General features: G+C 74.2%; 55 protein-coding genes (1 of these 55 running past the window's edge). 38 read left to right on the plus strand and 17 right to left on the minus strand.

All coding sequences use genetic code 11. The annotated features are described in order from the left end of the window. Window positions 1-225: 225 nt before the first annotated feature. From AC0IVP_RS12505 to AC0IVP_RS12525, 5 genes are all read left to right on the plus strand, one after another. Window positions 226-621: a TOBE domain-containing protein gene (locus AC0IVP_RS12505; protein WP_304438029.1), complete on the plus strand. Its 396-nt coding sequence runs from the start codon at window positions 226-228 to the stop codon at window positions 619-621. 43 nt (window positions 622-664) lie between these two features. After that, the gene (gene modA / locus AC0IVP_RS12510) at window positions 665-1,465 is read left to right on the plus strand and encodes a molybdate ABC transporter substrate-binding protein (RefSeq protein ID WP_471756878.1); all 801 of its coding nucleotides are present in this window, start codon (window positions 665-667) and stop codon (window positions 1,463-1,465) included. Between the two features lie 53 nt (window positions 1,466-1,518). Further along, window positions 1,519-2,304: a molybdate ABC transporter permease subunit gene (modB, locus tag AC0IVP_RS12515; RefSeq protein WP_471756881.1), complete on the plus strand. Its 786-nt coding sequence runs from the start codon at window positions 1,519-1,521 to the stop codon at window positions 2,302-2,304. Continuing rightward, window positions 2,301-3,359, plus strand: a complete 1,059-nt coding sequence (locus AC0IVP_RS12520; protein WP_056295703.1) for an ABC transporter ATP-binding protein — start codon at window positions 2,301-2,303, stop codon at window positions 3,357-3,359. The genes modB and AC0IVP_RS12520 overlap by 4 nt, the downstream gene beginning before the upstream one ends. Window positions 3,360-3,572: 213 nt before the next feature. Next, window positions 3,573-6,827 carry a DUF5695 domain-containing protein gene (locus tag AC0IVP_RS12525; RefSeq protein WP_471756883.1) on the plus strand — a complete coding sequence of 1,085 codons (3,255 nt, stop codon included), beginning with the start codon at window positions 3,573-3,575 and terminating at the stop codon, window positions 6,825-6,827. Window positions 6,828-6,897: 70 nt separating this feature from the next. Here AC0IVP_RS12525 and AC0IVP_RS12530 read toward each other — a convergent pair whose 3' ends face one another. After that, on the minus strand, window positions 6,898-7,932 hold the full coding sequence (locus AC0IVP_RS12530) for a LacI family DNA-binding transcriptional regulator (protein ID WP_471756885.1): 1,035 nt from the start codon (window positions 7,930-7,932) through the stop codon (window positions 6,898-6,900). A 248-nt stretch (window positions 7,933-8,180) separates the two neighbouring features. Between AC0IVP_RS12530 and AC0IVP_RS12535 the strand changes: the two genes are divergently transcribed. The 10 genes from AC0IVP_RS12535 to chrA all read left to right on the plus strand — a co-directional run bounded on the left by AC0IVP_RS12535 (window position 8,181) and on the right by chrA (window position 19,248). Next, the gene (locus AC0IVP_RS12535) at window positions 8,181-9,488 is read left to right on the plus strand and encodes an ABC transporter substrate-binding protein (RefSeq protein ID WP_471756887.1); all 1,308 of its coding nucleotides are present in this window, start codon (window positions 8,181-8,183) and stop codon (window positions 9,486-9,488) included. An 80-nt stretch (window positions 9,489-9,568) separates the two neighbouring features. Continuing rightward, window positions 9,569-10,528 (plus strand): carbohydrate ABC transporter permease, encoded by a 960-nt coding sequence (locus AC0IVP_RS12540; RefSeq protein ID WP_471756889.1) that lies wholly within the window; start codon window positions 9,569-9,571, stop codon window positions 10,526-10,528. Continuing rightward, on the plus strand, window positions 10,525-11,442 hold the full coding sequence (locus AC0IVP_RS12545; protein WP_471756891.1) for a carbohydrate ABC transporter permease: 918 nt from the start codon (window positions 10,525-10,527) through the stop codon (window positions 11,440-11,442). Before AC0IVP_RS12540 ends, AC0IVP_RS12545 begins: the two co-directional genes overlap by 4 nt. A gap of 2 nt (window positions 11,443-11,444) precedes the next feature. Beyond that, window positions 11,445-13,424, plus strand: coding sequence for a glycoside hydrolase family 127 protein (locus AC0IVP_RS12550; RefSeq protein ID WP_471756893.1), 1,980 nt, complete (start codon window positions 11,445-11,447; stop codon window positions 13,422-13,424). A gap of 1 nt (window position 13,425) precedes the next feature. Beyond that, a complete protein-coding gene (locus AC0IVP_RS12555) occupies window positions 13,426-14,499 on the plus strand; it encodes an ABC transporter ATP-binding protein (protein ID WP_471756895.1) in 1,074 nt (357 codons plus the stop codon). A 4-nt stretch (window positions 14,500-14,503) separates the two neighbouring features. After that, on the plus strand, window positions 14,504-15,760 hold the full coding sequence (locus AC0IVP_RS12560) for an NAD-dependent epimerase/dehydratase family protein (protein WP_471756897.1): 1,257 nt from the start codon (window positions 14,504-14,506) through the stop codon (window positions 15,758-15,760). 66 nt (window positions 15,761-15,826) lie between these two features. Then, complete coding sequence (locus AC0IVP_RS12565) at window positions 15,827-16,816, plus strand: LacI family DNA-binding transcriptional regulator (RefSeq protein ID WP_471756899.1); 990 nt, start codon at window positions 15,827-15,829, stop codon at window positions 16,814-16,816. 53 nt (window positions 16,817-16,869) lie between these two features. Beyond that, window positions 16,870-17,403: a Chromate resistance protein ChrB gene (locus AC0IVP_RS12570; RefSeq protein WP_471756901.1), complete on the plus strand. Its 534-nt coding sequence runs from the start codon at window positions 16,870-16,872 to the stop codon at window positions 17,401-17,403. Next, complete coding sequence (locus tag AC0IVP_RS12575; protein WP_471756903.1) at window positions 17,400-17,840, plus strand: chromate resistance protein ChrB domain-containing protein; 441 nt, start codon at window positions 17,400-17,402, stop codon at window positions 17,838-17,840. The genes AC0IVP_RS12570 and AC0IVP_RS12575 overlap by 4 nt, the downstream gene beginning before the upstream one ends. A gap of 4 nt (window positions 17,841-17,844) precedes the next feature. Continuing rightward, window positions 17,845-19,248 carry a chromate efflux transporter gene (gene chrA, locus AC0IVP_RS12580; protein WP_471756905.1) on the plus strand — a complete coding sequence of 468 codons (1,404 nt, stop codon included), beginning with the start codon at window positions 17,845-17,847 and terminating at the stop codon, window positions 19,246-19,248. 120 nt (window positions 19,249-19,368) lie between these two features. On the opposite strand, the gene AC0IVP_RS12585 is transcribed toward chrA, so the two are convergent. Then, a complete protein-coding gene (locus AC0IVP_RS12585) occupies window positions 19,369-25,767 on the minus strand; it encodes an OmpL47-type beta-barrel domain-containing protein (protein WP_471756907.1) in 6,399 nt (2,132 codons plus the stop codon). 254 nt (window positions 25,768-26,021) lie between these two features. Continuing rightward, the gene (locus AC0IVP_RS12590; protein WP_471756909.1) at window positions 26,022-27,179 is read right to left on the minus strand and encodes a trans-sulfuration enzyme family protein; all 1,158 of its coding nucleotides are present in this window, start codon (window positions 27,177-27,179) and stop codon (window positions 26,022-26,024) included. 74 nt (window positions 27,180-27,253) lie between these two features. On the opposite strand from AC0IVP_RS12590, the gene AC0IVP_RS12595 reads away from it, so the two are divergent. After that, window positions 27,254-27,844: a helix-turn-helix domain-containing protein gene (locus tag AC0IVP_RS12595; RefSeq protein WP_471756911.1), complete on the plus strand. Its 591-nt coding sequence runs from the start codon at window positions 27,254-27,256 to the stop codon at window positions 27,842-27,844. Then, window positions 27,841-28,557, plus strand: a complete 717-nt coding sequence (locus AC0IVP_RS12600) for a B3/B4 domain-containing protein (RefSeq protein ID WP_056295657.1) — start codon at window positions 27,841-27,843, stop codon at window positions 28,555-28,557. The genes AC0IVP_RS12595 and AC0IVP_RS12600 overlap by 4 nt, the downstream gene beginning before the upstream one ends. Window positions 28,558-28,582: 25 nt before the next feature. Here AC0IVP_RS12600 and AC0IVP_RS12605 read toward each other — a convergent pair whose 3' ends face one another. Beyond that, window positions 28,583-29,557, minus strand: a complete 975-nt coding sequence (locus AC0IVP_RS12605; RefSeq protein WP_471756913.1) for a GlxA family transcriptional regulator — start codon at window positions 29,555-29,557, stop codon at window positions 28,583-28,585. Between the two features lie 95 nt (window positions 29,558-29,652). On the opposite strand from AC0IVP_RS12605, the gene AC0IVP_RS12610 reads away from it, so the two are divergent. From AC0IVP_RS12610 to AC0IVP_RS12620, 3 genes are read left to right on the plus strand one after another with little or no spacing between them, the layout of a single operon-like run. After that, window positions 29,653-30,267: an isochorismatase family protein gene (locus AC0IVP_RS12610; RefSeq protein ID WP_056295655.1), complete on the plus strand. Its 615-nt coding sequence runs from the start codon at window positions 29,653-29,655 to the stop codon at window positions 30,265-30,267. Window positions 30,268-30,292: 25 nt separating this feature from the next. Continuing rightward, window positions 30,293-30,640 carry a DMT family transporter gene (locus AC0IVP_RS12615; protein ID WP_056295652.1) on the plus strand — a complete coding sequence of 116 codons (348 nt, stop codon included), beginning with the start codon at window positions 30,293-30,295 and terminating at the stop codon, window positions 30,638-30,640. Further along, window positions 30,640-30,960, plus strand: coding sequence for a DMT family transporter (locus AC0IVP_RS12620; RefSeq protein WP_056295650.1), 321 nt, complete (start codon window positions 30,640-30,642; stop codon window positions 30,958-30,960). The genes AC0IVP_RS12615 and AC0IVP_RS12620 overlap by 1 nt, the downstream gene beginning before the upstream one ends. A gap of 38 nt (window positions 30,961-30,998) precedes the next feature. Here AC0IVP_RS12620 and AC0IVP_RS12625 read toward each other — a convergent pair whose 3' ends face one another. Then, a complete protein-coding gene (locus tag AC0IVP_RS12625) occupies window positions 30,999-31,841 on the minus strand; it encodes an SDR family oxidoreductase (RefSeq protein ID WP_471756915.1) in 843 nt (280 codons plus the stop codon). Window positions 31,842-32,014: 173 nt separating this feature from the next. Between AC0IVP_RS12625 and AC0IVP_RS12630 the strand changes: the two genes are divergently transcribed. From AC0IVP_RS12630 to AC0IVP_RS12640, 3 genes are all read left to right on the plus strand, one after another. Further along, entirely contained in the window at window positions 32,015-32,593 is a 579-nt protein-coding gene (locus AC0IVP_RS12630; protein ID WP_471756917.1) for a MauE/DoxX family redox-associated membrane protein, read from the plus strand. After that, on the plus strand, window positions 32,577-33,368 hold the full coding sequence (locus AC0IVP_RS12635) for a DsbA family protein (protein WP_471756919.1): 792 nt from the start codon (window positions 32,577-32,579) through the stop codon (window positions 33,366-33,368). The genes AC0IVP_RS12630 and AC0IVP_RS12635 overlap by 17 nt, the downstream gene beginning before the upstream one ends. A gap of 186 nt (window positions 33,369-33,554) precedes the next feature. Beyond that, on the plus strand, window positions 33,555-34,676 hold the full coding sequence (locus AC0IVP_RS12640; protein ID WP_471756921.1) for a cytochrome P450: 1,122 nt from the start codon (window positions 33,555-33,557) through the stop codon (window positions 34,674-34,676). Between the two features lie 30 nt (window positions 34,677-34,706). Here the strand turns inward: AC0IVP_RS12640 and AC0IVP_RS12645 are convergent, their stop codons facing one another. Both AC0IVP_RS12645 and AC0IVP_RS12650 read right to left on the minus strand, forming a co-directional pair. Beyond that, on the minus strand, window positions 34,707-35,303 hold the full coding sequence (locus tag AC0IVP_RS12645; RefSeq protein WP_471756923.1) for a TetR/AcrR family transcriptional regulator: 597 nt from the start codon (window positions 35,301-35,303) through the stop codon (window positions 34,707-34,709). Further along, a complete protein-coding gene (locus tag AC0IVP_RS12650) occupies window positions 35,296-36,129 on the minus strand; it encodes an alpha/beta fold hydrolase (RefSeq protein WP_471756925.1) in 834 nt (277 codons plus the stop codon). Before AC0IVP_RS12650 ends, AC0IVP_RS12645 begins: the two co-directional genes overlap by 8 nt. 90 nt (window positions 36,130-36,219) lie before the next feature. Between AC0IVP_RS12650 and AC0IVP_RS12655 the strand changes: the two genes are divergently transcribed. Beyond that, window positions 36,220-36,741 (plus strand): DUF6630 family protein, encoded by a 522-nt coding sequence (locus AC0IVP_RS12655; RefSeq protein ID WP_471756927.1) that lies wholly within the window; start codon window positions 36,220-36,222, stop codon window positions 36,739-36,741. A gap of 12 nt (window positions 36,742-36,753) precedes the next feature. Here AC0IVP_RS12655 and AC0IVP_RS12660 read toward each other — a convergent pair whose 3' ends face one another. Continuing rightward, the gene (locus AC0IVP_RS12660) at window positions 36,754-37,158 is read right to left on the minus strand and encodes an arsenate reductase ArsC (RefSeq protein WP_082556918.1); all 405 of its coding nucleotides are present in this window, start codon (window positions 37,156-37,158) and stop codon (window positions 36,754-36,756) included. Beyond that, window positions 37,155-38,291 carry an ACR3 family arsenite efflux transporter gene (arsB, locus tag AC0IVP_RS12665; RefSeq protein ID WP_056295635.1) on the minus strand — a complete coding sequence of 379 codons (1,137 nt, stop codon included), beginning with the start codon at window positions 38,289-38,291 and terminating at the stop codon, window positions 37,155-37,157. The genes AC0IVP_RS12660 and arsB overlap by 4 nt, the downstream gene beginning before the upstream one ends. 113 nt (window positions 38,292-38,404) lie before the next feature. Between arsB and AC0IVP_RS12670 the strand changes: the two genes are divergently transcribed. Continuing rightward, window positions 38,405-38,794, plus strand: a complete 390-nt coding sequence (locus AC0IVP_RS12670; protein ID WP_369800041.1) for an ArsR/SmtB family transcription factor — start codon at window positions 38,405-38,407, stop codon at window positions 38,792-38,794. A gap of 391 nt (window positions 38,795-39,185) precedes the next feature. On the opposite strand, the gene AC0IVP_RS12675 is transcribed toward AC0IVP_RS12670, so the two are convergent. Continuing rightward, window positions 39,186-41,090, minus strand: a complete 1,905-nt coding sequence (locus tag AC0IVP_RS12675; RefSeq protein ID WP_471756929.1) for a heavy metal translocating P-type ATPase — start codon at window positions 41,088-41,090, stop codon at window positions 39,186-39,188. 81 nt (window positions 41,091-41,171) lie between these two features. Here AC0IVP_RS12675 and AC0IVP_RS12680 point away from each other — a divergent pair, with 81 nt between their 5' ends. From AC0IVP_RS12680 to AC0IVP_RS12700, 5 genes are all read left to right on the plus strand, one after another. Then, window positions 41,172-41,507: an ArsR/SmtB family transcription factor gene (locus AC0IVP_RS12680; protein ID WP_056295627.1), complete on the plus strand. Its 336-nt coding sequence runs from the start codon at window positions 41,172-41,174 to the stop codon at window positions 41,505-41,507. 87 nt (window positions 41,508-41,594) lie between these two features. Next, window positions 41,595-42,245 (plus strand): pyridoxamine 5'-phosphate oxidase family protein, encoded by a 651-nt coding sequence (locus tag AC0IVP_RS12685; RefSeq protein WP_471756931.1) that lies wholly within the window; start codon window positions 41,595-41,597, stop codon window positions 42,243-42,245. 13 nt (window positions 42,246-42,258) lie between these two features. After that, entirely contained in the window at window positions 42,259-42,837 is a 579-nt protein-coding gene (locus AC0IVP_RS12690) for a nucleotidyltransferase family protein (RefSeq protein WP_471756933.1), read from the plus strand. After that, a complete protein-coding gene (locus tag AC0IVP_RS12695; RefSeq protein WP_471756935.1) occupies window positions 42,834-43,268 on the plus strand; it encodes a molybdenum cofactor biosynthesis protein MoaE in 435 nt (144 codons plus the stop codon). Before AC0IVP_RS12690 ends, AC0IVP_RS12695 begins: the two co-directional genes overlap by 4 nt. A gap of 106 nt (window positions 43,269-43,374) precedes the next feature. After that, window positions 43,375-45,039: a PP2C family protein-serine/threonine phosphatase gene (locus AC0IVP_RS12700; RefSeq protein WP_471756937.1), complete on the plus strand. Its 1,665-nt coding sequence runs from the start codon at window positions 43,375-43,377 to the stop codon at window positions 45,037-45,039. 15 nt (window positions 45,040-45,054) lie between these two features. Here AC0IVP_RS12700 and AC0IVP_RS12705 read toward each other — a convergent pair whose 3' ends face one another. The 6 genes from AC0IVP_RS12705 to AC0IVP_RS12730 all read right to left on the minus strand — a co-directional run bounded on the left by AC0IVP_RS12705 (window position 45,055) and on the right by AC0IVP_RS12730 (window position 49,794). Further along, window positions 45,055-45,270, minus strand: a complete 216-nt coding sequence (locus AC0IVP_RS12705; protein ID WP_056295615.1) for a hypothetical protein — start codon at window positions 45,268-45,270, stop codon at window positions 45,055-45,057. 28 nt (window positions 45,271-45,298) lie between these two features. Then, window positions 45,299-46,324 carry a hemolysin family protein gene (locus AC0IVP_RS12710; RefSeq protein ID WP_471756939.1) on the minus strand — a complete coding sequence of 342 codons (1,026 nt, stop codon included), beginning with the start codon at window positions 46,322-46,324 and terminating at the stop codon, window positions 45,299-45,301. Continuing rightward, window positions 46,321-47,712 carry a hemolysin family protein gene (locus AC0IVP_RS12715; protein ID WP_471756941.1) on the minus strand — a complete coding sequence of 464 codons (1,392 nt, stop codon included), beginning with the start codon at window positions 47,710-47,712 and terminating at the stop codon, window positions 46,321-46,323. Before AC0IVP_RS12715 ends, AC0IVP_RS12710 begins: the two co-directional genes overlap by 4 nt. A gap of 71 nt (window positions 47,713-47,783) precedes the next feature. Then, the gene (locus AC0IVP_RS12720) at window positions 47,784-48,056 is read right to left on the minus strand and encodes a MoaD/ThiS family protein (RefSeq protein ID WP_235564786.1); all 273 of its coding nucleotides are present in this window, start codon (window positions 48,054-48,056) and stop codon (window positions 47,784-47,786) included. Window positions 48,057-48,058: 2 nt separating this feature from the next. After that, window positions 48,059-49,120, minus strand: coding sequence for a GTP 3',8-cyclase MoaA (gene moaA, locus AC0IVP_RS12725; RefSeq protein ID WP_200938883.1), 1,062 nt, complete (start codon window positions 49,118-49,120; stop codon window positions 48,059-48,061). A 149-nt stretch (window positions 49,121-49,269) separates the two neighbouring features. Then, window positions 49,270-49,794 carry a hypothetical protein gene (locus AC0IVP_RS12730; protein ID WP_056295606.1) on the minus strand — a complete coding sequence of 175 codons (525 nt, stop codon included), beginning with the start codon at window positions 49,792-49,794 and terminating at the stop codon, window positions 49,270-49,272. 102 nt (window positions 49,795-49,896) lie between these two features. Here AC0IVP_RS12730 and AC0IVP_RS12735 point away from each other — a divergent pair, with 102 nt between their 5' ends. The 5 genes from AC0IVP_RS12735 (at window position 49,897) to AC0IVP_RS12755 (ending at window position 54,751) form a co-directional block, all read left to right on the plus strand. Further along, complete coding sequence (locus tag AC0IVP_RS12735) at window positions 49,897-51,132, plus strand: MFS transporter (protein WP_471756943.1); 1,236 nt, start codon at window positions 49,897-49,899, stop codon at window positions 51,130-51,132. Then, the gene (locus AC0IVP_RS12740; protein WP_200938882.1) at window positions 51,129-51,581 is read left to right on the plus strand and encodes an Lrp/AsnC family transcriptional regulator; all 453 of its coding nucleotides are present in this window, start codon (window positions 51,129-51,131) and stop codon (window positions 51,579-51,581) included. The genes AC0IVP_RS12735 and AC0IVP_RS12740 overlap by 4 nt, the downstream gene beginning before the upstream one ends. A 94-nt stretch (window positions 51,582-51,675) precedes the next feature. Next, window positions 51,676-52,563 (plus strand): tryptophan 2,3-dioxygenase, encoded by an 888-nt coding sequence (locus AC0IVP_RS12745; protein ID WP_471756945.1) that lies wholly within the window; start codon window positions 51,676-51,678, stop codon window positions 52,561-52,563. Between the two features lie 26 nt (window positions 52,564-52,589). After that, complete coding sequence (locus AC0IVP_RS12750; RefSeq protein ID WP_471756947.1) at window positions 52,590-53,786, plus strand: GNAT family N-acetyltransferase; 1,197 nt, start codon at window positions 52,590-52,592, stop codon at window positions 53,784-53,786. Window positions 53,787-53,914: 128 nt separating this feature from the next. Next, entirely contained in the window at window positions 53,915-54,751 is an 837-nt protein-coding gene (locus tag AC0IVP_RS12755; RefSeq protein ID WP_471756949.1) for an aldo/keto reductase, read from the plus strand. A gap of 178 nt (window positions 54,752-54,929) precedes the next feature. Here AC0IVP_RS12755 and AC0IVP_RS12760 read toward each other — a convergent pair whose 3' ends face one another. Continuing rightward, complete coding sequence (locus tag AC0IVP_RS12760) at window positions 54,930-55,739, minus strand: DUF3097 domain-containing protein (protein ID WP_056295600.1); 810 nt, start codon at window positions 55,737-55,739, stop codon at window positions 54,930-54,932. Window positions 55,740-55,918: 179 nt separating this feature from the next. Between AC0IVP_RS12760 and AC0IVP_RS12765 the strand changes: the two genes are divergently transcribed. The 3 genes from AC0IVP_RS12765 to mftD all read left to right on the plus strand — a co-directional run. Continuing rightward, on the plus strand, window positions 55,919-56,848 hold the full coding sequence (locus AC0IVP_RS12765; protein WP_471756951.1) for a PRC and DUF2382 domain-containing protein: 930 nt from the start codon (window positions 55,919-55,921) through the stop codon (window positions 56,846-56,848). A gap of 188 nt (window positions 56,849-57,036) precedes the next feature. Then, complete coding sequence (locus AC0IVP_RS12770; protein ID WP_255352987.1) at window positions 57,037-57,159, plus strand: hypothetical protein; 123 nt, start codon at window positions 57,037-57,039, stop codon at window positions 57,157-57,159. A gap of 151 nt (window positions 57,160-57,310) precedes the next feature. Continuing rightward, window positions 57,311-57,377, plus strand: the 5' portion of a protein-coding gene (gene mftD / locus AC0IVP_RS12775) for a pre-mycofactocin synthase MftD (RefSeq protein ID WP_056295593.1). 1,130 nt of this gene lie beyond the right edge of the window; 67 of the gene's 1,197 nt are visible here — the first part of the coding sequence; the start codon lies at window positions 57,311-57,313; its stop codon lies beyond the right edge, outside the window.

Here is a 57,377-nt window from a genome sequence, read left to right on the forward strand (position 1 = left end):
GTGCTGGGTGGCTGAGCCACCTGGCTGGGGGACAGGCCGCGGTTGACGGCGGCCCAACCCCCAGCTGGGCGGCTCAGCCACCCAGCGAGGAGGGCTCATCCACCTGGGGGGCGGCTCAGCCACCCAGCGGGGACGGCTCAGCCACCCAGCGGGGACGGCGCCGCATCCGCTGCTGCGGTCGACGACGCGTTGCTGATCCGCAGGTGCGTGTCTATGGTGCGCGATGTGACTGCCACCTACCGGATCGCCGAGGCCGCGGAGCTCCTCGGGGTCAGCGACGACACGGTCCGCCGCTGGATCGACAGCGACCGGCTCGCCGCCTCCCGGGGCGGGAGCGGGCCGGCCCAGGTCGACGGCGCCGACCTCGCCCGGGTGGCCACCGAGCTGCGCGAGGCGCCGGCGCCGGGGACGACCAGCGGCTCCAGTGCCCGCAACCGGCTCACCGGCATCGTCACCCGCGTCGTCCGGGACACCGTGATGGCGCAGGTGGAGATCCAGTGCGGCCCCTACCGGATGGTCTCGCTGATGAGCCGCGAGGCAGCCGACGAGCTGGGTCTGGAGACCGGCGTGCGCGCCGTGGCCACGGTCAAGGCCACCCAGGTCAGCGTCGACGTCCCCTGATCCCACCGGAACGACAAGAGCCGGAACGACGAGAGAAGGCCCCGTGCGTCTGCGTGCTCCCCTGACCCTGGCTGCCGCCGGGCTGCTCGCCCTCACCGCCTGCGGGGGGTCCACCACGGACGCCGCGTCGCCCGCCGACGGGACGGCGGCCGGGGGCGGGCTGACCGGCACGCTCACCGTCTTCGCCGCCGCCTCGCTGACCGACGTGTTCACCGACCTGGGGGACCGGCTGATGGCCGACAACCCCGGGCTGACGGTCACCTTCAACTTCGCCGGCAGCTCCGCGCTGGCCACCCAGGTCACCCAGGGCGCACCGGCCGACGTGTTCGCCAGCGCCAACCAGACCCAGATGACCGTGGTCACCGACGCCGGGCTGGCCGACGGCGACCCGACGGTGTTCGCCGAGAACGTGCTGGCCATCGCCGTCCCCGAGGGCAACCCGGCCGACGTCACCGGCATCGCCGACTTCGGCGACGCCGACCTGACCCTGGCGGTCTGCGCACCGGACGTGCCCTGCGGGGCGGCCGCCGAGCAGGTCTTCGAGGCTGCCGGGGTCACCGCGCAGCCCGACACCCTGGAGGAGGACGTCCGCGCCGCGCTGACCAAGGTGGAGCTCGGCGAGGTGGACGCCGCGCTGGTCTACGCCTCCGACGTGCAGTCCGCCGCGGGCCGGGTGGAGGGCATCGCGTTCCCCGAGGCCGAGGACGCCGTCAACGACTACCCGATCGCGCAGCTGTCGGATGCGCCCAACCCCGAGGCCGCCCGGGCGTTCCTGGACCTGGTCGGGTCCGAGGCCGGGCAGCAGGCGCTCACCGACGCCGGGTTCCGGAGCCCGTCGAACTGAGCACCGCGCCCGCCCCGCCCCGGCGCCGTCGTCGACGGCCCCGGGGCGGTGGTGTGCCCACACCCCTGCTGGTCCCGGCGCTGCTGGGCGTGGCGTTCCTGGTGCTGCCGCTGGTCGGGCTGCTGGTCCGGGCGCCGTGGTCGGACCTGCTGCCCCAGCTGGCCGAGCCCCAGGTCGGCCAGGCGCTGCGGCTGTCGCTGCTCTCGGCGACCCTGGCGACCGCGGTGTCGCTGGTCCTCGGCGTCCCGATCGCGTGGGTGCTGGCCCGCTCTACGTTGCCCGGCCGGTCGGTGCTGCGCGCGATCGTGACCGTGCCGCTGGTGCTGCCCCCGGTGGTCGGCGGCGTCGCGCTGTTCCTGGTGCTGGGCCGGCAGGGGATCGTCGGCCGGTTCCTGTACGAGCAGTTCGACCTGACGATCCCGTTCACCACGACCGCCGTGGTCATCGCCGAGACGTTCGTGGCCATGCCGTTCCTGGTGATCAGCGTGGAGGGCGCGCTGCGCGCCGCCGGCGCCCGCTTCGAGGACGCCGCCGCCACCCTGGGGGCCGACCGGTGGACGACGTTCCGCCGGGTGACCCTGCCGCTGGTGGCCCCCGGGGTCGCGGCCGGCGCGGTGCTCTGCTGGGCCCGGGCGCTGGGCGAGTTCGGTGCCACCATCACCTTCGCCGGCAACTTCCCGGGGACGACGCAGACGATGCCGCTGGCGGTCTACCTGGCCCTGCAGTCGAACCCGGAGGCGGCGATCGTGCTGTCGCTGGTGCTGCTGGGGGTCTCGCTGGCCACCCTGCTGCTGCTGCGCGACCGCTGGCTGGGCCGCTCGGGTAGCCCGGTCTCGTGAGCCTGCGCGCGCACGTCGTCGTCCGGCGGGGGGCACTGCTGGTCGACGTCGACCTGACCGTCGCCGACGGCGAGGTGCTGGCCGTGCTGGGCCCCAACGGCGCCGGCAAGTCCACGGTCCTGCGGGTGCTGGCCGGGCTGCTCGCCCCGGACGGCGGCCGGGTGGCGCTCGACGTCCCGGGCGGTGAGGTGGTCTGGGACGACGACGAGGTGCACGTCCCGCCCCACCAACGGCCGCTGGGCGTGGTGTTCCAGGACCACCTGCTCTTCCCGCACCTGTCGGTGACCGACAACGTGGCCTTCGGGCTGCGCACCCGCGGGGTCCGCCGGGCCGCCGCCCGGACGACGGCCGGCGCGTGGTTGGACCGGGTCGGCCTGGCGGGCCTGGGCGACCGGCGGCCGACCCAGCTGTCCGGGGGGCAGGCGCAGCGGGCGGCGCTGGCCCGGGCGCTGGTGGGGGAGCCCCGGCTGCTGCTGCTGGACGAGCCGTTGTCGGCCCTGGACGCCCGCACCCGCCTCACCGTGCGCGCGGAGCTGCGCCGGCACCTGGCCGAGTTCGCCGGCTGCACGGTGCTGGTGAGCCACGACCCGGTGGACGCGATGGCGCTGGCCGACCGGGTCGTCGTCGTCGAGGACGGCGTCGTGGTGCAGGAGGGCACCCCGGCCGAGGTGGCCCGGATGCCGCGCACGGACTACGTGGCCCGACTGGTCGGGTTGTCGTTGCTGCCCGGGCAGGGCCGGGGGACGACGGTCGTGCTGGACGGCGGGGGAGTGGTGGCGGTCGGGGAGCCGGCCGAGGGACCGGTGTTCGTCGCCGTCCGGCCCGAGACGGTGGCGTTGTACCCGGCCCGTCCCGAGGGCAGCCCGCGCAACGTCTGGCCGGTCCGGCTGGTCGGCGCGACGCCGCACGGTTCGACGGTGCGCTGCGACCTGGGCGGTGAGGTGCCGCTGACCGCCGACGTCACGGCGACGGCGTTCGCGGAGCTGGGCCTGGTGCCCGGGTCCTCGGTCTGGGCCTCGGTCAAGGCCTCCGAGGTCGCTGTCTACCCGCGCTGAGAGGGCCGCCCGCCGGCGGACCGAGTCGTCTCTGATCAGCGCAAACACCGCAACCTGCGCGGTGGTCAGCGAAAATCCGAAAAGCCTTTCCTGACCCCAGTGGTGTGACATAGCTTGCTCTCAGGCCTGGCCCCGTCGACCCGACGGGAGCCCGCGTCGGCCGGCCCCCGCAGTGCCCGCGGGGACGAGCCCCCATCGACCTGGAGGACACCGATGTCCGACACCACCCTGCCCTCCCGGGACCTGTCCCGGCGCCGCTTCCTCGCCGGCTCGGCCGCTGCCGGGCTGACCGTCACCATGGCCGGGGCGCTGCCCACGGCGGCCTTGGCCGCGGGGCCCAGCTTCGACCTGGCCTCCGGCGTCTTCGACGTCCGGATCGACCAGGCGACCGGGGCGATCCACACGCTGGTCAACCCCGCCGACGGGCTGCGCACGAACTACGTGGCCAACCCGACGTCGCGGCCCGCCTTCGACATCAACGACTCCCGGTGGACCGGGGACGTCCTGCTCAACGTGCGTCGCGCCAGCGCGACGGCGGGGACCCCGATGACGACGAGCCTGTCCGACGACATCCGCCAGGTCACCTCCAGCGCTGCCGGCGTGCAGGTCACCTACGCCGGCACCCCGGCCAACGCCAACGGGATCCGCGGTCTGTCGCTGACGTCGGCCTACAGCCTCACGGGCACCGCGCGGGACCGGCTGTCCTGGACGATCACCCTGAAGAACACCTCGACCGAGGCCCTGGAGATCCAGGACCTCGGGTTCCCGGTGCTGATGAACGCCTTCTGGAACGCCGGTGACCAGACCGGCATCTACGAGCAGAACGTCGGCCGGCACTCCTTCGTCGGCAAGGACGGCTCCTACGTGTACTGGCAGCGCCCCAACGGCGTGGGTCCCTACCTGGTGATGACCCCGCAGCCCGGGACCGGGCTGGAGTTCAAGAACAAGGCGGGGGAGGGGGAGGGCCCCTTCGGCGAGGTCACCCCCAGCTTCGAGGGGGTCGTGGAGTTCTACATCCACTCCAAGGCCGTCGCCTTCGCCCGCCGCAACGACGCCGCCCAGTACCTGCCGGCGACCTCCACGACGCTGGCCCCCGGCGCCGAGAAGACCTGGGGCTTCACCTTCCGCTGGGCCGGGGACTACAAGGACCTGCGCGACGTCCTGTTCGACGCCGGCGTCGTCGACGTCGTCTCGCTGCCGGGCATGGTCATCCCGCAGGACACCGCCGCCACCCTCGCGGTCCGCGCCAAGGACGGCATCACCGGCGTCGTGGCCCAGGGCACCCAGACGACCATCACCCCCCGCGGCACGCGCAACGGGTACCAGCTCTACGAGCTGCGGTTCACCGGGCTGGGGCCCCGCTTCGTGACCGTGCAGTACGGCAACGGGCGGGAGTCGGTCCTGCAGTACGCCTCGATGCGCCCGATCGAGGAGCTCATCGAGTCGCGCACCACCTTCCTGACCACCAAGCAGCAGGCCCGTACGACCCGCGGGTACGACGGCGCCTACCTGCAGTGGGACATGACCCGCGAGCGGCTCATCACCTGGGACGACTACCCCCCCGGTGGCTGGAAGGAGTGGATGGCCGGCGGCTCCGACGACCTCGGGCTGGGCCCGGCCGTCTTCCTGGCCGAGAAGAACCTGCGCTCGCCCAAGCAGGCCGAGATCACCTCGATCGACTACTACCTGCAGAACTTCATCCTGGGCTACATGCAGAGCCGCACCGAGAACGGCCAGCGCACCTGGCAGGTGTACCGCTGGTACGACGGCCGCGACGACACCCCGAACGACCAGCAGGTGTGGCGCGCCTACAACTACGTGCACATCGCGAACACGTACTACCTGATGTACCAGGTCAAGAAGGCCTACCCGGCCCTGACCACGGCGTTCACGCCGGCGCAGTACCTGGACATGGCCTACCAGACGCTCAACGCCATGTTCACCAAGATCCCGCTGCCCACGCCGATCGGTGACGCGGCGCGGATCCACGGGATGATGGGGGAGTCGACCTACCCGGACATCCTGGCGGCGCTGGACGCCGAGGGGCAGACCACCCAGTCCGCCCGGTTGCGCTCGCTCATCGAGGCCAAGCGCGACTACCTCTTCGGGCAGGAGTACCCCTTCGCGTCCGAGATGAGCATCGACACGACGGGCTTCGAGTCCAACTACACCCTGGCCAAGATGTACGGGAACCGGGCGCTGGCCGACAAGTGCATGACGGCGTCGCTGGCCTGCCGCGGCATGCAGCCGCTCTGGTACTTCTACGGCTCGGACAACCGGCACATGGGCGAGTCCTGGTGGAACCTGGGCTACGAGTGCCAGCTCGGCGCCTGGCAGCAGCAGGACTACCTGAGCACCTACGCCGCACCCACCGACCGCGACTTCGACGACGCCATGCGCTCGACCTACGGTGCCTGGCTGGCCGGGTGGGCGCTGATCAACTCCGGGCAGATCAGCCCCGCGGCGGTGAACACCGGGGCGGCGGCCTGGATCTTCCAGAGCGAGAAGGGCGCGATCGCCAACTACAGCAACATCCCGATCCTGGACGGCTGGTGGGCCTGGTCCGGCGAGGCCGACCTGGGCTTCTGGGGCGGGTTGAGGTCGGCGTCGGTCAACGTCGTGGACGACGACGTCGTGGGGCTCTACGCCTACGGCGGTGACCTGACGCTGACCTCGGGCGTGCAGACGATCGTGCCCAAGGACGGCGTCCGCACCGCGTTCACGATGTACAACCTGGGCACCCTGGGTGTGCAGCTGGCCCGGACCCGCTACACCCGGGCCGAGGTCGCCACCGACCGCAGCCGGATCACCCTCACGCTGCAGAACGTCTCCGGCGGCACGTACTCCCCGCGGATCACGGTCACCAACCTGCCTGCGGGCAGCTACGCCGTCTCGGTCAACGGTGCGGTCAGCGGCACGCAGCTGGTCAGCGACGGGCGGACGGCGAGCGTCGAGGTGTCCGGCCTCACCGGGGCCTCGAGCGTGGTGGCGCTGACGGCGCAGACCAACGTCGCCGGGGCCGCGACGGCGGCCGCCTCGTTCACCGCCGCCTGGAACCGGGTGGGCGGCCTCAACGACGGCGCGCAGCCCACCACCTCCCGCGACGTGTCCCCCGACGACAACGCCACCACCTGGGGGGCCTACCCGCAGGTGAGCCAGCAGTGGGTCGAGTACACCTGGCCCGCGGCGCGGAGCCTGCGCCGGGTCGGGGTCTACTTCGTGGACAACCTGGACGCCAACGGCAACGGCATCACGGTGCCGGCGTCCTGGTCGGTGCAGTGGTGGGACGCCGGGACGAGCACCTGGCGCGCCGTCGCCGGCGCCAGCGGCTACCCGACCGCGGCGAACACCTACAACACCGCGACGTTCACCCCGGTGACGACGACCAAGCTGCGGCTGGTGCTGAACGCACGCGGCACGGTCAGCGGCAAGGGCAGCCTGGGCATCAAGGAGTGGCAGGTGTTCTGAGCCGGGATGGCCGGGCGGGTGGGGCGTCTCGACGTCCCGCCCGCCTGTCTGCCGGCTCAGCCGGCAGCGGTCAGTGCAGCGGCGCGGTGGACGAGCGCGTCACGACGCGGCCGGCCTGGATCTCCACGCCGTGCCCCTCGCGGCCCTCGATCGCCGCCGCCAGCCGCAGCGCGGCGACCCGGCCCAGGTTCTCCAGCCCCGGGTCCACGGTGGTCAGCGGCGGCCGGGAGTCCAGGCTGAGGACCTCCCAGTTGTCGTAGCCGATCACCGACACCTCCTCGGGCACCTTCCGACCGGCCTCGAGCAGGGCGTCCAGCACGCCTCGGGCGATCTGGTCGGAGCCGGCGAAGACCGCGTCCAGGTCCGGGTCCCGGTCCAGCAGCAGCCGGGTCGCCCCGCGCCCCCAGGCCTCGCTCCAGCTGCCGTACATGACCTCGCCGCCGGCCAGCGCCAGCCCGGCGTCGGACAGGGCGCCCAGTGCGCCGGCGGCCCGGTCGTGCGAGGCGCCGTAGCTGGGGTCCCCGGTGATGTGGGCGATCCGGCGCCGGCCGCAGGTGACCAGGTGCTCGACGGCCATCCGCCCGCCGGCCTGCTCGTCCACGACCACGGACATGTCCGCGGGGTCGTCTGAGGGGGCGTAGGCGTAGACGACGGGGACGCCCAGGTGCCCCAGCGAGTGCCGCGGGTCGGGCCGGGCCCCCACCACGATGAGCCCGTCCACCCGTCGGGAGATCAGAGCGCGCAGGTGGTGCTGCTCGCGGAGCCGGTCACCGCGGGCGTCGCACAGCAGCACCGACATCTTCTCCGAGCCGAAGGCGTCCTCGACGCCGCGCATCACCGGGATGCTGAACCGGCCGACGAGGTCGGAGGTCAGCAGCCCCACGGTCCCGCTGCGCTGGGACACCATGCCCTGCGCCATCGCGTTCGGGGAGAAGTCCAGCTCCTCGGCAGCGGTCTGCACCCGGAGCCTGGTCGCCGCGCCCACGTGCTGGCGGTTGTTGAGCGCCTTGGACGCCGTGGCGATCGAGACCCCGGCCCGGGCAGCCACCTCCCGCAGGGTCACCGCCCGCCCACGGCGCGCGGGGACGACCTCGTCGAGCGTCACGGATCTCCTCCCTGCCGAGTGTCTACTGCGACACATCGGGACTCTAGCGCGAGGCCCTTGACCGCATGCCGTCTCGTCGATATGGTCCGAAAACGTTTTAGCGACGTGGATCACGAGCGCGGCGTCGAGGGGTCTTGTGTCAACAGGGCAGCTCGATCCCGACCGCCTGGGGCGCCATGCTCGTCCGAAACTGTTTTCTGAAGTACAGGTGCGGCGAGACCACGCCGCTGACAGGAAGGCACGACACGATGACGTGGACACCACGCCGCCGCACCACCCGGGTCGCCGCAGCGCTCGCTGTGGCCACCATGACCGCAGCCCTGGGCGCCTGTGGGGGCGGCTCGGACGGGCCCGCCGCCACCGGTGACGCCTCCAACGTGGAGGGCGTCGACGACGGCACCACCCTCACGCTCTGGACGCGCGCCCCGCTGGAGGCCCAGGCCAACCTGCTGGTCGACGCCTACAACGCCAGCCACGACAACCAGGTCGAGCTGACCGTCGTCCCCAACGACGACTACGTCGCCAAGGTCGGCGCGGCCGCCGGTTCCGGCGACCTGCCCGACCTGTTCGCCGCCGACGTCGTCTACCTGCCGAACTGGACCTCCGCGGGCCTGTTCAGCGACATCACCGAGCGCATCGGCAACCTGGACTACGCCGACCAGATCAACCCCGCCGTCCTGGACGCCGGCACCTACGAGGACCAGCAGTACGTGCTGCCCTTCGTGCTGGACCTCTCGGTCATGTTCTACAACAAGGACCTCTACCGCGAGGCCGGTCTGGACCCCGAGCAGGGCCCCACGACCCTCACCGAGTTCCGTGACCAGGCGCTGGCCGTGCAGGCGCTGAACAAGCCCGACACCTACGGCACCTACTTCGGTGGCAACTGCGGCGGCTGCGGCGTCTTCACCTGGTTCCCGATGCTCTGGGCCAGTGGCGAGGAGGTCCTCGAGGACGACGGCACCACGGCCAACCTGGCCAGCGACACCGCGCAGGACGTGTACGGCATCTGGCGCGACCTCGAGGACGCCGGCGCCATCGCGCCCGGCGCCGCCGACGAGACCGGCGCCACCTGGACCGCTCAGTTCCAGGAGGGCCAGATCGGCGTCATGCCGTACCCGGCCACCCTGCTGCAGACCGCCAGCGAGACCGTGGACGTCGGCGTGACCGCCATCCCCGGGATCGACGGCGGCACCTCGACCTTCGTCGGTGGTGACGGCCTGGGCATCAGCAAGGACTCCGACACGCCCGACCAGGCCTGGAACTTCATGCAGTGGCTGATGAGCGAGGACGCACAGGTCGAGGTGCTGGCCGCGAACAACGTGACCCCGGCCCGCGCGGACTTCCTGGACAACTCCTACGCGACCGACCCCCGGGTCCAGCTGATCAACGAGGTCTCGACCGCCGCTGACAGCCAGACCCCGATCGCGCTGAACTTCCAGCAGGCCTTCAACGCCGTCGGCAGCCCGTGGAGCACCTTGTTCCGCAACCAGGTCTTCGGCGACGCCTCCACCCTCGAGGCCGACAACGAGGCCATCACCGAGGCACTCCAGCAGTAGCGCTCCCACGGTGCCGCCGGCCTCCGGGCCGGCGGCACCGTGCAGCCCCACCGAGCGCCGACCTGGACGAGGAGAACTCCATGGCGACCACCCCCAGCACGGCCCCTCCCCCCACGGAGGACGGTCCCCGCCGTCCCGCCGTGCGCCCGCGCGTCACCCGCCGGGCCCGTGCGCGACGACGTCAGGGCGCGCTCTACGCCGCCCCGACCGCGCTGTTCCTCATCGTCTTCTTCGTCGTCCCGGTCATCCTGGTGTTCCGGATGTCGGTCTCGGACTGGGGCCTGTTCACGGGGGACCTCGGGCTCAACGCGCCGGAGAACTTCACCAAGGCCCTCGACGACCGGCTCTTCTGGCCGGCGGTCTGGTTCACCCTGAAGTACACGGTCGTGACGACCGTGATCCTGCTGGGCCTGGCGCTGGCGATGGCCCTGGTCGTCCAGGAGTCCGGCCGCTGGTCGGCCTTCGTGCGGACCTCGTTCCTGGTGCCCAGCGCGCTGGGCCTGGCCTCGGCGTCGCTGCTGTTCTACGCGCTGTACTCACCGCAGGCCAGCCCGTTCAACGCCGTGCTGGAGTGGACCGGGATCAGCGAGGACCCGGTGTCCTTCCTGGGCAGCCCGGACCGTGCGCTGTGGTCGACCGTCGCGCTGGTGGTCTGGCGCTTCGCCGGCTTCTACATGCTGCTGCTGCTCGTGGGGCTCCAGTCGATCCCCGGCGACGTCTACGAGGCCGCCCGCCTCGACGGTGCCAGCGCGCTGCAGACCTTCCGCCGCATCACGCTGCCGCTGCTCAAGCCCTCCCTGGCGCTCTGCACGATCCTGTGCATCACGGGCTCGCTGCTGGCCTTCGACCAGTTCTACATCCTGACGAAGGGCGGGCCGGACAACAGCACGGTCACCATCGTCCAGCTCGTCTACTCCATGGCCTTCCAGGGCTCCAACGACCTGGGCCGCGCCGCGGCCCTGTCGATCGTCGTGCTGGGCGGGCTCATCGTGCTCAACGCCGTCCAGTTCCTCGGTCTGCGAGGGGACAAGGACGCATGACCACCACCCCCGCGGCCTCTGCCGCGCCGTTGACCGACGGCGCCGACCCGGCCGCCACCCCGACCACCGCCAGCATGGGCCGGCGCCCTCGACGTCCCTCGGCCTCGCTGGCCAGCATGGGCCAGCGGACCTTCACCGGTGCGCTCGCGCTGCTGTTCCTCTTCCCGATGCTGTGGGCCGCCGTCTCCTCCGTCTCCCCGCAGGGCGGGACAGCGCAGACCGACGGCTACGGCTTCGCCAACTACGAGACGCTGGCCAACTACCAGGCGGGCATCGGGCAGTACCTGCTCAACTCCACGATCGTCTCGGTGCTCACCGTGCTGCTCACCGTCGGGGTCTCGCTGCTGGGCGGTTACGCCTTCGCCCGCTTCCAGTTCCCCGGCAAGAACCTGCTCTTCCTGGGCACGCTGGCGATCCTCATGGTCCCCTACGCGACCCTGCTGATCCCGCTCTACGTGCTGCTCAACGACCTGGGCATGCAGAACTCGCTGGTCGGCCTGGCGCTGGTGCTGACGATGTTCCAGCTCCCCTTCGCCACCTTCATGATGCGGATCTCTTTCGAGGCCGTGCCCAAGGAGCTGGAGGAGGCGGCCCTCGTCGACGGCTGCGGGAGCTTCACCGCCCTCGTCCGGGTGCTCCTGCCCGCCGTCCGGCCCGGCCTGATCACCGTGGGGATCTTCGCGTTCCTCGCGGCCTGGAACGACTTCATCACCCCGCTGATCCTGATCTCCGACTCCACCAAGGTGCCGCTGCCGCTGGCAGTCGCCAACCTGCGCGGCCAGACCATGGGCATCGTCGACTACGGCGCCACCGAGGCCGGCGTCGTCGTCCTCGCGCTGCCCTGCGTCCTGATCTTCCTCCTCCTGCAGCGCCACTACGTGCGCGGCTTCATGTCCGGCGCACTCAAGGGATGACCGTGACCCTCACTTCCACGACCACATCGGACGACGTCGTCCGGACGCCGTCCGCCCGCGGACCGGTGGCCCCCTCCCGCGGCACGCTGCAGCCGTTGCGCCTGGACCAGGTCGCGGTGACCGGCGGCCCCTGGGGGCGGCGGCAGGACGTCAACGCGGATGCCACGCTGGCCCACGTCGAGCACTGGCTCGAGCGCGAGGGCTGGCTGGGCAACTTCGACGCCACCGCCGCCGGTGCCTCCGGCGCCGACCGGGCCGGCCGCGAGTTCGCCGACAGCGAGACCTACAAGCTCCTCGAGGCGATGGCCTGGGAGCACGGCCGCACCGGTGACGCCGAGCTCGACGCGCGACTGCAGGCGATCGTCGCCCGGGTCGCGGCCGCGCAGGCCCCCGACGGGTACCTCAGCACCGCCTTCGGGCGCCCGGGCACCCCCGACCGGTGGACCGACCTGGAGTGGGGCCACGAGCTCTACTGCCTGGGCCACCTGTTCCAGGCCGGTGTCGCCCGGGCCCGGACGGCCGGCCCGGACCTGCTGCTGCAGGTGTGCACCCGCGCCGCCGACCTGGTGTGCGACGTCTTCGGACCCGGCGGCATCGAGTCGGTCTGCGGGCACCCGGAGATCGAGCCGGCGCTGGTGGAGCTCTACCGGGTCACCGGTGAGCGTCGCTACCTGGAGCAGGCCCGGCTCTTCCTGGAACGCCGCGGCCACCAGGTGCTCTCCGAGATCGAGTTCGGTCGCTCCTACTTCCAGGACGACGAGCCGATCCGGGACGCCGAGGTGCTGCGCGGGCACGCCGTGCGCGCCACCTACCTCTCCTCGGGCGCCGTCGACCTCGCCGTCGAGACCGGTGACGACGAGCTGCTGGCCGCCGTCGTGCGGCAGTGGGACGCGACCGTCGCCCGCCGCACCTACCTGACCGGTGGCATGGGCTCCCGGCACCAGGACGAGGCGTTCGGCGAGGACTTCGTGCTGCCCCCGGACCGGGCGTACTCCGAGACGTGCGCGGGCATCGGCTCGGTCCAGCTGGCCTGGCGCCTGCTGCTGGCCCAGGGCGACCCCCGGTACGCCGACCTGATCGAGCGCACCCTCTACAACGTCGTGGACGCCGGTCCCTCGGCCTCGGGCACCGCGTTCTTCTACACGAACACGCTGCACCAGCGGGTCCTGGGCACCGTCCCGGACCCCGACCAGGCGGTGCCCCGCGCGGCCTCCTCGTTGCGGGCACCGTGGTTCGCGGTGTCCTGCTGCCCCACCAACGTGGCCCGCACCTTCGCCAGCCTGCAGACCCTGCTGGCCACCACCGACGACGAGGGCGTGCAGGTCCACCAGTACGCCCCGGCCACCCTCACCGCCGACCTGCCCGGTGACCGGCGCCTGGCCCTCCGGGTGGTCACCGACTACCCGCGCAGCGGTCGGGTCGAGGTCGTCGTGGACGAGGCCCCCGGCACCCCGGTGACGCTCACCCTGCGGGTGCCGTCCTGGGCCGTGGGCGCGACGCTGTCCGACGGCGGCACCACCTCCCCGGTGGCGCCGGGGTCGGCTGCGGTCACCCGGGTGTTCGCCGCCGGCGACGTCGTCCGCCTCGACCTGCCGGTCGCCCCGCGGTTCACCGTGGCCGACGGCCGGATCGACGCCGTCCGGGGCACCGTGGCCGTCGAGCGCGGGCCGCAGGTGCTCTGCGTGGAGTCCGTCGACCTGCCGGGCCGGGTGCACGTCGACGAGCTCGTCGTGGACACCTCCCAGCCCCCGGTCGAGGTCGACGGCGAGGTCCAGGTGCAGGGCTGGCTGCGGCCGCACGCCGACGCCGCCTGGCCCTACGGGACGCCCGGGGAGCCGGCGCCCGCCGCGTCGACCCCGACGCAACCGGTCCGCCTGGCCCCCTACGCGGACTGGGCCGAGCGCGGTCCCACGACCATGCGCGTCTTCCTGCCCGCGGCCTCCACCACCGCTCCCGCCACCACGACCCCCCAGGAGGCCTGACATGGCCGCAGTGACCTTCGCCCAGACGACCCAGCGCTACCCCGGGTCGGACCGCCCGGCCGTCGACGGGCTGGACCTGGAGATCGCCGACGGCGAGTTCCTGGTGCTGGTCGGCCCGTCGGGCTGCGGGAAGTCCACCTCGCTGCGGATGCTGGCCGGCCTGGAGGACGTCACCGAGGGCAGCATCCTGATCGGGGGCAAGGACGTCACCGACCTGCCGCCCAAGGACCGCGACATCGCGATGGTCTTCCAGAACTACGCCCTCTACCCGCACATGACCGTCGGGCAGAACATGGGCTTCGCGCTGAAGATCGCCGGCATGGACAAGGCCGAGATCTCCCGGCGGGTCGCCGACGCCGCCGAGATCCTCGACCTCACCGAGTACCTGGACCGCAAGCCCAAGGCGCTGTCCGGTGGCCAGCGCCAGCGGGTCGCGATGGGGCGGGCCATCGTCCGCAACCCGCAGGTCTTCCTGATGGACGAGCCGCTGTCCAACCTGGACGCCAAGCTCCGCGTCCAGACCCGCACCCAGATCGCCTCGCTGCAGCGCAGGCTCGGCGTCACGACCGTCTACGTCACCCACGACCAGGTGGAGGCGATGACGATGGGCGACCGGGTCGCCGTGCTCAAGGACGGCGTCCTGCAGCAGGTCGGCACCGCCCGCGAGCTCTACGACCGCCCGGCCAACTCCTTCGTCGCCGGCTTCATCGGCTCCCCGGCGATGAACCTGCTCCCCGCCCGGGTCGAGGGCGGTGAGGTCGTCGTCGGCGGCCTGCCGATCCCGCTGCCCGCCGGTGTGCACGCCTCCGGGGAGGTGCTGCTGGGCATGCGCCCCGAGGCCGTCTGGCCCGCCGACGCACCGACTGGCCTGGCCGTCGAGGTCGACGTGGTCGAGGAGATCGGCGCGGACGCCTTCGTCTACGGGCGGCCCCAGCACGCCACCGACCAGAAGGCCCCCTTCGTCGTCCGGGTGCCCGGTCGCGACGTGCCCCGGGCGGGACAGACGTTGCACCTGGACGTCGACCCCCGCCAGGTGCACCTCTTCGACCCGGCCTCCGGCCTGCGTCTGGGCTGACCCGGTGACCGCCGCGCAGCACGGTGACCTCCCCGTGATCACCGACGTCGCCCGGGAGGCCGGGGTGTCCTACCAGACGGTCTCCCGGGTCATCAACGCCTCCGGTCCGGTCCGGGCGAGCACCCGCGCCCGGGTGCTGGCCGCGATCGAGGTGCTCGGGTGGTCACCCAACGAGGCGGCCCAGTCGCTGAGCCGACGACGGACCGTCCCCGAGACCCCGGGCGCGGAGACCCCGGGCGCAGAGACCCCGGGCGCAGAGACCCCGGGCGCGGTGCGACCGGTGCTGGTGTCGGCCGCGCCCGGTCCGACCCCCGCGTCCCTCGACGGGACCGCGGACGTCGACGAGACCACCCCGGCCGGGGCTGGCGACGACGCCCCGGCCGGGGGGACCCGACCGTCGTCGCTGGTGCTGGTCACCGGCGGCAGCGGCAAGCTCGGACGGGCCACGGTGGACCACCTGCTCGCCGAGGGCCACCGGGTCGTCGTCGTGGACCTGGTGGCCCCGCACCGGCCCGACGTCCCGTGGACCCGGGCGGACCTGACCGACCCCGGCCAGGCGCTGGAGGTGCTGTCCGGGATCGACGACCGCTGGGAGCGTCCGGACGCCGTCGTGCACCTGGCGGCGATCCCCGCGCCCGGGCTGCTGCCCGACGCCACCCTGTTCGCCACCAACATCACGACGACCTACAACGTCTTCGCCGCCGCGCGCCGGGTGGGCATCACCGAGGTCGTGTGGGCCTCCAGCGAGACCGTCCTGGGGCTGCCGCTGGACGTGCCGCCGCCCTCGTTCCCGCTGGACGAGGAGACCGGGCCGACCCCCACCACCTCGTACTCGCTGTCCAAGACCCTCGAGGAGGAGATGGCCCGGCAGTTCGCCCGGTGGTGCCCGGAGATGAAGCTGGTCGGGCTGCGGCTGTCCAACGTGATGGCCGTCGAGGACTACGCGGCCTTCCCCTCCTTCGACGCCGACGCGGCGCTGCGCCGCTGGAACGGCTGGAGCTACATCGACGCCCGGGACGCCGCCCGCGCGATCTCGGCCGGGCTGCGGCACCCCGACCGCGGCGCCGACGTGTTCGTCATCGCCAACGGCGACACCGTGATGAGCCGGCCCACCGCGGAGCTCGCTGCCCTGGAGTTCCCCGGTGTCCCCGTGCACTGCGAGCTGGGTCAGCACACCGCCCTGATGAGCACCGAGAAGGCGCGGCGGGTGCTGGGCTGGGTGCCGGCCCACACCTGGCGGGACCATGTCCCCGGTCGCTGACGGCGCCGCACGCACCGCCGGCGGCCGGGACCACCGCCCCGCCCACCCCCCGGCCCGACGGCGCCGGTGAGCGTCCGGCTCAGCGACGTCGCCCAGGCCGCGGGGGTGTCGGTCGGGACCGTGTCGAAGGCCCTGGGGTCCAGCAACGACGTCAGCATGGCCACCCGGGACCGCCTGCGGGCGCTGGCCGCGGAGATGGGCTACCGGCCCAACGGGAACGCCCGGCGGCTGCGCAGCGGGTACTCCCGCACGGTCGGGATGCTCACCAGCGACAGCGTCGGTCGGTTCAGCACCCCGGTCCTGCTGGGTGCCGGCGACGCGGTCGGCGCGGAGGGCATGTCCGTGCTGCTGTGCGACTCCCGTGGGGACGACATCCGCAAGCGGCACCACCTGCACACGCTGCTCGAGCACGGCATCGACGGGCTGATCACGCTGGCCTCCACCACCGACGACCAGCCCTCGCTGGGTGACATCGGGGTCCCGGTGGTCTACGCCTACGGCGCCTCCACCGACCCGGCCGACTTCTCCGTGGTCCCCGACGAGGACGCCGGGGCGGCGACCGCGGTGGAGCACCTGCTGGCACTGGGCCGCCGCCGGATCGCCCACGTCACCGGCCCGGTGGACTTCGCCGCGACCCGCCGCCGCGCGGCCGCCGTCGAGCGCACCCTCACCGCCCAGGGGCTGCAGCTGGTCCCTCCGGGGCCGCTGCTGGGCGACTGGACCGAGCAGTGGGGCCGCGTCGCCACCGACATGGTGCTGCGTGCCGGGGAGGTCGACGCGGTCTTCTGCGGCAGCGACGCCATCGCCCGCGGCGTCACCGACGCCCTGCGCGACCGGGGTCTGCGCATCCCGCAGGACGTCGCCGTCGTCGGGTACGACAACTGGGAGGCGATGACCACCGGGTCGCGCCCGCCGCTGACCAGCATCGACCCCGACCTGGAGGCCGTCGGCCAGGCCGCCGCGCGGGCGCTGCTGGAGGCGGTCCAGGGCACCCCGCGCGCGGGCGTGCAGCGGCTGCCCACCCGTCTGGTGCTGCGCGAGTCCACCCTGGGCTGAGCCCGGCCCCAGCGAACTGGACGTCGGCGATGCAACCGTGGTTGCATCCCGCCGTGCCCGACGACGTCCCGACCCGTGAGTGGGTCGTGCTCAGCCACCGGCTGCCCCGCGAGCCCTCCGGACCGCGCACCACGCTGTGGCGGCGGCTGCGCAGGCTGGGGGTGGCCGCCCTCGGGGACGGCGTGGTCGCACTGCCGGCCGACCCCCGCACCCGTGAGGAGTTCGAGTGGCTGGCCGCCGACGTCCTCGCCGGCGGGGGCCGGGCCGGGGTCTGGGTCGCCCGGGCCGTCACCGCGGACCACGAGCGCACGCTGCTGGCCGAGATGGGCGCCGCCCGGGAGGCCGAGTACGCCGAGCTGGCCGCCGCCGCCCGCGCCGCGCTGACGTGGGCAGGGGGCCGGGACGAGCGGGTCCGCGAGCTGCGCCGGCTGCGCCGCGAGCTGCGCGCCGTCACCCGGCGGGACTTCACCGCACCGCCCGGCCGGGACGCCGCGGAGCGGGCGCTGGCCGACCTGGCGGAGACCCTGGCCGACGAGGCCGCCGCGCCCGCGGGAGGGGCCACCGCGCCCGCGGGGGGTGCCCCGTGAGGTGGGCGACCCGGGCCGGGGTGCACGTGGACCGGGCGGCCTGTGCCTGGCTGGTCCGCCGGCACATCGACCCCGCGGCCGAGTTCGTCTTCCTCGACGACTGGTCGGACCCGGCGAGCCTGCCGGCGGACCTGGTGCTCTTCGACGTCCCCGGCGTCGGCATCGGCCACCGCGGGCGGGACTGCACCTTCGAGACCCTGCTGCGGCTGCACCAGCTGCACGACCCGGTGCTGTGGCGGATCGCCGAGGTCGTGCACGTCGCCGACCTCGACGACGACCTCTTCGACGCCCCTGAGGCCCCCGGACTGGACGCCGTCGTCCGCGGGTTGACGATGACCGGCACCGACCCCGCCACCCTCGCCGTCACCGATGCGGTCCTCGACGGCCTGTACGCCTTCCACCACCAGCGGCTGCTCCGCGGCCACGAGCCGGCCTGACCACGTGACGGGGGACCCCATGGACGACGTCGACGACCGCACGCCCGACCCGGTCGGGCAGGTGGTGCCCTTCCGGACCGCCGTCCGGGCCTGGGCCGCCATCTCCCTGCAGACCTTCGGCGGGCCGGCCGGGCAGATCGCGGTGATGCAGCGCAGCCTGGTGGAGGACAAGCGCTGGATCGGTCAGCGGCGGTTCCTGCACGCGATGAACTACTGCATGCTGCTGCCCGGCCCCGAGGCGCAGCAGCTGGCGACCTACGTGGGCTGGCTGCTGCACGGCACCCGCGGCGGGCTGGTGGCCGGTGGCCTCTTCGTGCTGCCGGGCCTGCTGGCCCTGCTGGGGCTGTCGGCGGTCTACGTCGCCTTCGGCACCACGGTGGCCGTGCTGGCCGTGTTCGCCGGGCTCGCACCGGCGGTGCTCGCCGTCGTCGCCCAGGCCGTCACCCGGGTCGGCAAGCGGGCGCTGACCAGCCCGGCGCTGGTGGCGGTCGCCGTCGGCGCCTTCCTGGCGCTGACGCTCCTGGCGGTGCCCTTCCCGGTGGTGGTCGGCCTGGCCGGTGCCGTCGGGTGGGCGATGGGGCGGTTCCGGCCCGCGTTGCTCGCCGAGCGCCCCAAGGCCGCCCAGGTCGACGACGGGCCGCCACCGGTGGTGTCCGACGACGTGCTGCACACCGAGGCGCCCTCGTGGCGGCGCACGCTGCGGGTGCTGGTCGTCGGCCTCGTCGCCTGGGGCGTGCCGATCGCCCTGGTCGCGGCGCTCACCGGGGCGGGCAGCACCCTCACCGACCAGGGCCTCTTCTTCTCCGGGGCCGCGGTGGTCACCTTCGGCGGCGCGTACGCGGTGCTGGCCTACGTCGCGCAGCAGGCGGTGTCGGTCTACGGCTGGCTCGGACCGGGGGAGATGGTCCGCGGCCTGGCGCTGGCGGAGTCCACGCCCGGGCCGCTGATCATGGTGGTGCAGTTCGTGGCGTTCCTGGGCGCCTACCGGTCCCCGGGCGACCTGGACCCCTGGGTGGCCGCGGTGCTGGCCTCCCTCCTGGTCACCTGGGTGACGTTCGTGCCGAGCTTCCTCTTCGTGCTGCTCGGTGCCCCCTACATGGAGCGGCTGCGCGGCAACCGCAGTCTGTCCGCGGCGCTCACCGGCATCACCGCCGCCGTCGTCGGGGTGATCGCGAACCTGGGCGTCTACTTCGCGGTGCACACCCTGTTCCGGGAGAGCAGCGAGACCTCCTGGGGGCCGGTGGCGCTCGAGGTGCCCGACCTGTCGACCCTGCGGCCGCTGGCCGTCGCGCTGGTCGTCGTCGCCGCCGTGCTGCTGTTCCGGGTCCGGACGTCAGTGCTGACGACGCTCGGGGTGTGTGCGGTCCTGGGCCTGGCGGCGGGGTTGGCCGGGGTGCCCGTCGGCTGACCCCGGGAACGCCACAGCCCCCGGGAACGTCACAGCCCCCAGGAACGCCACAGCCCCTGGCCGGTGTCGGCCAGGGGCTGCAGCAGGTGTCTCCTCGTCGCCCCGGTCGGGGGCGCCGGGTCAGCGCCGGACGGTGATCACCACCTGGGCGGTGGTGGTCGTCCCCGTCGTGACCACGGTCGTGGCCCCGTCGGGAGCGGTCGCGGGCACCCGCACGGTCACCCGGGCCGCACCGTTCACGTCGGTGAGGACCTGGGCGACCTCGACGCCGCCGACGGTCACCGCCACGTCGTCCCAGCGGGCGTGCCCGGTCAGGCTCAGCGTGACCGCCGCCCCGGGGGCGACCCGGCTGGAGCTGGCCGTGACCCGGGTCGGGACGTCCTCCTTCACCGTGAGGGTGAAGGCCTTCGCCGTGGAGGTGTTCCCCGCGGCGTCGGTGGCCCGGTAGGTGACCACGAAGTCCCCGACCCGGTCGAAGACGACCGGGTCGGCCGTCGCGGCCTGCCAGTCACCCTGGTTGACCCGGTACTCGACCCGGGTGACCCCGGACTGCGCGTCCGTCGCGGCGAAGACCGCCGAGAGCGGGTTGCGCGGGGTGATGGTGCCGCTGGTCGGCGTCCGCGTGACCGCGGCCGTCGGCGCCACCTTGTCCAGCTTGACCACGGTCTCGGCCTCCGATCCGGCGACGACGACGTTGGAGCTCAGCACCCGGTGGCCGATGACCGTCGTGCCGTTCCTGCTGACGGTGATCGAGGAGGTCACCGTCCGCCAGGCCCCACCGTTCACCTGGTACTGCACCCGCTGGCCCGCAACCGGCGGCGTCAGCCGCACGAGCACGTCCTGCTGGTACCACCCGGCGTCGCTGGGCTGGTCCGCCGAGGTGATCGCGACCGTCGCGGCAGCGCTCTGCGGCGCCGTCACGGTCACGGTGACCTGCTTGGCCGCCTCGACGTTCCCAGCCGTGTCGACGGCCCGGTACTGGACCACGTGCGGGCCGACGGCGGTGAAGCCGACCCCGGCCGCCGTGGCCGGCTGCCACGTCGTCCCGGCGTCGGTGGAGTACTCCACCCGGTCCACCCCGGAGCCGGCGTCGGTCGCGGCGAACGTCACCGTGACCGTCGTGCCCTCGGGGACGGAGCCGCCGGCCGGGTTCGTGCTGGCCGAGGACACCGGGGCGACCCGGTCGACCTGCACCGTGGTCGTGGTCTCCTCCGAGACCAGGCCGGAGGAGGCGACGGCGCGGGTCCGCAGCTCCTGCGGGCCCGGTGCACCGTCGAGGGTGACGGCGCCGTCGGTGACGGCGGTCCAGGTGCCCTCGCGCAGCTGCTGCACCCGGGTCCCGGCGTCCCAGCCCTCGACGGTCCACTCGCTCAGGGCGAGACCGGCGGAGGAGGTGCCGTTGCCGCGTGCCTGCAGGACCATCCGCAGCCCGGTCGTGGTCACCGCGGGGAACGCGACCGTGTTGGGCTGGCCGGCCGCGACCGGGTAGGCCGAGGCCCCCTCGACGTCGACCCACTGGCCGGCAGCGTCCAGCTGCTGCAGGGACCAGCCGGCGGGCAGGCCGACCCCGTCACCGGGGGAGGCCGCCGTCGTGTCGCTCCAGAAGTGCGCCGTCGAGCCGGTGAGCACCTTGGGGGTCGCCCAGCGGTACTCCACGGTCCGGCTGGCCGGTCGGTCGGGGGACCAGGTGCCCCAGACCGGGTTGGTCACACCGGTGTAGGACACCCGGCCGTCGGCCAGGGCCGCGAGGGTGTTCCACGGGGCCGTGTAGGCGGCGGCCGGCGCGGCGGTGCCGGCCAGGGCGCCGGCCGAGGGACGGACCTGCACGGTCGGGGCGGTGACGTACCACCCGGCCGCTCCGTCGGCGGCGGCTGGCGCGACCGTCGCCACCGGGGCACCCGGCCGGGCCGCGACGCCCACCGGGGCCGAGACCACCGGCGAGAAGAGCTTCTCGCCCTGGGCCCGCAGCGCGACCGTGTACTCACCGACCGCGGTGCCGGTGAAGACCACCTGGCGGGCGTCGGCGGGCACCGTCCGGACGACGGGGGTGCCGCCGGCCAGCGAGGTCAGCACGACCTCGTGGGAGGTGACGCCGGAGTCCGCCGCAGGGGCGGTCCAGGAGACCGTCACGTCGGTGCCGGCGACGTCGGCCCGCAGCCCCTCGGGTGCCGCGGGTGCGACACCGTCCGGGTTCTGCTCGACGGTCACGGTGACCAGCGCCCGGACGGCGGTGCCGGCGACGGTGCCCGCGACGTCGAAGGTGCCCTCCTGGGCATACCGCGCGGCGTCCACGGCGTCCCAGACCACGGGACGGCTCTCCTGGGCCCCGCTGCCCCCGGCGAAGACCGCCACGACGGTGCGCGGCAGGTCGGGGGCCGAACCCACGTACGTCCGCGCGGTGGCCGGCTGCAGCGACGCGATGTCGTTGGAGCTGGCACCGACGCTGACGGTGGCCGTCACGGCCGTGGCGGACCCGGCGAGGGTGCCGTTCACGACCAGCTGGCCGGGCACCGAGTACCGGGAGGCGTCGACGGCCTCCCAGTCGACGGGCACGGTGACCCGCCGACCGTCGGCGTACACGGCCACGGCGGTCGCCGGCAGGGTGGCCGGCGTCCCTGCGGCGGTCCGCAGGGCGATGGGCTCCACCTCGTCGACGGCCGTGGTGAACACGTCCAGCTCGGACAGGGCGATCGCGGCGTTGTTGCCGTTGCCCGGGCTCGCGGTGAACACCACGCGCAGGGCCGTCGTCTCCACGGGGGTGAAGCCGACCCGGCTCTCCTGTCCCCGGGGGGACGTCGGGTACGTGGTCGCGTCTACGGGCCGCCAGGACCCGTCGGCGGCCAGGTGCTCGACCCGCCAGCTCTGCGGCAGGGCGACACCGGTACCGGTGCCCGGTGCGGTGTCGTTCCAGAACCAGGCCGAGACGCCGGACACCCGCTGCGGGGAGGCCCAGGTCTGGGTCACCGTGTCCTGTGCGGGGCGGGCCCCGTCACGGTAGGTGCCCCAGAGCTCGGTCTGTGCCGGGTCGGTGGCCGAGACGACCCGGCCGTCGGCCAGGGCCGCCAGCCGGTTCCACGCCGCCGTGTGGCTCGCGGTGGCCTGCGACGTCCCGCTGATGTCCGGGCCGGGGGGCAGGTCGCCGCTGACGGTGACCGAGACCGGCACCGTGGTGGTGGACTCCCCGTCCGTGGCGGTGAACTCCAGGCGGTAGTCGCCCTTCTCCGAGAACGTCAGCACCGTGCTGGGGCTGGTCGGGTTGGTGTTGGAGACCCGGGCGTCGTCGGAGGGCGTGCTCACCACGGTCCACGACGAGGTGAGCGCGCCCGAGGGCAGCCCGTCGTCGGTGACGTTGCCGGTGAAGCGCACCCGCGGGGAGCCCTCGGCGGCGTCGCGGTCCAAGCTCACGACCGGTGCGGCGTTGGTCGCCGGCGTGTACTCGGCACCGGTGTCGCGCAGCCGCACCTCCTTCACACCGGTGCGGGCACCCGGGGCGTGGTACGCCAGGACCCGGAACTGCTGGGCGGTGACCTCCTCGAAGTTGACCGTGTTCAGGTTCCCCTGCGGGGTGACCGGCGTGCGTGCCTGGTTCGCCACCGAGACCCAGGCGCCGGTGGCGTCCTGGTACTGCACGGCGTAGCGGCTGGGGGCCGCGTAGCCCGGGACGGTGGTCGAGGACGACGAGCGGTAGAAGTGCACCTGCGCCTCGTCGACGGCGGTGGGCTCACCGAGGTCGATCTGGATCCAGTCGGACTCGTTGGGCGAGCCGGCCGTGCCCCAGAAGGGCTCGTTGACCGTGGAGCCGTCGACCGCACCGGCGGGGGCCAGTGGCTTGCCGCTGGGGGTGTTGCCCCCGGCGGAGTGGGAGGCCGTGACGGGCCGGCCGGTGGCCAGGTCGGGCGCCTCGGAGGTCGCGGGGTCGATGTCGACACCGGCGAGGGCCATCAGGTCCACGACCCGGTCGTCGGAGTCGAACCGCACGTCGTCGGCACTGGCGAGGGTGCTGGTGGTCGAGGTCGTGACGCCGGCCTCGGTGGTCACCTCACCGGTCGAGGGGTCGTAGACGGCCGGCTGGAGGGAGTCCAGCGTGAACGCCAGCTCCCCGTCGAGGTAGACGGAGTAGCCCTCCGGTGCGGCCTCGTAGTGGTCCTCGCCGCCGGGGGCGTCCCAGACGATGCTCAGGTCCTGGTCGTGGTACCGGATGTTGTTCGCCGCGAAGTGGTCCCAGTCGATGTCGATGGGGGACACCTCGATCAGGTCGTCGGCCCGCGTCTGCAGGCCCATCGCGTCCTCGATCAGGGTGAAGTTGGTCGTCCCGAGCTGGGTCTGGTGGATCCACGAGCGGTACTGGATCGACCCGCCGTCCTCGGTGGAACCGTGCGCCCAGAACTCGTTCTCGTTCTGCCGGGTGACGTCCCCCTCCTCGTAGGAGGCCCAGGCGTTCCAGTAGAGGAGGTTCTTGTAGTACTCCGAGGTCAGGTACTGGTTGGGGTAGTCCCGGATCGTCGAGGACAGCAGCCGGAACATGACCGTGGAGTTGATGGTCGAGAAGTTGTTCGAGTAGACCCGGCCGGGGTCGCGCTCGGCTCGCGCCTGCGCGTCGACCTGGTTGGCCGTGTAGAAGGGGAACGGCGAGTACTGGGCCTCGTCGACGAAGAGCCGGAAGGACTCCAGGTACTTGGGGTCGAAGTCCGCGTCACCGGGCTGCGGCATCAGGCCGACGGTGTACGGGTAGTACATGTTCACCTCCTTCCACGGGATCTGCTCCCCGGCGACGGCGCCGTAGTCGCTGGCCGCGTAGGAGGCCTTGACCAGGTTGCCGAACAGGCCCGCCTCGTCCGGCGTGGTCCGCTGGTCCTCCCAGAGGACGTCGAGCACGGAGGCCTTGATCTGCTCGGCCTGGGCCCGCATCTCGGCGGCCGCGGCGGTGTCGCCGGCGAGCTCGTAGGCCTCGGCGGCGGACATGGCGCCGGCGTAGACGTAGGCGCTCTCGGGGCGGTCCATCGCGGTCGAGTGCCACGGGTCGGGGCCGCGCCAGGAGAAGGACACCGCGTCGGTGTCGTTGCCGGGCCAGGCCGGGCTGGTGTACTCGATCAGACCGTTGTCGTTGCTGTCGAAGCGGGCGAGCTGCCCGGTGACGTCGTCGCGGGCGTAGTCGGCGATCTGCTCGGCGATCGAGCTGTCACCGCCGTGCACCTGGTAGCTCTCCCAGGCGGACTCGGCGATGTAGTTGGAGTAGTTGGCGTTCCAGTTGACCGGGTTGCCCGGGTTGTCGATGAAGGCCTGGTGCCGGGCGACCTCACCTGCCGACAGCCACGAGCCGTAGGAGGACGCCGGGTCGCGGAAGTACTTGAGGTCGTCGACGAACATGCCCGTGGTGAGCACGATGGCGTTGTTGTAGGCCTGCCCGAAGACGCCCTCGATGGCGGTCGGGAACTGGAAGTCGTTGCCGGAGACGTTCGCGTCCAGGTAGTTGGTGCGCAGCAGCCACCACCGGTAGAAGGCGGACTTGTCCAGCTCGGGGGACGGCGTCTCCAGGTAGGGGACGTTCTCCACCCACCACTCGTTGTACGACGTCGTCTGCGCGGCGTACGCGGCCTGCGGGGCGGCGGCGCGGATCCGGTCGTAGGCCTGCCCGGCCGCGGGGATCTCGGTGGTCAGGAAGCCCATCTGCACCTTGACGTCGGTGCCGGTGGAGCCGGCCTGGACGGTGCGCGTGAGCTGGTTGCCCGAGGCGGTGAACCCGTCGCCGGACAGCCGGGTCTCGACCCGGGTGACGTTGTGCGGGGTGGTGACGCTGCCGCGCAGCTCGTCGCCCTCGGCCCGGTCGGTGAAGGGCGAGGCCGCGGTCAGCGTGACGTCCCTGGTGCTGCCGTCGGTCGTGCTGATCGAGACCCACTCGGCCAGGACGTTCTCGGCGTCGATGAACTTGGCCTGCACCACGCGCAGCCCGGACCCGGTGAACTCACCGGACCAGTAGCTGGGGGTGTTGTGCCGCTTCGCGGTGTCCTCGATCAGGGTGACGGTCTGGCCGCCGACGGTGAGGGTGAGGGTGTAGGCGGGGCGGTTGCCCAGGCTCTCGATGTAGGCGACGTCGCCCTGGAAGCCCAGGCCGGCGGTCGAGTCCTCCATGTACAGCGCACGACCGCGGGAGAAGAGCACCGCGTTGTTGTCGTAGTTGATGTTCTCCGGCTGGCTGGTGTTGAACGACAGCCCGCCGGGCTCGTCCGGCGGCGCCCCGTCCCGGGACAGCATCTCGTCGACCCAGAAGTCCTGCCCGGGCCGGGAACCGGCGCCCTCGGCCACGTCGGCGTCGAAGACCTCCCGCAGGTAGGACGTCGAGGGGTCGATGTCCAGGCCGGTGTCGGGGACGGCCTGGTCGCCGTTGACGAAGACCGGGTAGTCGAGGTCGGCGACGGTGTTGGACAGCCCCTCGCCGTAGGGGTCCCAGGGGTCGGCTGCGGAGGCGGTGGACGCCGGCGTCAGGGTCACGAGGACGGCGGTCACGGCGGCCGTGGCCATCACGGGTCGATACCGAAAGAGTTTCACGGAGCTCTCTTCGTCGTTGATGAGGCGGGGCACGTGCACGAGTAAGTGCAGGTCAGCGGAACCTAGCAGTGACCTGTGCAACACCGAAAGCGTTTCCCCACGATGACCGCGACAGAGGGAGTGGCCGGGTGAAGCCGTCACCGACGGTGCCCGCAGCGAAGACAGCCCCGGGCCGACGGCGTCGGTCCGGGGCTGTCCTGGGGGTGCTGGGGCGGTTCGGCGGCGGGTCAGTGGCGGGGGGTCTGCTCCCTGAGGACGGCGTCCAGCGCCCCGGACAGGTCGGCCCACAGGTCCTCGACGTGCTCGCACCCGACGCTGATCCGGACCAGTCCGGCGGGCACGTGCTCCTGGCCGGGGAGCTTGGCGCGCCGTTCCAGGGTCGACTCCACCCCGCCGAGGCTGGTGGCGTGGGCGACCACCGTGACGCGCTCGCAGAAGGCGTCGGCGAGCCGGGCGTCGGGCAGTTCGAGGGTCAGCACGATCCCCGGCCCGCGCATCTGCCGGGCGGCGAGGGCGTGCTGGGGGTGGCTGGGCAGGCCCGGGTAGCCCACCGGGAGACCGGCCGGGTGGGCGGCCAGGCGCCGGGCGAGCTCGCCGGCGGAGGCCTGGGCGCGCTCCACCCGCAGGGCCAGGGTGCGGGCGCCGCGCAGGGCCAGGTAGCACTCCAGCGCCCCCGGGGTGGCGCCACCGACCTCCCGGCGGCGGGTGAGCCGCTCGCGGTCGGCGGGGTCGCGTACGGCGACCAGGCCCAGCAGCAGGTCCGAGTGGCCGCCGATGGCCTTGGTGGCGCTGTGCACCACGACGTCGGCGCCCAGCTGCAGCGGGTTCTGCAGCAGCGGGGTGGCGAAGGTGTTGTCCACGGCCACCCGGGCACCGGCCGCGTGTGCCGCACGGGTGACGGCCTCGATGTCGACCAGGTGCAGCAGGGGGTTGCTGGGGCTCTCCAGCCACACCAGGTCGGCCTCGGCCACGGCGGCCAGCAGGGCGTCGGTGTCGGTGGCGTCGACCTCGACGACGTCCCAGCGCCCTCCCGCCGCGGCGCCGTCGGCGAGCAGTCCCCGCAGTCCGGTGTAGCTGTCCCGAGGGACGACGACGCGGGCGCCGACCGGGAGCAGCTCCAGCACGGCGGCGATGGCGGCCATGCCCGAGGAGAAGGCGACCGCCGGGCCGCCCTCGAGGTCGTCCACCAGCTCCTCCAGCGCCTCCCAGCCGGGGGTGCCGTCGTCCCGGGCGTACTCGCGGCCGACCTCGCCGGAGCCGGGGGCGCGGAAGGTGGAGGCGAGCACGACCGGCACGTTGAGCGGCTGGCCGGCCCGGTGCTGTCCACGTCCCAGGCCGACGAGCCGGGTCTCGACCCGGAGGCTGTGGGGCTGCTCGGTGTCCATCCGCGATCTCCTCGACGTCCGTCCGGTGAGTGCACTATGTTGCACCACATGAGGCAGCGTAAGGCGGCGTCGGCGTGAAGGACACCCTGGTGGTCAACGAGCTCATCGGGGACCGGGTGCGGCGGCACCGCACCGCCCGCGGCTGGACCCTCGACGAGCTCGCGGAGCGGTCGGGCGTCAGCCGTCGGATGGTGATCACCATCGAGCACGGCGAGGGCAACCCGAGCATCGCCACCCTGCTGCGGCTCAGCGACGCACTCGGCGTCGGCCTGCCCGTCCTGGTCGACGTCGACCAGGCCCGCACGACCACCGTCACCCGGGACGGCGACGCCCCCGTGCTGTGGCGCGGGGCCTGCGGCGGCCGTGCGGTGCTGGTCGCCGGCACGCGACCGCCGGACGTCGTCGAGCTGTGGGACTGGTGGCTGAAGCCGGGGGAGGAGCACCGCAGCGAGGCGCACAGCGCCGGCACCCAGGAGCTGCTGCTGGTCCGCGACGGGGCGGTCGACCTGCACGTCGGCGAGCGGGTCGAGCGGCTGGCCGTGGGCGACTCCGCGGCCTTCCCGGGCGACGTCGCGCACGGGTACGCCGCGCCCGCCGACGGGGACGGCTGCCGGTTCACCCTGACGGTCTTCCAGCCCGGCGTCGGTGCGGGGGTGGCGTCGTGACCGCGGCCGCGGACTGGTTGGCGGCGGCCTCGGTGGACGACGCGGTGCTCGCGCTGCGCCCGGACTACCGCGCCCTGCTGCTGGTCGCGGAGGGACTGCGAGGCGGTCCCCCGGACGAGGACAGCGAGCGGCTGCTGGGCGCCGCGGAGGCCCGCGCCCGGGCGCTGGTCGGGGAGGGGGCGCCCGAGGCGCTGCCGCACCCGGCCGCCTGGCGGGAGGCCTACCGCGCGTTCGGTGCCAAGCCGCAGCGCACCCGACCCAGCGTGGAGGCCCTGCTGCGGCGGCTGGACCCGGGTCTGCCCCGGGTCGACCGGGTCACCGACGCCTACAACGCGGTGTCCATCGCCCACCTGCTGCCGATCGGCGGGGAGGACCTGGACCACTACGAGGGCCCGGCCGCGCTGGTCCGTGCCGACGGGACCGAGGTCTTCGACACGACGGCCGGCGGTGAGGCCGTGGTCGAGCACCCGGAGCCCGGCGAGGTGGTCTGGCGCGACGACGCCGGCGTGACCTGCCGGCGGTGGAACTGGCGCCAGGGCACCCGCACCCGCATCACGCACGCGACCACCCGCGCCGTCTTCGTCCTGGACGGGCTCGGACCGCTGGGGGTCGAGGGGCTGACCGCGGCCGCGGACGCCCTCGAGCGGGACCTGCAGGCCCTGCACCCCGGCGTGCGGACGGCCCGCCGGCTGGTCGGCCCGCCCGACGCCTGACCGCTCGACGCCCGACCGTGCCTGCTCAGGCCGCTCCGGTCCCGGCCCGGGTGCTGAACTGCCGCCGGTACTCCGAGGGCGAGGTGCGGAAGGCCGCGGCGAAGGCCTGCCGCAGGGTCACCGGGTTGCCGAAGCCGCACGCCGTGGCGACCTGGTCGACCGGGCGGTCGGTGCTCTCCAGCAGGCGCCGGGCCAGGTCCAGCCGGCGGGAGCGGACCCACACCGCCGGGGTGGTGCCCGTCGAGGCCTGGAAGGCCCGGATGAAGGTGCGCCGGCTCATGTGCGCGGCCGCGGCCAGCTCGGCCACCGTGAGGGACCCCTCGAGCCGGGTCAGCGCCCACTCCTGCACGTCGGCGATCGGGTCGCGCTCGGTGGAGGCCGGCAGCGGCCGCTCGATGTACTGCGCCTGCCCGCCGAGCCGGTGCGGGGCGACCACCAGGCTGCGGGCGACCTGGTTGGCGGCGGTGGCACCGAGCCGGGTGCGCACCAGGTGCAGGCAGGCGTCGATGCCCGAGGCGGTGCCCGCCGAGGTGAGGACGTCGCCGTGGTCGATGTAGAGGACCGAGGTGTCCAGGGCGACGTCGGGGTGCCGGCGGGCCATCGCGTCGAAGGCCTGCCAGTGGGTGACGGCGCTGCGCCCGGCCAGCAGGCCGGTGTCGGCCACGACCAGTGCGCCCAGGCACAGCCCCACGACGGTCGCCCCGCGCGCGTGGGCGGTGACCAGCAGGTCGACCAGGTCCGGGTGGGCCCGGCGGCCGTCGGCGGACCACGAGGGGACGACGACCAGGTCGGCGCCGGCGGCGGCCTCCGGGCCGGCGACCTCGCCCAGCGTGAGGCCCTCGTCGGTGCGGATGCTGCCGGGCCGGTCGCCGAACAGCACGGTCTCCCAGTCGCCGAGCCCCTGGCGGCGGACCTCGTCGAACACCATCTGGGGGACGGCGAGGTGGAAGGTGGTGACGCCGTCGAAGGCGTAGACGGCGACCCGGGTGGGGGTTGGCACGGAACCATCGTAAGACTGCCGCCGTGCCAGTGGTCGGATCGGTGGCACGACCGCAGAGTGGGTCCCGACCGTCCACCCAGCCCTGGAGGCACCCCGTGACCCAGCCCCGCCGCGCCCTCGTCGTCATCGACGTCCAGCAGCAGTACTTCGCCGGCCCCCTGGAGGTGCAGTTCCCGCCGCACGCCGAGTCGCTGCCCCGCATCGCCGCCGCTCTGGACGCCGCGGCCGCCGCCGACGTCCCGGTCGCCGTGCTGCAGCACACGACCGGTGAGGGCGCCCCCGTCTTCGACCCGACGACGCCCGAGTGGCAGCTGCACCCCGAGGTCGCCCAGCGCGTGCCGGCCGGGTCGTTCCACTCCGAGAAGCAGTTCGGCACCGTGTTCGCCGGCACCGGCCTGGTGGACTGGCTGCGCGAGCGGGAGGTCGACACCATCACGCTGGTCGGCTACATGACCAACAACTGCGTGCTCGCCTCGGCCGCCGAGGCCGAGACCCACGGACTGTCCGTCGAGGTCCTCTCCGACGCCACCGGCGCCATCAACATCCGCAACGAGGCCGGCTCGGTCGACGCGCGGACCGTGCACACCACGCTGATGGCGCTGCTGAACTCCAACTGGGCCGCCGTCACCGACACCGACGGCTGGACCGCGGCCCTCGGCACCGGCAGCGCGCTGGCCGGCTCGAACCTGGTCGTCTCGGCGACCAGCTGAGGACCCCACCACCAGGAGGGACCGCATGGGCGCCTGGCCGTTCCTCGTCGGCGCCATCACCGCCGAGGTGACCGCGTCGCTGTCGCTGAAGGCCGCCCAGGACCACCCGGGCTGGTACGCCGCCGTCGTGCTCGGGTACCTGGTGTCCTTCGCGTTCTTCGTCGGTGTGCTGCGCCGGCAGATGCCGGTCGGGGTGGCCTACGGCATCTGGGGGGCCTCGGGTGTGGTGGCGACGGCGCTGCTGTCGGCCGCGGTCTTCGGCGAACCGCTGTCCGCGCTCACGGGTGTGGGCATCGGCCTGGTCGTCGTCGGCGTGCTGACCGTCGAGATCGGCAGCCAGCAGGCCGCCCGCGCCCCGGGTGGGACCGCCTGATGGGCTACCTCTTCCTGGTGCTGGCGATCGTGGCCGAGGTCAGCGCCACCCTGTCGCTGCGGATGGCGTCCCGGGGCAGCCGGCGGTGGTACGTGCCGGTCGTCGTCGGCTACGTGGTGGCCTTCGGGCTGCTCGCGCTCGTGCTGCGCGAGGGCATCGGCCTGGGCGTGGCCTACGGCATCTGGGCGGCCTCGGGCGTCGCCCTCACCGCGGTGGCCGGCCGGGTCCTCTTCGCCGAGCCGCTGACCCGGACGATGGTCGCCGGGATCGCGGTCATCGTCAGCGGTGTGCTGCTCATCGAGCTGGGCTCGGCGCACTGAGGTGCCGCCGTGGGCCCCGTGCCCACGGCGGCCGCTGCTCAGAGGCCGAGGTCGCGCAGCCACTGCCCGACGGTGCGGGGGGTCAGGCCCAGGACCGTCTGCGCCGAGGTGGCGGTGTCGATGACCTCGCCGGACTGGGTCGCGCGCCAGACGTAGGAGTCGATGACGGGGCGTGCACCCGCCTCACCGAACATCGGGATGATCTGCCGGCCGAACTCCTCCGGGGTGACGGGGGAGAACCGGACGTCGCGCTCGAGGTGGCCGGCGAAGCCGGCGGCGAGGTCGGCACCGAGGAGGGCGGGCAGCGCGCCGACCCCGATCGTCCCGGACACCGAGGTGTCGGTCAGCAGGGCGACGGCGGCATCGGCGACGTCCAGGTGGGAGCACCAGGAGACCGCGTAGTCCTCGCGCAGGGGGTAGGGCAGGACGCCCTCCTCGCGGGCGGGCCCGACGACCACGGGCAGGAGCAGGTTCTCCAGGAAGAGCTTGGGGGCGAGGACGGCGTGGGACACCCCGCCGGCCGCGAGCAGGCCGAGCAGGACGTCACCGGGGCCCTCCTGGCCGGGGACGCCGATCGGGAAGCCGCTGGTGGAGAAGACCACGCGTCCGGGGCGGGCCCGGGTGGCGGCCTCGCCGATGGCCCGGGCGGCCGCCATCTGCTGCTCGGGGGAGCCGACGGGCAGGTGGACGAAGACGCCGTCGGCGCCGGTGTAGGCGGCCACGAGGGAGTCCGCCGAGGTGCTGTCGACGGCCACGGCGGGGTGGCCCTGGACGGCTGCGGTGTTGCGGACGGCGGCCGTGGCCGACAGTCCGGCGGCGGTGAGGGCGGCGAGGACAGGAGCGCCCTGGGCGCCGGTGGCGCCGTGCACGATGTAGGTCATGGCCACCATTGGTGCATGCCATGCACCGGTTACGTCAAGTGCACTGATGCTGGTGAGGTGCACTGCCGGGGTGCTGGCGCCCCGATCCGGGCCGAGGACCCCGGAGGCGCGACCCGAGGGGCACACGACCGATCGCCGGGAACTCCTGGGCCCCGGCCGACGACCACTCCACCGTGCACCTGAGCAGAGCGACCCCCTGGCTGGGGACGACGGCCCGCATCGGACTGGGCGTGGTGTGGCTGGTCGCCGGCGCGCTGAAGTTCCCCGACCCGGCCGCCGCCGAACGAGCGGTCCGCGCCTACCAGCTGCTCCCCGAGGCCCTCGTCGGTCCGGTGGCCTTCGGGCTGCCGGCCCTGGAGGTCCTCGTCGGCCTCGCGCTGGTCGCCGGGGTGGCCGTGCGCGCAGCCGCGGTGACGTCGGCCGTCGTCCTGGTGGTCTTCATCGCCGCGGTCTCCTCGGCCTGGGCCCGGGGCCTGCAGATCGACTGCGGGTGCTTCGGCGGCGGCGGTCAGGTGGAGGCCGGTGAGACCGCGTACCTGAGCGAGGTGCTGAGAGACGTGGCGCTCCTCGCCGTCGCGGCAGCGCTGGCCCGGTGGCCGCGCACCCGTCTCGCCCTGAGCTCCGTCCTGGCGGGGCCCCCGATCCACCACGGCACCGATGACCCCGACCCCGATGACACCGACCCCGACGACGCCGGCCCCGGTGCCGCGTCCCCGACCGATGAGGACCACGTCCGTGTCTCCCAGCTCTGACCCCACCCGCGGGCCCGGCGCCCGGCCCGCCCCCGGCAAGCGCGCCGCTGCCCGCCAGCGCATCGACCAGAAGCGTGCAGCCGAGCGGGCCGCCGCCGACGCCGCGGCCCGCAAGCGGCGCGGGATCATCGGCGCGACCACGGCGGCCGTGGTCGTGGCCGTGGCGATGATCGTGGTCATCATCGTGCAGACCGCCCGCACCTCCGGCCAGCAGGACGCGGCCTCGCCCGCCGGTGTGACCGAGGGCGCGGTCGTCGTGAACGAGGGCGGCCCGGTCGTCGTGCAGGTCTACGAGGACTTCCTGTGCCCGGCGTGCCGGCAGTTCGAGTCCACGGTGGGCGACACGCTGACCCAGCTGGCCGCCGACGGCGACATCGAGCTGCGCTACCAGCCGATCGCGATCCTGGACCGCGCCTCGACCGACGACTACTCGACCCGGTCGCTGAACGCCGCCGCGGTGGTCGTCGACGCCGCGGGACCGGAGGCGTTCCCGGTACTGCACGACGCGCTGTTCGCCGAGCAGCCGGCCGAGGGCGGGGCGGGCCTGAGCGACGACCGCCTGGTCGAGCTGGCCGCCGAGGCCGGCGCCACCGGGACCGCCGTCGAGGAGGGCATCCGGGACCTGCGCTTCGAGGGGTGGACCGAGCGGGTGACCGAGCAGTCCAGCCAGGACGGGGTGAGCAGCACCCCCACCGTCCTGGTCGACGGCCGGCCGCTGACGGACCGGACCGCGGCCGGGCTGACCGCTGCGGTGGACGCGGCCCAGGGGACCTGACCCGGGCCGCCACCACGGCGGTCGTCATCGAGCACGCCCCGGCCCACCCGTCCGGACCGCACCACGCGCGACACCCCGAGGAGCCCGATCCTGACCACCACCGGCTGTCCGACCGCACTGCCCGGACCCGCGCCCGACGACGTCTTCGGACCGCTCACCCGCACCGACGTCGACCCGCTGCCCTGGTTGGCCCGGCACCGGGAGGCCGGGCCCGTCACCCGGCTGGACCTCTTCGGCAACCCGGTCTGGCTGGTCACCCGGCACGCCGACGTGCGGGCCGTGCTGGCCGACACCGCGACCTTCAGCAACGACTTCGCGCACCTGGCCGCGGCCGACGAGGACGGCGACCTGGGCCTCGCCGACCCCGGTGGCCTCGGGTTCCGGGACCCGCCGGACCACACCCGGCTGCGCCGCATGCTGGCCCCCGCGTTCACCGCGCGATCGGTCGCCGCGCTGGCACCGGCCGTCCGGCGGGTCGTCGAGGCCCGGCTGGACGCCCTCGAGGCCGCCGGGCCCGGTGCCGACCTGGTCGCCGGGTTCGCCGAACCGGTGCCGGCCCTGGTCATCGGGGAGCTGCTGGGGCTGACCCCGGAGGACGGGGTCGACGTCGCGGCCCTGGCCGCCGGCCGCTTCGACCTGCTGCAGTCCGTGGTGGCCCCGCTGGACTCCGCGGCGCGGTCGCTGGTGGTGCTGGGCGAGCTCGTGGCCCGGGTGCGCCGGCAGCCGCGGCGCGGCCTGCTGGGGGACCTGGTCCGCGGGCACGGTGACACCGTCGGCGACGCCGAGCTCGCCGGTCTGGTCGACGGCCTGCTCGTCGGCGGGCACGAGACGACGGCGAGCATGCTGGCGCTGTCCAGCCTGGTGCTGCTCCGTGATCCCGCGGCCGCCGACCGGCTGCGGCAGGGCCCCGAGGCGGTGCAGCGGGCCGTCGAGGAGCTGCTGCGCCACCTCAGCGTCGTGCAGGTGGCCTTCCCCCGTTTCGCCCGCGAGGACACGGTGCTGGCCGGCCAGCCGATCGCCGGCGGCGAGCTGGTGCTGTGCTCGCTGGCCGGTGCCGACCGGGACCCCCGCTGGGCGGCGGACCTGGAGACGCTGGACCTGGGGCGCCCGGTCCTTCAACACCTGGCCTTCGGCCACGGGATCCACCACTGCCTGGGGGCGCCGCTGGCCCGGCTCGAGCTGCAGATCGCACTCCCCGCGCTGCTCGACCGGTTCCCCGGCCTGGCCCTGGCCGATCCCGCCGGCCGGCCGGCGTTCCGCCAGCGGTCGATCGTCTTCGGTCTGGAGTCCCTGCCCGTCCGGTGGTGAGTGGGTCGGCACCGGTGTTGCCGGGTGCCCTCAGGCCCCGTGCTGCGGCACCTGTGCCGTGCCGCCCGCCGTGACCAGGCCCCCGTGCACCAGGTCGACGAGCCAGTCGAAGCTGTCGTCGACGGTGGTGGAGAACTGGAAGCCGCCGTCGGCCTCCAGCGTGGCGAAGCCGTGGAACACGCTGCGCAGCGCGCGGAGGGCGTGCACCCGGTCCTCCGCGGCGACGTCGTAACCACGCAGGACGGCCTCGAAGGGGGCCAGGCCGCGGGCGGCGGCGACGGCGACCGGGTCGTCGGGGCCGGTGGGCGTCAGGCCGACGGTGGCGGCGTACCGGCCGGGGTGGGTCACGACGAAGTCGCGCAGCGCGTGCGCGGCCGCGGCCAGCGCGTCCCGTCCCGAGCGGCCCTGGATGGCGGCGCCGACGGCGTCGCCGGCCTCGGTGAGGGCGAGTGCGGCGATCCGGCGGTGCAGGTCCTCCTGGCTGGCGACGTGCTTGTACAGCGACGGCGTCCGGACCCCGAGGCGTTCGGCGAGCGCGCCCATGGTGAGGGCGGCGAACCCGGTCTCGTCGGCCAGCGCCGCCCCGGCGGCGACGACGGCGTCGGGGTGCAGGCCGGCCCTAGGCACGCGCGTCGGCCAGGAAGTCCACGATCAGTGCGGCGACCCGGTCGGGGTGCTGGACGTGGGGGTAGTGCCCGGACCCCTCGACGACCTCGAGCCGGCCCAGACCGGCGGGCAGGTCGGCCAGGATGGCCTCGCCCTCGGCGCGGGGGTCGACCCAGTCGGGGTCCTCGGAACCCTGCACGACGAGCACCGGGCAGGTGACGTGCGCGAGCTGGGCGCCGGCGTCGATGGGCTTGGACGCCCCCATGGCCTTGAGCGCGGCCATCCGGCCGGGCTCGGCCAGCGAGCGGCGGATCTCCTCGATCCGGGCCTCCCAACCGGCCGGCTTGGCGCCGGGGTGGGCCACGTCCAGGTAGGCGACCCACTGCGGGATGCTGCCCAGCAGGGTGGCGCGCAGCAGGCGGGTCATGCCGCGGCGGACGCGGGGCACCCGCAGGACGCCCAGCCCGATGCTCTGCGCGCGGGTGAACGGGGTGAGCTCGACGACGGCGCTGACCAGCTCCGGCGCGGTGGCCGCGGCGATGGTGGCGGCGCCCCCGGCGATGGAGTGGCCGACCAGGACGGCGGGGCCGCCCAGGTGGGCGACCAGGGCGACGAGGTCCCCGGCGATGGCGGTGCGGGAGTAGGAGTCCCACTCGACGCTGGACTCCCCGCAGCCGCGCAGGTCGACCGCGGCGACCCGGTACCCGGCGGCGACCAGGGCGGGGGTGAGGGAGCGGTAGGCGCGGCGCGTGTCGCCCATGCCGTGGGCCAGCACCACCAGCGGGCCCTCGGTGCCGGTCAGGTCGTAGGCGAGAGTGCCGCCCTCGGTGGTCAGGAACTGGGTCACGGGGTCCTCCGGGTGTCGGACGCACCGGCTCAGTGCGTTAGCCAGAAGCTATCACAATTAGCCAACGTGGGGGCCGTTACCGTCGTCCAGGTGTCCGGACCCCTCCCCGTGCCCCCCGAGGGCGCCACCCTCGCCCTCTGGGAACGCCTGTGCGCCCTGCTCGACGAGGACCCGCAGCTGTGGCCCGCCGTCCGCCAGGCACTGCTGGACCCGGCGTCCTCGTTCGCCGAGCACGCCGAGGCGCTGGCCGACCGCGGCATCGAGGACCCCGCTGCCATCGACCCCTGGGTGACCCTCGTCGACGGCCTGGACGACGCCGGGGCGCTGGCCTACCTGGACCGGGCCGACCAGGGCTCCGAGCTGGCCGACGCCCTCGCCGGCATCCCGCGGGTCCGCGCGGCCGGCGTCGACCTGGGGCCGGTCACCGACACCGACGGCGACGTCCCCACCGCCGTCCGGGCCGCCGACGCCGCACTGGCCCCGGCCGGGCTGTGCCTGGTGTACCTGGACGAGGACTCCGACGCCTACCCGCTGGTCGTCGTCCGTGCCGACGACGCCGCCGAGATCGCCTCGCTCGCCGAGCAGCTGGGGCACGGCACCACCCTGCGCTGAGCGCGGACGGCCTCAGGCCGGTGCGACGCCGAGCTCGGTGAGCAGGCCGCGGATCCGGCCCTCGATGTCGTCGCGGATCGGTCGCACGGCCTCGACGCCCTGCCCGGCCGGGTCCTCGAGGGCCCAGTCCAGGTACCGCTTGCCGGGGAAGACCGGGCAGGCGTCGCCGCAGCCCATGGTGATGACGACGTCGGAGGCCTGCACCGCCTCGGTGGTGAGGACCTTCGGGGTGGCGGCGGAGATGTCGATGCCGACCTCGGCCATCGCGGCGACCGCGGCCGGGTTGACCCGGTCGCCGGGCAGCGAGCCGGCGGAGCGGACCTCGACCCGGTCCCCGGCCAGGTGGGTCAGCCACCCGGCGGCCATCTGGGATCGACCGGCGTTGTGGACACAGACGAAGAGCACGCTGGGGGTCACGACCGGGCCTCTCGACGGGTGGGGGTGGGCGCCGGGACCGTGGGGTCGCCGGGGAACCACCTGCGCGCCGCCCACAGCGACACGTAGACCAGGGCCACCAGCACCGGTACCTCGATGAGCGGGCCGACGACCCCGGCCAGGGCCTGGCCGGAGGTGACGCCGAAGGTGCCGATGGCCACGGCGATGGCGAGCTCGAAGTTGTTGCCCGCGGCGGTGAACGCCAGGGTCGCGGTCTTGGCGTAGCCCAGCCGCAGCCGCATGCCGAGCAGGAACGCCCCGCCGAACACCAGCGCGAAGTAGGCCAGCAGCGGCAGCGCGATCCGGACGACGTCCCAGGGCTTGGAGGTGATGGCCTCGCCCTGCAGGGCGAAGAGCATCACGATCGTGAACAGCAGCCCGTAGAGCGCGACCGGCCCGATCGTCGGGAGGAACCGGCTCTCGTACCAGTCCCGGCCCTTCGTGCGCTCCCCGATGGTGCGGGTCAGGAACCCGGCCACCAGCGGGATGCCCAGGAACACGAGCACCGAGACCACGATGGCCCAGACGCTGAACTCCGCCGACGTCGTGGACAGGCCCAGCCAGCCGGGCAGCAGCTGCAGGTAGAACCAGCCCAGGGCGGCGAAGGCCACGATCTGGAACACCGAGTTGATCGCGACCAGGACGGCGGCGGCCTCCCGGTCCCCGCAGGACAGGTCGTTCCAGATCAGCACCATCGCGATGCAGCGAGCCAGCCCGACGATGACCAGCCCGGTCCGGTACTCGGGCAGGTCGGGGAGCATGAGCCAGGCCAGGGCGAACATCAGCGCCGGCCCGAGGACCCAGTTCAGCCCCAGGGAGGCCAGCAGCAGCTTCCGGTCGCCGGTGACCCGGTCCAGCTGGTCGTAGCGGACCTTGGCGAGCACCGGGTACATCATCAGCAGCAGGCCGACGGCGATCGGCAGGCTGACGTCGCCGACCGTCACCGCCTCCAGGGCCGTGGCCAGGCCCGGGACGAAGCGCCCCAGCAGCAGGCCCACGGCCATCGCGGCGACGATCCACACCGGCAGGAACCGGTCCAGGGTCGACAGCCTGGCCAGCACCGGGGTGTCCAGGTCGGTGCCCGGGCGGGCGGTCTCGGCGACGGGGTCGCTCATGCTGCGGGGTCCTCCACACGACGGGGGCACGACGGGGGATCGACACGCGTCGATGCGGTCGCCACTGTGCAGCAGGCATCGACAGACGTCAATCACTGCGCCACGATGGGCCGGTGGACAGCAGCCGGAGGACCCCGTCGGCACACCCCGGGCTCGCGGTCCTGCCCGACGCCGGCTGCTCGGCCGGGCCGCTGACCGGGGGCATGACGGCCCAGGCCGCCACCGAGCTGGCCCACGTCCTCAAGGCCCTCGCCGACCCCGCCCGGCTGCGGCTGCTGTCGCTGATCGCCGACAGCCCGACCGCCGCCGCGTGCGTCTGCGACCTGACCGAGCCCCTGGGGCTGTCCCAGCCGACCGTGTCCCACCACCTCAAGGTGCTGGTGGACGCCGGTCTCCTGGACCGGGAGAAGCGTGGGGTGTGGGCCTGGTACTCCGCGGTCCCCGGGGCGCTGGACGCAGCCGTCTCCGGGCTCCCGGGTGCGGACCGGCTCGTCCGCTCCTGACCACGGGGCGCGTACGTTCGGAGGCGTCTCCGGTCTTCTGTGGTGCGGCCCTCGGCCGCGCCGGACCGCTGCGGTCAGGCCGGTCCCCATGAGCACCACCCTCGCGTCCACCCCCCTCCCGGAGACCGGTGTGGCCCAGCCGCCCGTGCCCGACCCCCTGACCGACGGGGCCGAGGACCGGCTGGTGACCGTGACGCGCGCGGCGGCGGTGGGAAGCCCTCGCCGTCCCTGCTGGCGGCCCGGCAGCTGCTGGACGAGGCCGAGCCACACGCCCGGCGCTCGGCCGCCGACCACGCCCGCACGTCCCGGCGTCGCCACGAGCTGCGTGGTCTGCTCGCCGACCGGCGGGCGGCCCGGCGGGCCGACTGAGCCGCTGCGCCGGTCGCGGCGCTCAGCGCCAGGCGCCCCGGCGCAGCAGTCGCAGCCCGTTCAGGGCGACCAGGATCGTCGAGCCCTCGTGCCCGGCCACCCCCAGCGGCAGCGGCAGGTGCGCCACGAGGTCCCAGGTGACCAGCGCGAGGACGACCGTCCCGGCGACGACGAGGTTCTGCACCACCAGCCGCCGGGCCCGGCGGGACAGGTCGACCAGCGCCGGCAGCGTGGCCAGATCGTCCCGGACGACGACCACGTCGGCACTGGAGACGGCGAGGTCGGAGCCGATCCCGCCCATGGCCACCCCGACGTCGGCGGCGGCGAGGGCCGGGGCGTCGTTGACGCCGTCGCCGACGACCAGCACCCGGTGGCCCTGGGCCTGCAGCTCGCGGACCGCAGCCACCTTGTCCTCGGGCAGCAGCCCGGCGCGGACGTCGGTGATGCCCACCTCGGCGGCCAGGGCGCCGGCCGCGCGGGCGTTGTCGCCGGTCAGCAGCACGGGGGAGTGGCCCAGGGAGTCGCGCAGCGCGCGCACCGTGTCGGCCGCGGCGGGGCGGAGCCGGTCGGCCAGCGACAGGTGGCCGGCCGGGACGCCGTCCACGGTCACCACGACGACGGTGCGCCCGCGGGCCTGCTCGGCCGCGACGTCGGGACCCGAGGCGTCACCGGGGGAGCCGACGGCCACGACCCGGCCCCCGACGGTGGCGGTGACCCCGCGGCCGACGGCTGCCCGGAACCCGGTGCAGGACGCGACGGTGAGGCCGCGCTCCCGGGCGGCGGCGACCACGGCCCGGCCGACCGGGTGCTCGCTGGGGCCCTCGGCCGCGGCGGCCAGGGCGAGCAGCTCGTCCTCGGTGTGCGGGCCGGTCGCGCCGACGGCGACGACCGTCGGGGTGCCGTCGGTGAGGGTGCCGGTCTTGTCCAGCACGACCGCGGTCACGCTGCCCAGCCCCTCCATGGCCACCGCGGAGGTGACCAGCACGCCGTGCCGGCCGGCGGTCGCGATCGCCGACAGCAGCGGCGGCATGGTGGCCAGCACCAGGGCGCAGGGCGAGGCCACGATCATGAACGTCATCGCCCGCAGCAGGGCGCTCTGCAGGTCCGCGCCCAGCAGCAGCGGGATGCCGAACACCGCCAGCGTGGCGACGACGACGCCCACCGAGTAGCGCTGCTCGACCTTCTCGATGAAGAGCTGGGTGCCGGCCTTGGTCTCCGAGGCCTGCTCCACCAGGGCACCGATCCGGGCGACGACGCTGTCGTGCGCTGCCTTGGCCACCTGCACGGTCAGCGTGCCGGTGCCGTTGACGGTGCCGGCGAAGACGTCGTCCCCGGGCTGCTTGTCCACCGGCAGCGGCTCGCCGGACACCGAGGCCTGGTCGACCTCCGAGGCGCCGTCCACCACGACGCCGTCGGCCGGCAGCCGGTCGCCGGGCCGGACCAGCACCCGGTCGCCCACCGCGAGCTCGGCGGCGGGGACGACGACCTCGACGCCGTCCTCCAGGCGGCAGGCCTGCTCGGGGGCCAGCTCGGTCAGCGCCCGGACGGCGTCGCGGGTCCGCCGGGTGGCGAAGGCCTCCAGGGCACCCGACGTCGCGAAGATGACGATCAGCAGCGCCCCGTCGAAGACCTGCCCGATCGCGGCGGCCCCGATCGCGGCCACGACCATCAGCAGGTCGACGTCCAGGGTCTTCTCGCGCAGCGCCTGCACACCGGCGACGGCCGGTTCCCAGCCGCCGGCGGCGTAGCAGGCCAGGTGGACGGCCCAGTAGAGGGGCGTCGGGGCTCCGCCGAGCTGGAGCAGGCCGCCGAGGGCGAACAGGCCCAGGGACAGCGCGGCCCAGCGGACCTCGGGCAGCGTCCAGGCCACGGTGAGCCGCGGCGGGAGGGTGGCGCGCACGGGCCGGGTGAGGGTCGGGGCGGTCACAGACGGGACACTACCTGCGCATGCGTGAAGGTGTGCAGGTGGTCAGGGCCCGTTCCGGGACCACGTCGGTACGCTGCGGGGGTGCACCAGGGCATCGACGACTTCGACATGCCCGCCCCCGACGACGTGCGTCGGGCGGCGGACGCCCTGCGCATGCTCGCCGACCCCACCCGGCTGAACATCCTGTGGGCGCTCATGCAGGGCGAGACGTCGGTGGCCTGCCTGGCCGAGCTGGCCGGCACCAGCCCCACCGCGGTCAGCCAGCACCTGTCCAAGCTGCGGCTGGCCGGCCTGGTCGCCAACCGGCGCGAGGGCACCTTCGTCTTCTACGCCCTCGCCGACTCCCACATCGGCGAGCTCGTCCGCCAGGCCCTGTCGCACGCCGACCACCGCACCCGCTCGCGCACCGACGCCTGACCCCCTCCACCGGGCGGCGCCCCTGCCGCTGGGGCAGGGTGCGCAGGAGCCGGTCCGCAGCGTCGCGGGCCGCGGACGGAGGCACCCGTGACCGCGTTCTACACCGAACAGCAGCGCTCCTGGCAGGACCACTTCGACTCCCGGCCGCTGGCCGACCGGCTCGAGGCCGCGATCGTCGCCGACCGGCTCGACGACGGGTCGGCGGCCTTCATCGCCTCCCGCGACTTCTTCTTCCTGTCCACCGTCGACGGGGCGGGCCGGCCCACCGTGTCCTACAAGGGCGGCCCCACCGGCGTCGTCGCCGTCCTGGACGAGCGCACGCTGGCCTTCCCGCACTACGACGGCAACGGCATGTTCCTGTCGATGGGCAACGCCGCCGAGACCGGACAGGTCGGGCTGCTGTTCATCGACCTGGAGACGCCCAACCGGGTCCGCGTCCAGGCCACCGCCACCGTCAGCGCCGACGACGAGCTGCTCGCCCGCTGGCCCGGCGCCACCCTGGTCACCCGGGCCGTCGTCGACGAGGTGTTCCCCAACTGCGGCCGGTACGTCCACGTGCACGAGCGGGTCCGGGCCAGCGAGTACGTCCCGGACGCCGGGGGCAGCGCCCCGCGCCCGTCGTGGAAGCGGCTCGACGTCGTCCAGGACGTGCTGCCCGACGCCGACCGCACCCAGGGCGAGGGCGGCGTGATCACCTTCGAGGAGTACGTGGGCAAGGTGGCCTCGGGGACCTCCTGAGAGGGTGGGGGGCGTGTCCGTCGCAGCCCTCGTCCTGGCCGCCGGCGGCGGCCGCCGGTACGGCATGCCCAAGGCCCTCGTCGAGCACGAGGGGTCGCTCTTCGTCGAACGCGCCGTGCGGACGGCGCGCGCGGCGTGCGACCCGGTGCTGGTCGTGCTCGGCGCCGCCATGGTGGAGGTCTGGCAGCGCGCCGACCTCGACGGCGCCACCGTCGTGGGCAACCGGGAGTGGGAGACCGGGATGGCCTCCTCGCTGCGCACCGGCATCCAGGGCCTGCAGGCGCTGGGCAGCGGCATCGAGGCCGTGCTGGTGCTGCTCGTCGACGTCCCCGGGATGACGCCGGAGGTGCTGCACCGCCTCGCCGGGCACGCCGCGGCAGATGCGCTCGTCGTCCCCACCTACGACGGGGTGCGTGGGCACCCGGTGCTGGTGGGCCGCGACCACTGGGCGGGGGTGCTCGCCGGCGCCACCGGGGACGAGGGTGCGCGCACCTACCTGGCCGAGCACGCCGCGGAGGTGGTGGAGGTCGACTGCACCGGGCTCGCCGACCCGACCGACTGGGACGTCCCGCCGGGTAGCGTCCAGACGTGAGCGCGCCCACCGTCTCCCCCGCCATCGCCCTGGTCACCGACGAGCCGATCAGCGTCGCCGCCCACGAGGACGCCGTCGCGCACCCCGCCGCCGGGGCCACCGTGTCCTTCGCCGGCGTCGTCCGCGACCACGACGGCGGCCGGTCGGTCACCGAGCTGGAGTACGTCGGGCACCCCACCGCCCAGGCGCTGATCGAGGAGATCGCCGCCGAGTTCGCCGCCCGCCCCGAGGTGCACAGCGTCGCGGTCAGCCACCGGGTCGGCCTGCTCGCCATCGGCGACGTCGCGCTGGCCTGCGCGGTCGCCACCAGCCACCGGGGGCAGGCCTTCTCCGCCTGCGCGGAGCTGGTGGACGAGGTCAAGGCCCGGCTGCCGATCTGGAAGCGGCAGGTGTTCGGGGACGGGCAGGAGGAGTGGGTCGCCTGTCCGTGACGGGGCGCTGACCTGCGGTGCTTGCCCCGGGGCGCCCCGGTGTGACACAACTCGTCCGGGCGGGTCCGAGGACGGGACGACCCACGAGCGGCAGGGAGTCGGACCGGTGGACGGCTGCAGGGACCAGGTCGTCGAGCGGATGCCCGTCGGCTGGCTGGCGCTGGACGCCGACTGGGTGGTCCGCGGGGTCAACGCAGCAGGCCTGCGGGTCATCGGCAAGACCCGCGAGGAGCTGCTGGGCGCCGACTACTGGGAGTCCTTCCCGGACAACCGGCACAACGCGTTCGGCGAGAGCTACCGCCGGGTCCGTGAGACGGGCGTCGCGGAGTCCCTGGAGGCCTGGTACCCCGAGCCGCTGAACACCTGGTTCGAGGTGACCGCCGTCCCGGCCGGGGACGGGCTGGACCTGTTCTTCGCCGAGGTCAGCGAGCGGCGCCGGGCCCAGGAGCGGCTCGCCGTCCTCGCGCTGGTCAGCGCCGAGCTGGCCGGCAACCCCGACCCGGTGGACAGCATGGCCCGGATCCCCCGGCTGGTCGTCCCGGCGATCGCCGACTGGGCCGTCGTCACGGTGATCGACGACGACGGCCGGCCCGCCGACGTGGGCAGCTGGCACGCCGACGCCCGGCTGCGCGAGGTGCTCTCGCGCTACGTGGAGCTGCGGCTGTCCGCGCTGCCGGTGACCGCACCGCTGATCCAGGCACTCACGACCGAGGCGCCCGTGCACGTCACGGGCCAGCAGGTGGCCGAGACGCTCGCCCCCGGCGAGGCCCGGGACCTGCAGCGCCAGCTCGCCGACGGCACCGGGGTCTACCTGCCGCTGCTGGGTCGCGGACGCACCCTGGGCCTGCTGACCCTGTGGTGCCAGTCCGGCCGGGCGCTGGCCGGTGACGAGCTGGCCGCCGCCCGCGAGGTCGCCGACCGGATCGGCCTGGCCCTGGACAACGGGCGGCTCTACCGCCAGCAGGCCCAGCTGGCCGAGGAGCTGCAGCGCAGCCTGCTCACCCAGCCCTTCCAGCCCGACCACGCCGAGGTCGCCGTCCGGTACACCCCGGCCGTCGAGGCGGCCCGGGTCGGCGGGGACTGGTACGACGCGTTCCTGCAGCCCAGCGGCACGATGATGCTGGTCATCGGCGACGTCGTCGGCCACGACACCGCGGCCGCCGCGATGATGGGCCAGCTCCGCAGCCTGCTGCGCGGCATCGCCGCCTACTCCGACGCCGGGCCCGCCGAGGTGCTCCGCGGGCTGGACGCCGCCATGTCGTTGCTGGACCTGCAGACCCTGGCCACCGCCGCGGTCGCCCGGCTGGAGCAGACCCCGGAGGACGCCGCGGCCGACCGCACCGTGCTCCGCTGGGCCAACGCCGGCCACCTGGACCCGATGGTGCTGCGCCCGGACGGCTCGATCACCGAGCCGGTCAGCTGGCAGGGCGACCTGCTGCTCGGCGTGGACAGCGGCGCGCTGCGGCGCGAGCAGACGATCGTGCTGGAGCGCGGTTCCACCGTGCTGCTGTTCACCGACGGGCTCATCGAACGGCGCGGGGAGGACCTGGACACCGGGCTCGCCCGGATGCGGGCCGTCGTCGCCGAGCTGGCGGACGAGCCGCTGACCGTGCTCTGCGACGAGCTGGTCGAGCGGCTGGTGCACGGCCGTCCCGACGACGACGTGGCGCTGGTCGCGGTCCGGCTGCACCCGCAGGACCGACCCCGCCCACCGGAGGCCGGACCCCGCCGGGTGCCCGACGAGGTCCCGGAGGACCCCGCCGGACCATGAGCCGGGGGGCGGGGCTCAGCGGGCGCCGGCGAGCCCGTCGTCGTCGGGGTCGCGGTGCCCGGACTCGCGGCCCTCGGCGCGCTCGAGCGCCTCCTCCTCGGCCTCGCCCTCCAGGCGTCGGGCCTCGCCGGCCACCTCGGCCGCGGCGTCCCCGTGGGACTCCCCGTAGACCTCGGTCGCCCGGCCCAGCAGCTCCTCGGCCTTGGCCTTCGCCTTGTCGAACACGCTCATCGCACGGTCCTCCTGGTCGGTGTCGCTCTCATCGGTGCACGCTGTCCCGGATCTCGCCGACCAGCTCCTCGAGGATGTCCTCCAGGGCCACGACGCCCAGCACCGCACCACCGTCGACGACGGCGGCGAACTGGGCGCGGTCGGCCTGCATGGTCTGCAGGGTGCTCCGCAGGTCCGCCGAGGCCTCGACCCGGGGGAGCGGACGGGTGATGTCGGCGACCCGCACGTCGGGCTCGCCGTCGGCCACCAGCACGTCCTTGACGTGCACGTAGCCCGACAGCTCACCGTCGGTGACCACCGGGAAGCGGGAGAACCCGGTCTGCGCCGCGACCCGCTCGACGGCGAGGGCGTCCTCGTCGGGGCTGAGCACCGTGAGGTCCGCGCGGGCGATCAGCACGGTCCGGGTCTCCCGGTCCTCCAGGGTCAGCGCGCCGGTGAGCAGGTCGTGGTCGGCGTCGTCGAGCAGGCCACCGGCCCGGGACTCGTCCAGCAGCCCGGCGACCTCGTCGCGGGTGAAGGAGCTGGTCACCTCGTCCTTGGGCTCCACCTTCAGCAGCCGCAGGACCGCGTTGGCCAGGGCGTTGAGCACGAAGATCACCGGCTTGAGCACCGTGACGACCAGCAGCAGCGGCGGCGCCAGGGCGAGGGCGGCCTTGTCCGGGCCGGCCAACGCCAGGTTCTTGGGCACCATCTCGCCGATCACCACGTGCAGCGCGACGACGACGGTCAGCGCGATCACGAAGCTGATCGGGTAGACCGCGCCCTCGGGGACGCCGACGGCGTCGAACACCGGCTCCAGCAGGTGTGCCACGGCCGGCTCGCCGATGGCGCCCAGGCCCAGCGAGCAGACGGTGATGCCCAGCTGGGCGCCGGCCATCATCATCGAGACCTGCTCCATCGCGCCCAGCGTGGTCCGGGCCCGGCGGCTGCCGGCCTCGGCCAGCGGCTCGATGGAGGAGCGCCGGGCGGAGATCAGGGCGAACTCCGCGCCGACGAAGAAGGCGTTGGCGCCCAGCAGCACGACGGCCACCAGCACGCCGATCCAGTCGCTCACGCGGACACCTCGGTCTCGTCGTCGGCGGTCTCGGGCAGCAGCTCGCCCAGGCGGGCCCGCTCGACGCGGGTGCCGTCGACGAGGGTCACCTCGACCCAGACGCCACCGGGGTGGCCCTCGGCCTCCTCGGCGAGCTCGGGCGGCAGCTGGCGCAGCGCCTCCACCCGGTCACCCACCTCGGGGATGCGGCCCAGCTGGTGCAGCACCAGGCCGCCGATCGTCTCGTAGTGCCGGTCGCCCGGGACGGTGAGCCCGGTGACCGCGGCGACCTCGTCGGGACGCAGCAGGCCCGACACCGACCAGGTGCCGTCGCCCAGGTCCTCGACGTCGACCTCGTCGGCGTCGTCGTCGTGCTCGTCGGTCAGGTCGCCGACCAGCTCCTCGACCAGGTCCTCGATGGTGACGACGCCGTCGGTGCCGCCGTACTCGTCGACCACCACGGCCATCTGCAGCGACCCGCGGCGCAGGTCGACCAGCAGGTCGTCGAGCTGGCGGGAGGTGGGCACGAAGAGCGCCTCCACCATCACGTCGGCGACGGTCACCGTGGTCCGGTGGGCCCGCTCCACCCCGAGGGCGTGTTTCACGTGGACCAACCCGACGACGTCGTCGACGCCGTCGGCGGACAGCACCGGGAACCGGGAGTGCCCGGAGTCCCGGGCGGTGGCCAGCACGACCGCGACCGGGTCGGTGGCCTGCACGCTGGTCATCTGCACCCGGCGGGTGGCGACGTCGCTGGCGCGCAGCTCGCCGAAGGCCAGCCCACGCTCCAGCAGGGCGGCGGTGCCGGCCTCCAGCGTGCCCGTGCTGCCCGAGCGACGCACCAGGGAGGTGAGCTCCTCGGGGGAGCGGGCGGAGGCCAGCTCCTCCTGCGGCTCGACGGAGAAGACCCGGCGCAGGATGGCGTTCGCCCAGCCGTTGAGGGCCCGGATGACCCAGGCGGTGTTCCGGGTGAAGCCCCGCTGGAAACCCGACACGGCCTTGGCGACCCGGAACGGCTCGGCGATGGCCAGGTTCTTGGGCACCAGCTCGCCGAAGACCATGGTCAGCGCGGTCGCCAGGACCAGCGCCAGGGTGATCGACACCGAGCGGGCGGCACCGCCGGAGAGCCCGACGGACTCCAGCGGCCCGGCCAGCAGCGCGGCGATGGAGGGCTCGGCGACGAAGCCGATGGCCAGGTTGGTGACGGTGATGCCGAGCTGGGCACCCGACAGCTGGGTGGACAGCGTCCGCATCGCGGCCAGCACGCCGTCGGCGCCGCGCTCACCGTCGGCGGCGTGGCGCTCCACGGTGGCCCGGTCCACGGTCACCAGGGCGAACTCGAAGGCGACGAAGGCGGCGCAGGCGGCGATCAGCAGGACGCCGACGAGGACGAGCAGCCACTCGATCACGGCGTGCACCCCGGCTGGGGACGGGCAGGTGTCTCAGGTAGGTGAGGCAGCGAGCTCACGAGCGGGGTGGATCAACCTCCGGCGAAGGGGGGCAGCACGTCGACGACTGCCCCGGGCGACAGCACCAACGCACGATCACGCGTGGACGTTCCGTCGACCAGGAACGAGCACGCCGTCAGCACCCGCTCCAGCTTCTCACCGTGGTCGGCCACGATCTGGCCCACCAGCTCCTCCAGCGACCCGGCGTGGCGGGTCTCGGTGTCCACGCCGACGGCGGCGCGGGCACCGGCGAAGTAGCGCACCGTCACGGTGCCGGTCTCGGTGCCGGCCTCGGTGGTCGTCACGCTCAGCCCCCGATCGCCGACATCGGGCGGGAGGGCTGCAGGAACGACGGGTCGTCGATGCCGTGGCCGGGGAGCTTGGTCAGCGTCGCGATCCGCCAGCGGTCGGCCAGCTCCTGGTCGGTGGCGCCGTCCCGCATCGCCGTCCGCAGGTCGGACTCGTCGCGGGCGAAGAGGCAGTTGCGGATCTGGCCGTCGGCGGTGAGCCGGGTCCGGTCGCAGGCGCCGCAGAAGCTGCGGGTCACCGAGGCGATGACGCCCACGGTCAGCCCGGTGCCGTCGACCAGCCAGCGCTCGGCCGGGGCCGCGCCGCGCTCCTCGACGTCGGGCACCAGGGTGTGGGTGGCCGACAGCTTCGCCAGGATGTCCTCGGCGGTGACCATCTCGGCGCGGGTCCACGCGTGGTGGGCGTCCAGCGGCATCTGCTCGATGAAGCGCAGCTCGTACCCGTGCTCCAGGCAGTACTCCAGCAGCGGAACGGCGTCGTCCTCGTTGATGCCCTTGAGCAGCACCGTGTTGACCTTGACCGGGGTGAGCCCGGCCTCCTTGGCGGCCTTGAGCCCGGCCAGCACGTCGGGCAGCCGGTCGCGGTGGGTCAGCTGCTTGAACCGGTCCCGGTCCAGGGTGTCCAGGCTGACGTTGAGCCGGTCCAGCCCCGCGGCGGCCAGCGCCGGCGCCATCCGGGACAGCCCGACGGCGTTGGTGGTCAGGCTGACCTCGGGACGGGGCAGCAGCGCCGTGGTGGCCGCGACGATGCCGGGCAGGCCCGGGCGCAGCAGCGGCTCGCCGCCGGTGAAGCGGACCTCCTGGATGCCCAGGTGCTCGACGCCGATGCGCACCAGCCGGACGACCTCGTCGTCGGTGAGCTGCTCCACCTTGGGCAGCCAGTCCAGGCCCTCGGGCGGCATGCAGTAGCTGCAGCGCAGGTTGCACCGGTCGGTCAGGGAGACCCGGAGGTCGGTCGCGGTGCGCCCGTGCCGGTCGACGAGCCCGCCGCTGCCGGGCGCACCCGGGGCCGGCTCGGGCACGCGGACCACCGGGTCGGGGAGCGGGCTCGGCGTCGTCACCCTCCCGACTGTAGAGCCGCGTCGGGCGGCTCCCCCAGCGGCTGTGGCCGTCGTCACCCGCGCTCCCGCGCCTGCGGGTCCAGAGTCGGTGCGCCGCCGCACGAGCGGGTTGCACGAGGTTGCCCCGGTGCGTCAGCACCCGTGTGGCGCTAGTGCGTCAGCACCAGCTTGAGGACGACGGCGACCAGCGCGACCGCCGCCGCGACGGCACCCACCAGCAGCGCCCGGCCCAGCGGCACGTCGGCCTGCAGCCGGCGGTACACCAGCCCGATGCCGGCCACCCGGACCAGCCCGACCGCGGCCGCCAGCGACTGGCCCCACACCTCCGGTGGCCAGCCCAGCGCGGTCGCGGCCAGGACCGCGGCGGGCAGCGCACCCGAGCTCAGGACCGGCGTCGCGTCCCGGGCGGCGTCGCGCAGCTCGCGTCGCTCCCCGCCGGTGAACAGCGCCCCGACCGAGTGGGCCAGCACGTGGGCCACGTAGGTCGACAGCACGGTGCCCACGACGATCGTCACGGCGGCACCGGAGTCCACCGCGGCCGGCGACGTGCCGACGACGGCGGCGAGCACCAGGACGTTCCCGTAGACGTAGGCGGCCACCCGGCTCTGCGCGCGGTGCGGGTCGACGTCGTCACGGCGGCGGGTGAGCGGGCGCCACACCCGGGACTCGGTCACCGGGGCATCCTCCCCGGACCTCTCCTAGGATCGGGCTGCCACCCGGGAACACGGCAGGCCCCCCTGTCTCCGCCTGTGGCCAGGAAGTCGAGATCGATCCCCGTGCACAACCCCCTCTCGCCCTACGCCCGCATCTTCACCGTCCCGGGCTCGCGGTCCTTCTCCTTCGCCGGCTGGCTGGCCCGCGTGCCGATGTCCACCGTCGGGCTGGGCTCGGTGCTGATGGTCGCCGGCGAGTCCGGCAGCTACGGCCTGGCCGGTGCCGTCGCAGGCACCCTCGCGCTGGCCTTCGCCGTCGGCAGCCCGCAGTGGGCCCGCGGCATGGACCGCGTCGGCCAGGCCCGGGTGCTGGTGGTGTCCTCGGCGGCCTACCTGCTGCTGGGTCTGGTCTTCGTCGCGGCCGTCGTGCTCGACGGCCCCCGCTGGTCCTGGTTCGTGCTCGCCGCCCTGACCGGCGCGTGCGGGGCCAACGTCGGTGCCGCCGTCCGGGCCCGGTGGGCCAACGCGCTGCCCGACGCCGAGGACCGGCAGACCGCGTTCGCCTTCGAGTCCGTCGTCGACGAGGTCGTCTTCGTCGTCGGGCCCCCGTCGATCACCTTCCTGGCCGCTCTGGTCGCCCCGCCGGCGGGGTTCGTCGTCGGCCTCGTCGTCGGGGTCGCCGGCGCCGTCTGGCTGGCCCGCCAGCAGGCCACCCAGCCCCCCGTTCACCGGGACACCTCCGACGAGCCGCGCCCGCGCACCTCGGTGCTCAGCCCGACCCTGCTGGTCGTGGCCACCGCCTACCTGGCCGTGGGAACCGTCTTCGGCGCCATGGACGTCGTGGTCGTCGGGTTCGCCGAGCTGCAGGACGCCCCGGTGATGGCCGGGGTCGCGCTGGCCGCCTACGCCGGGGGCAGCCTGGTGTCCGGGCTGGCCTACGGCGTCGTCCGGCTGCCCGGGACGCTGCTGGCCCGGTTCGTGGGCTGCGCGGTCCTCTTCGGCCTCGCCGCCCAGGGCCTGCTGCTGGTCGGGTCGCTGACCTGGCTGGTGCCGGCGGCGTTCCTGGCCGGGCTGGCCATCGCCCCGGTGCTGGTCTCGGGCATGTCGCTGGTGGAGTCCCGGGTGCCGCGCTCGGCGCTCAACGAGGGCCTGACCTGGACGTCGACCGGTCTCACCCTGGGCGTCACCGCGGGTGCCGCGCTGGCCGGTGCCGCCGTCGACTCCTGGGGCGCGCAGGACGCCTTCCTCGTGCCCGCGCTGGGTGCCGCTGCCGCCGGGGTGCTCGCGCTGGCCGGTGCGCTGCTGCTGCGCCGCCCCGCCGAGCTGGTGGAGCCGGCGCCCGCGGACGCGGTGCGGTGACCCGCCCGCTGGACGCCACCGACTGGGCGATCCTGGCCCAGCTGCAGGACGACGCCCGGCTCTCGCTGCGCGAGCTGGCCCGCCGGGTGCACCTGTCGGCGCCCTCGGTCGCCGACCGGCTGCGCCGGCTGGAGGAGACCGGGGTGCTCACCGGGTACCGGGCCACGGTCGACCTGGCCGCCGCCGGTCGCGGCGTCGTCGCCTACGTGCGGCTGTCCTGCTACGGCCCGCGCTGCGTGCTGCGCGACCCCGAGGTGGCCGGCTGGCCCGAGGTCCTCGAGCTGCACCGGGTCACCGGCGACGCCTGCTCCCTGCTCAAGGTGGGGACGGCGACCATGGCCGGCTTCGAGGCCCTGGTCGACCGGCTCGCCGTCTTCGGGCCGCCCAGCTCCACGATGGTGCTGGCCAGCCCGCTGCCGGCGGCGCCGGTGCGGCCGCTGTCAGGCTGACCCCCGCAGATCCCTCGCACCCGTCAGGCGGCACGGCGTTGCCGGGTGCGCTCGGCCGTTCCGGGGGACCCCCCGCCGCGACGACGATCTCCCGGTGACCACCCGCACCGTGCCGACCGCCCCCCGCCCGCTGGACGCCGGCACCCGGCTCACCCGGGCCGCGGCCAACGCCGGGGAGCCCACGCTGGAGTTCGCCGAGGCCACGCCGTACGAGTCCTACGTCGGCGTGCGGCAGCTGCAGGCGCTCGTCCGGCCGGTCACCGACTCCCCGGCCGAGCCCGCGTTCCTCGTCGTCACCCAGGTGATGGAGCTGCTGTTCACCCTGCTGCGCCGGGAGTGGGAGCTGGCCCAGCGGCAGTTCCGGGCCGACGACCTGGACGGCGCCATCGCCTCGCTGCGCCGCTCGGTGCACCACCTGCGGGCGCTCAACGCCTGCTGGGGGTCGCTGTCCTGGCTGACCCCGGCGGAGTTCAACGGCTTCCGCGACCAGCTCGGGGAGGCCTCGGGCTTCCAGTCCTACGAGTACCGGCACGTGGAGTTCCTGCTGGGGCTCAAGGCCGAGTCCGTCGTCCGGCCGCACCGCGGGCTGCCCGCCGTGCACGCCGACCTGCAGCGCGCACTGGCCGCCGACTCCGTCGAGGACGACGTGCTGGCCCTGCTGGCCCGCCGCGGCGTCGCCGTCCCCCCGGCGGTGCTGGAGCGGGACCGATCCGTCACGCACCCCGCCGACGACGCCGTCACCGCGGCGTGGGCCACGGTCTACCGGGACCCGCGGCCGGGCAACGAGCTCTTCGTGCTGGCCGAGACGCTGACCGACGTCGCCGAGGAGTTCACCGTCTGGCGCCAGCGGCACGTCACCGCCGTCAAGCGGGCGATGGGCGCCAAGCCCGGCAGTGGCGGCTCGGCCGGGCTGGCGTGGCTGGAGCGCAGCGCCGCCCGCGAGGTGTTCCCGGACCTGTGGGCCGCCCGCACCGTCGCCTGACCGGGCCGCCTGAGAGGGTCGACGTCGTGCCCACGACCATCCGCGAGCTGACCGCCGACGACCTCCCCGACGCCTGGGAACTGGGCCGGCTGGCCTTCGGCGGACCGGCGGAGGCACCGGCCCGGGCCCTGCGGGCCGATCCCGGCGTGCACCGGCTGGGCGCCTTCGACGACGCCGGCCGATTGCTGGGCAAGGTCACCGACCACGCACTCGAGTCCTGGTGGGGCGGCCGCCGGGTGTCCACCGCGGCCGTCAGCGGCGTGGCCGTCGCACCCGAGACCCGCGGTGGCGGGCACGCCCGGCGGCTGCTCACCGAGCTGCTGGTCCGGGCCCGCGACCGGGGGGCCGCGGTCAGCGCGCTGTACCCGACGGTCTCCGCGGTGTACCGGTCGCTGGGCTGGGAGGTCGCCGGCACGCTGACCGCCACCGAGCTGGACACCGCCGCGCTGCCCCGCACCCGCGCCGGGGACGGGCTCGTCGTCCGGCCCGGGGGCGCCGACGACCTGGCCGCCGTCACCGACCTGTACGAGGAGGTCGCCCGGGACCGGCAGGGCCTGCTGACCCGCCGCGGCGGGTTCTTCGACGCCCCCACCGACACCCCGCTGCCCGAGGGCGTCGACGGGCTCTCGCTGGTGCACGAGGGCGACCGGCTGGTCGGCGCCCTCGTCTTCGGCCGCGGCAAGGGCTACGGGACCGACGCCCGGCTGACCGTGCACGACCTGCTCGCCACCACCCCGGCGGCCGCCCGCGCACTGGTCGGCGTCCTCGCCGGCTGGACGACGGTGACCCGATCGGTGCGGGTCCCGCTGCTGGCCGGTGACGTGTTCTCCACCGTGCTGCCGCTGGAGCGGTCCTCGTGGCCCGGCGGTGAGGGGTCCGCCGTGCCCTGGATGCACCGGCCGGTGGACGTCGTCCGGGCGGTGGCCGACCGCGGTTGGCCCACGCACGTCACCGGTCGGGTCGCCTTCCGGCTCCGGGACGACGTCGCGCCGTGGAACGCCGGGGACTGGCAGCTCGAGGTCGAGGGCGGCTCGGCGACCCTGCGGCGGACCGGCACCGAGCCTGAGCGGTGGCTCGACGTCCGCGGGTTCGCCGTCCTCTACTGCTCGGCGACGTCGGGCCGGGCGCTGGCGCAGACCGGCCTCACCGGGGGCGCCGGGGACCCCGCCGCCCTGGACCTGCTCGCCTCCGGGCCGCGGGCCGAGCTGCGCGACTACTTCTGAGGGTGTTCCCACAGGTCGTGTGGGGTTCCTCGCCGGTTGAGCGGCACACCACCGGGTAGGGCGGGAGGGAGCGGCCGCGCCGATGGCGTGTGCCCCACACACCCCGCACCACCACGAGGAGGAGCTCCATGACCGTCCCCACGATCACCCTCAACAACGGCGTCGAGATCCCGCAGCTGGGCTTCGGCACCTACCAGATCGAGCCCGAGAACACCCGCGAGGCCGTCCGCGCGGCCCTCGAGGTCGGCTACCGGCACATCGACACCGCCGAGATGTACGGCAACGAGAAGGAGGTCGGTGAGGGCTTCCGCGACTCCGGGCTCGCCCGCGAGGACGTCTTCCTCACCTCGAAGCTGAACAACGGCTTCCACGCCGAGGCCGACGTCGCCAAGGCCATCGACCAGTCGCTGGCCGACCTGCAGGTCGAGCAGCTGGACCTGTTCCTCATCCACTGGCCGCTGCCGGGCATCGACATCGACTTCGTCGAGACCTGGAAGGCCATGGAGCAGCTGTACCGCGACGGCAAGGCCCGCGCGATCGGCGTCTCCAACTTCCAGACCAACCACCTCAACCGGCTGCGCGACCAGGCCGACATCACCCCCGCGGTGAACCAGATCGAGGTGCACCCCTACCTGGCCCAGGACGAGCTGCGCGCCTACAACGCCGAGCGCGGCATCCTCACCGAGGCCTGGTCGCCCATCGCGCAGGGCAAGGTCCTCGACGACCCGGCGATCGTCCGCGTCGCCGAGCGCGTGCACCGCACCCCGGCCCAGGTCACCCTGCGCTGGGCGGTCCAGCGCGGCGACATCGTCTTCCCCAAGTCGGTCACCCGCAGCCGCGTCGAGGAGAACTTCGCGCTCTTCGACTTCGAGCTGTCCCAGGACGACATGACGGCGATCTCGGCCCTGGACCGCAACGAGCGCACCGGCCCCGACCCGGACACGTTCAACATGATCCCCAGCTGACACCGCACGCCCAGAGGGCCCGCTCCCCGCACGGGGGGCGGGCCCTCCGTCGTCCCCGGCCCGCCTCCCGCCGGCGGTGATCATGGAGTTCGTGCACGGTGACACGCCGGGGCCGGCGTGTCGTCGTGCACCAACCCCATGATCACGGCCGGGGGTGGCCGGGAGGTGGCCGAGAGGGTCAGTCAGTGGTGACGAAGTCGATGAGCTCCTCGACGCGGCCGATGAGCTCGGGCTCCAGGTCGGTCCAGGTCTGCACGCGGGCGAGGATGCGCTGCGCCCAGACGTAGCCGGTGTCGTCCTCCCAGCCCAGCCGGCGGCAGACGCCGGTCTTCCAGTCCTCGCCCCGGGGCACCGTCGGCCAGGCCGTGATGCCGACGACGGAGGGCTTGACCGCCTGCCAGATGTCGATGAACGGGTGCCCGACGACCAGGGCGTGCGCGCCGGTGACCTGCCCGGCGATGCGGGACTCCTTGGACCCGGTCACCAGGTGGTCGACCAGCACGCCGAGCCGTCGTCCCGACGCCGGGCGGAACTCCCGGACGATCGCCGGGAGGTCGTCGACGCCGTGCAGCGGTTCGACGACGACGCCCTCGATGCGCAGGTCGTGGCCCCACACCTTCTCCACCAGCTCGGCGTCGTGCTTGCCCTCGACGTACACGCGGCCCTCGCGGGCGACCCGGGCCCGCGCGCCGGCGACGTACGTGGAGCCCGACGCGCTGCGGAAGGGGCCGGCCGGGCCCTGCTGCTTCGGGCGCACCAGCACCACCGGGCGGCCCTCGACCCAGAAGCCGGGACCCAGCGGGTAGCCCTTCACCCGGCCGAAGCGGTCCTCGAGGTGGACGACGTCCTTCTCGCAGCGGACGACGGCGCCGACGAAGCCCGAGCTCGGGTCCTCCACGACGAGGTCCTTGTCCGCCTCGACCTGCGGGAGCGGCTTCTTCTGCGTCCGGGGGTGCACGAGCGAGTCGTACGGGGAGCGGGGAGGCACCGACCGAGTCTGCGCACGACCCCCGCGGGGCCGCGGGAACGACACGCCCGGACGGTGTTTAGACAGTTCGAGTTCCGCGATCCTGTTTCCACCTCCGGCTCGGCGGGGCACCTGGTGGTCACGACTTCGCACCACCCCTGCACGACCACAGACCGCCCCGAGCTGAGGAGCACACCACCGTGATCACCACCGAGAGCATCGACCGGGTCATCGGCAGCGACGTCTACGACGCCGACGGCGACAAGATCGGCACCGCCAACGAGGTCTTCCTCGACGACCAGTCCGGCAACCCCGAGTGGGTCACCGTGAAGACCGGCCTCTTCGGCACCAAGTCCACCTTCGTGCCCCTGCGCGACGCCGACCTCACCGGCGAGGGCCTGCGGGTCCCGGTGTCCAAGGCCGCCGTCAAGGACGCCCCCAAGGTGGACGCCGACCAGCACCTCTCCCCGCAGGAGGAGCAGGAGCTGTACCGGCACTACGGCTTCGAGGGCAACAGCGTCTCCGGCCAGGACACCCTGACGGGCCGCGACACCACCACGACCACCGAGACCACCACCACCGGCCAGGCTGCCGCCGGCCTCGCCGCCGGGGGCGTGGGCCGCACGGGTGACCGGGACGCCACGCTGACCGGTCAGCACAGCGCCGACACCCGCGACAACGACTCCCGTGGCACCGTCGGGCGCGACACCTCCGGCCCCACGACGGACGACGTGATGACCCGCTCCGAGGAGCGGCTCGACGTCGGGACCGAGTCGGTCGAGGCGGGCCGGGCCCGGCTGCGCAAGCACGTCGTCACCGAGAACGTGACCCGCACCGTGCCGGTCTCCCACGAGGAGGTCCGCATCGAGCGCGAGCCGATCACCGACGCCAACCGCGGCGACGCCCTCGACGGCCCCGCGCTGTCGGAGGAGGAGCACGAGGTCACGCTGCACGCCGAGCGTCCGGTCGTGGAGAAGGAGACCGTGCCGGTCGAGCGGGTCCGGCTGGACACCCAGACCGTCACCGAGCAGCAGACGGTGAACGAGACCGTCGCGCACGAGGAGATCGAGCAGGTCGAGGGCGACACGACCCGCGGCACCGGCGTCACCGGGCGCGACACCACCCGCTGACCCACCCCCGCACCACCCGCCGGCGCCCGTCCCGACCTCGTGTCGGGGCGGGCGCCGGCGTCAGCAGGGTCACCGGCCCCCGGCCTCGTGGTCTGCGGGCGTACCGTCCGCACTCCAACCGCAGGTGCACCCCGCCGACGGACCGCGCTCCGCGACCCCCGCCGGTGCGCCGGCGGTGAGGAGTCCCCATGGCAGGCAAGAACAAGGGCGGCCGCGAGGCCAAGAAGCCCAAGGCCGCGAAGGCCAAGACCAACGCCTCGGCACCGAGCACGAAGGCCACGGTCGACGCCATCTCGCAGAAGGGCCGCTGACCCCCGGCCCCCGGCCTGGCCTGCGCCGGGACGGGGGCCGGTCCGCGGACGCGGGAGGACGGTCCGCCCGAGGGGTGGTGGCACTGAGTGTCACAGGGCATCCTGAGACCCACAGCACAGCGGCACCGCAGCCGCTCGAGGAGGACACCCCATGGCCAACCAGTGGTTCGAGACCGTCGCCGAGGCCCAGCGCCGGGCCAAGAAGCGCCTGCCCGCCT

It is taken from the genome of Klenkia sp. AC732 (assembly GCF_979256525.1).

Coding starts and splice junctions, on each gene's coding strand:
- AC0IVP_RS12615 (WP_056295652.1), top strand. CDS start 30,293: ATGGGCGCCTGGCCGTTCCTCGTCGGCGCCATCACCGCCGAGGTGACC.
- AC0IVP_RS12705 (WP_056295615.1), bottom strand. CDS start 45,270: ATGAGCGTGTTCGACAAGGCGAAGGCCAAGGCCGAGGAGCTGCTGGGC.
- AC0IVP_RS12535 (WP_471756887.1), top strand. CDS start 8,181: ATGACGTGGACACCACGCCGCCGCACCACCCGGGTCGCCGCAGCGCTC.
- AC0IVP_RS12755 (WP_471756949.1), top strand. CDS start 53,915: ATGACCGTCCCCACGATCACCCTCAACAACGGCGTCGAGATCCCGCAG.
- AC0IVP_RS12770 (WP_255352987.1), top strand. CDS start 57,037: ATGGCAGGCAAGAACAAGGGCGGCCGCGAGGCCAAGAAGCCCAAGGCC.
- AC0IVP_RS12625 (WP_471756915.1), bottom strand. CDS start 31,841: ATGACCTACATCGTGCACGGCGCCACCGGCGCCCAGGGCGCTCCTGTC.
- AC0IVP_RS12585 (WP_471756907.1), bottom strand. CDS start 25,767: ATGGCCACGGCCGCCGTGACCGCCGTCCTCGTGACCCTGACGCCGGCG.
- AC0IVP_RS12555 (WP_471756895.1), top strand. CDS start 13,426: ATGGCCGCAGTGACCTTCGCCCAGACGACCCAGCGCTACCCCGGGTCG.
- AC0IVP_RS12620 (WP_056295650.1), top strand. CDS start 30,640: ATGGGCTACCTCTTCCTGGTGCTGGCGATCGTGGCCGAGGTCAGCGCC.
- AC0IVP_RS12590 (WP_471756909.1), bottom strand. CDS start 27,179: ATGGACACCGAGCAGCCCCACAGCCTCCGGGTCGAGACCCGGCTCGTC.
- AC0IVP_RS12525 (WP_471756883.1), top strand. CDS start 3,573: ATGTCCGACACCACCCTGCCCTCCCGGGACCTGTCCCGGCGCCGCTTC.
- AC0IVP_RS12545 (WP_471756891.1), top strand. CDS start 10,525: ATGACCACCACCCCCGCGGCCTCTGCCGCGCCGTTGACCGACGGCGCC.
- AC0IVP_RS12540 (WP_471756889.1), top strand. CDS start 9,569: ATGGCGACCACCCCCAGCACGGCCCCTCCCCCCACGGAGGACGGTCCC.
- arsB (WP_056295635.1), bottom strand. CDS start 38,291: ATGAGCGACCCCGTCGCCGAGACCGCCCGCCCGGGCACCGACCTGGAC.